General features: G+C 71.7%; 50 protein-coding genes and 4 pseudogenes. 29 read left to right on the top strand and 25 right to left on the bottom strand.

Annotation, left to right across the window (positions count from 1 at the left end):
* Positions 1-53: 53 nt before the first annotated feature.
* Positions 54-1421 (bottom strand): helix-turn-helix domain-containing protein, encoded by a 1368-nt coding sequence (locus tag OG776_RS06630; protein WP_187286043.1) that lies wholly within the window; start codon positions 1419-1421, stop codon positions 54-56.
* 200 nt (positions 1422-1621) lie between these two features.
* Between OG776_RS06630 and OG776_RS06625 the strand changes: the two genes are divergently transcribed.
* Both OG776_RS06625 and OG776_RS06620 read left to right on the top strand, forming a co-directional pair.
* Positions 1622-2143, top strand: a complete 522-nt coding sequence (locus OG776_RS06625; RefSeq protein WP_148014212.1) for a hypothetical protein — start codon at positions 1622-1624, stop codon at positions 2141-2143.
* A 429-nt stretch (positions 2144-2572) separates the two neighbouring features.
* The gene (locus tag OG776_RS06620) at positions 2573-3175 is read left to right on the top strand and encodes a TetR/AcrR family transcriptional regulator (protein WP_148011591.1); all 603 of its coding nucleotides are present in this window, start codon (positions 2573-2575) and stop codon (positions 3173-3175) included.
* 276 nt (positions 3176-3451) lie between these two features.
* Here the strand turns inward: OG776_RS06620 and OG776_RS06615 are convergent, their stop codons facing one another.
* Positions 3452-4678, bottom strand: a complete 1227-nt coding sequence (locus OG776_RS06615) for an ABC transporter permease (protein ID WP_329326378.1) — start codon at positions 4676-4678, stop codon at positions 3452-3454.
* Between the two features lie 185 nt (positions 4679-4863).
* On the bottom strand, positions 4864-5931 hold the full coding sequence (locus tag OG776_RS06610; protein ID WP_329319490.1) for a lysylphosphatidylglycerol synthase transmembrane domain-containing protein: 1068 nt from the start codon (positions 5929-5931) through the stop codon (positions 4864-4866).
* A 233-nt stretch (positions 5932-6164) separates the two neighbouring features.
* Between OG776_RS06610 and OG776_RS06605 the strand changes: the two genes are divergently transcribed.
* Positions 6165-6494, top strand: coding sequence for a hypothetical protein (locus tag OG776_RS06605; protein WP_329319488.1), 330 nt, complete (start codon positions 6165-6167; stop codon positions 6492-6494).
* Between the two features lie 816 nt (positions 6495-7310).
* On the opposite strand, the gene OG776_RS06600 is transcribed toward OG776_RS06605, so the two are convergent.
* Positions 7311-8030: an SDR family oxidoreductase gene (locus OG776_RS06600; protein ID WP_148011595.1), complete on the bottom strand. Its 720-nt coding sequence runs from the start codon at positions 8028-8030 to the stop codon at positions 7311-7313.
* Positions 8031-8202: 172 nt separating this feature from the next.
* On the opposite strand from OG776_RS06600, the gene OG776_RS06595 reads away from it, so the two are divergent.
* The 7 genes from OG776_RS06595 to OG776_RS06565 all read left to right on the top strand — a co-directional run bounded on the left by OG776_RS06595 (position 8203) and on the right by OG776_RS06565 (position 18766).
* On the top strand, positions 8203-8784 hold the full coding sequence (locus OG776_RS06595) for a TetR/AcrR family transcriptional regulator (protein WP_148011596.1): 582 nt from the start codon (positions 8203-8205) through the stop codon (positions 8782-8784).
* A gap of 61 nt (positions 8785-8845) precedes the next feature.
* Positions 8846-9736 carry an MBL fold metallo-hydrolase gene (locus tag OG776_RS06590; RefSeq protein WP_148011597.1) on the top strand — a complete coding sequence of 297 codons (891 nt, stop codon included), beginning with the start codon at positions 8846-8848 and terminating at the stop codon, positions 9734-9736.
* Between the two features lie 260 nt (positions 9737-9996).
* Positions 9997-13011, top strand: coding sequence for an AAA family ATPase (locus tag OG776_RS06585; protein ID WP_329319484.1), 3015 nt, complete (start codon positions 9997-9999; stop codon positions 13009-13011).
* A gap of 110 nt (positions 13012-13121) precedes the next feature.
* Positions 13122-13292: a hypothetical protein gene (locus OG776_RS06580; protein WP_187285799.1), complete on the top strand. Its 171-nt coding sequence runs from the start codon at positions 13122-13124 to the stop codon at positions 13290-13292.
* A gap of 279 nt (positions 13293-13571) precedes the next feature.
* A complete protein-coding gene (locus tag OG776_RS06575; RefSeq protein WP_329319482.1) occupies positions 13572-17225 on the top strand; it encodes a S8 family peptidase in 3654 nt (1217 codons plus the stop codon).
* Positions 17226-17257: 32 nt separating this feature from the next.
* A complete protein-coding gene (locus OG776_RS06570) occupies positions 17258-17866 on the top strand; it encodes a hypothetical protein (protein ID WP_148011600.1) in 609 nt (202 codons plus the stop codon).
* A gap of 198 nt (positions 17867-18064) precedes the next feature.
* Complete coding sequence (locus OG776_RS06565) at positions 18065-18766, top strand: glycerophosphodiester phosphodiesterase (protein ID WP_148011601.1); 702 nt, start codon at positions 18065-18067, stop codon at positions 18764-18766.
* 6 nt (positions 18767-18772) lie between these two features.
* Here OG776_RS06565 and OG776_RS06560 read toward each other — a convergent pair.
* Positions 18773-19791: pseudogene (locus tag OG776_RS06560) on the bottom strand (glycosyltransferase family 2 protein).
* A gap of 449 nt (positions 19792-20240) precedes the next feature.
* The gene (locus tag OG776_RS06555) at positions 20241-20912 is read right to left on the bottom strand and encodes a DedA family protein (RefSeq protein ID WP_148011602.1); all 672 of its coding nucleotides are present in this window, start codon (positions 20910-20912) and stop codon (positions 20241-20243) included.
* Positions 20913-21054: 142 nt separating this feature from the next.
* Between OG776_RS06555 and OG776_RS06550 the strand changes: the two genes are divergently transcribed.
* The 3 genes from OG776_RS06550 (at position 21055) to OG776_RS06540 (ending at position 23338) form a co-directional block, all read left to right on the top strand.
* A complete protein-coding gene (locus OG776_RS06550) occupies positions 21055-21219 on the top strand; it encodes a hypothetical protein (protein WP_443077215.1) in 165 nt (54 codons plus the stop codon).
* A gap of 219 nt (positions 21220-21438) precedes the next feature.
* Entirely contained in the window at positions 21439-22278 is an 840-nt protein-coding gene (locus OG776_RS06545) for a COG4705 family protein (RefSeq protein WP_148011603.1), read from the top strand.
* Between the two features lie 151 nt (positions 22279-22429).
* Positions 22430-23338 carry a COG4705 family protein gene (locus OG776_RS06540; RefSeq protein ID WP_148011604.1) on the top strand — a complete coding sequence of 303 codons (909 nt, stop codon included), beginning with the start codon at positions 22430-22432 and terminating at the stop codon, positions 23336-23338.
* Here the strand turns inward: OG776_RS06540 and OG776_RS06535 are convergent.
* Positions 23319-24689: a sensor histidine kinase gene (locus tag OG776_RS06535; protein WP_148011605.1), complete on the bottom strand. Its 1371-nt coding sequence runs from the start codon at positions 24687-24689 to the stop codon at positions 23319-23321. The two genes, OG776_RS06540 and OG776_RS06535, sit on opposite strands and share 20 nt — an antisense overlap.
* Complete coding sequence (locus OG776_RS06530; RefSeq protein WP_148011684.1) at positions 24686-25345, bottom strand: response regulator transcription factor; 660 nt, start codon at positions 25343-25345, stop codon at positions 24686-24688. Before OG776_RS06530 ends, OG776_RS06535 begins: the two co-directional genes overlap by 4 nt.
* Before the next feature lie 526 nt (positions 25346-25871).
* On the opposite strand from OG776_RS06530, the pseudogene OG776_RS06525 reads away from it, so the two are divergent.
* Positions 25872-25982, top strand: a pseudogene (locus OG776_RS06525) (DNA-binding response regulator); the annotation flags it as partial.
* 43 nt (positions 25983-26025) lie between these two features.
* A pseudogene (locus tag OG776_RS06520) lies at positions 26026-26892 on the top strand (polysaccharide deacetylase family protein).
* Between the two features lie 281 nt (positions 26893-27173).
* Here the strand turns inward: OG776_RS06520 and OG776_RS06515 are convergent.
* From OG776_RS06515 to OG776_RS06505, 3 genes are all read right to left on the bottom strand, one after another.
* Positions 27174-27965 (bottom strand): COG4705 family protein, encoded by a 792-nt coding sequence (locus OG776_RS06515; RefSeq protein WP_148011606.1) that lies wholly within the window; start codon positions 27963-27965, stop codon positions 27174-27176.
* Between the two features lie 133 nt (positions 27966-28098).
* Positions 28099-28611 (bottom strand): AfsR/SARP family transcriptional regulator, encoded by a 513-nt coding sequence (locus tag OG776_RS06510; RefSeq protein ID WP_187285800.1) that lies wholly within the window; start codon positions 28609-28611, stop codon positions 28099-28101.
* 268 nt (positions 28612-28879) lie between these two features.
* On the bottom strand, positions 28880-29779 hold the full coding sequence (locus OG776_RS06505) for a LysR family transcriptional regulator (RefSeq protein WP_148011608.1): 900 nt from the start codon (positions 29777-29779) through the stop codon (positions 28880-28882).
* 146 nt (positions 29780-29925) lie between these two features.
* Between OG776_RS06505 and OG776_RS06500 the strand changes: the two genes are divergently transcribed.
* The 3 genes from OG776_RS06500 (at position 29926) to ypfJ (ending at position 32629) form a co-directional block, all read left to right on the top strand.
* Complete coding sequence (locus tag OG776_RS06500) at positions 29926-30798, top strand: 3'(2'),5'-bisphosphate nucleotidase CysQ (protein ID WP_261994750.1); 873 nt, start codon at positions 29926-29928, stop codon at positions 30796-30798.
* 41 nt (positions 30799-30839) lie between these two features.
* Positions 30840-31436: an NADPH-dependent F420 reductase gene (locus OG776_RS06495; protein ID WP_148011609.1), complete on the top strand. Its 597-nt coding sequence runs from the start codon at positions 30840-30842 to the stop codon at positions 31434-31436.
* Positions 31437-31726: 290 nt separating this feature from the next.
* Positions 31727-32629 (top strand): KPN_02809 family neutral zinc metallopeptidase, encoded by a 903-nt coding sequence (ypfJ, locus tag OG776_RS06490; RefSeq protein ID WP_148011610.1) that lies wholly within the window; start codon positions 31727-31729, stop codon positions 32627-32629.
* Positions 32630-32751: 122 nt separating this feature from the next.
* On the opposite strand, the gene OG776_RS06485 is transcribed toward ypfJ, so the two are convergent.
* On the bottom strand, positions 32752-33642 hold the full coding sequence (locus OG776_RS06485; protein WP_148011611.1) for an NAD(P)H-binding protein: 891 nt from the start codon (positions 33640-33642) through the stop codon (positions 32752-32754).
* A 366-nt stretch (positions 33643-34008) separates the two neighbouring features.
* Complete coding sequence (locus OG776_RS06480) at positions 34009-34689, bottom strand: TetR/AcrR family transcriptional regulator (RefSeq protein WP_148011612.1); 681 nt, start codon at positions 34687-34689, stop codon at positions 34009-34011.
* Positions 34690-34871: 182 nt separating this feature from the next.
* Here OG776_RS06480 and OG776_RS06475 point away from each other — a divergent pair, with 182 nt between their 5' ends.
* The gene (locus OG776_RS06475) at positions 34872-35411 is read left to right on the top strand and encodes a hypothetical protein (protein ID WP_148011613.1); all 540 of its coding nucleotides are present in this window, start codon (positions 34872-34874) and stop codon (positions 35409-35411) included.
* 244 nt (positions 35412-35655) lie between these two features.
* Here the strand turns inward: OG776_RS06475 and OG776_RS06470 are convergent, their stop codons facing one another.
* Positions 35656-36267, bottom strand: coding sequence for a TetR/AcrR family transcriptional regulator (locus OG776_RS06470; RefSeq protein WP_329319470.1), 612 nt, complete (start codon positions 36265-36267; stop codon positions 35656-35658).
* Positions 36268-36362: 95 nt separating this feature from the next.
* Here OG776_RS06470 and OG776_RS06465 point away from each other — a divergent pair, with 95 nt between their 5' ends.
* Positions 36363-37646, top strand: a complete 1284-nt coding sequence (locus OG776_RS06465; RefSeq protein WP_329319468.1) for an NADH:flavin oxidoreductase/NADH oxidase family protein — start codon at positions 36363-36365, stop codon at positions 37644-37646.
* Between the two features lie 87 nt (positions 37647-37733).
* Here OG776_RS06465 and OG776_RS42395 read toward each other — a convergent pair whose 3' ends face one another.
* Positions 37734-37874, bottom strand: coding sequence for a transposase (locus OG776_RS42395; RefSeq protein ID WP_358751851.1), 141 nt, complete (start codon positions 37872-37874; stop codon positions 37734-37736).
* A gap of 77 nt (positions 37875-37951) precedes the next feature.
* Between OG776_RS42395 and OG776_RS06460 the strand changes: the two are divergent.
* The 3 genes and pseudogenes from OG776_RS06460 to OG776_RS06450 all read left to right on the top strand — a co-directional run.
* A pseudogene (locus OG776_RS06460) lies at positions 37952-38305 on the top strand (alpha/beta hydrolase fold domain-containing protein); the annotation flags it as partial.
* A gap of 171 nt (positions 38306-38476) precedes the next feature.
* Positions 38477-39397: an acetoacetate decarboxylase family protein gene (locus tag OG776_RS06455; RefSeq protein WP_329319466.1), complete on the top strand. Its 921-nt coding sequence runs from the start codon at positions 38477-38479 to the stop codon at positions 39395-39397.
* 14 nt (positions 39398-39411) lie between these two features.
* Positions 39412-41010 carry a succinic semialdehyde dehydrogenase gene (locus tag OG776_RS06450; RefSeq protein ID WP_329319464.1) on the top strand — a complete coding sequence of 533 codons (1599 nt, stop codon included), beginning with the start codon at positions 39412-39414 and terminating at the stop codon, positions 41008-41010.
* Positions 41011-41433: 423 nt separating this feature from the next.
* On the opposite strand, the gene OG776_RS06445 is transcribed toward OG776_RS06450, so the two are convergent.
* Positions 41434-41991 carry a hypothetical protein gene (locus OG776_RS06445; RefSeq protein WP_329319462.1) on the bottom strand — a complete coding sequence of 186 codons (558 nt, stop codon included), beginning with the start codon at positions 41989-41991 and terminating at the stop codon, positions 41434-41436.
* Between the two features lie 109 nt (positions 41992-42100).
* On the opposite strand from OG776_RS06445, the gene OG776_RS06440 reads away from it, so the two are divergent.
* Both OG776_RS06440 and OG776_RS06435 read left to right on the top strand, forming a co-directional pair.
* On the top strand, positions 42101-42808 hold the full coding sequence (locus OG776_RS06440; RefSeq protein ID WP_329319460.1) for a TetR/AcrR family transcriptional regulator: 708 nt from the start codon (positions 42101-42103) through the stop codon (positions 42806-42808).
* Between the two features lie 248 nt (positions 42809-43056).
* The gene (locus OG776_RS06435; protein ID WP_329323667.1) at positions 43057-43638 is read left to right on the top strand and encodes a GNAT family N-acetyltransferase; all 582 of its coding nucleotides are present in this window, start codon (positions 43057-43059) and stop codon (positions 43636-43638) included.
* Between the two features lie 106 nt (positions 43639-43744).
* Here the strand turns inward: OG776_RS06435 and OG776_RS06430 are convergent, their stop codons facing one another.
* Positions 43745-44569 carry a hypothetical protein gene (locus tag OG776_RS06430; RefSeq protein ID WP_148011621.1) on the bottom strand — a complete coding sequence of 275 codons (825 nt, stop codon included), beginning with the start codon at positions 44567-44569 and terminating at the stop codon, positions 43745-43747.
* A gap of 52 nt (positions 44570-44621) precedes the next feature.
* Between OG776_RS06430 and OG776_RS42390 the strand changes: the two genes are divergently transcribed.
* Positions 44622-44879, top strand: a complete 258-nt coding sequence (locus tag OG776_RS42390; protein ID WP_148011622.1) for a dihydrofolate reductase family protein — start codon at positions 44622-44624, stop codon at positions 44877-44879.
* Positions 44880-45046: 167 nt separating this feature from the next.
* Here the strand turns inward: OG776_RS42390 and OG776_RS06420 are convergent, their stop codons facing one another.
* On the bottom strand, positions 45047-45877 hold the full coding sequence (locus tag OG776_RS06420) for an arylamine N-acetyltransferase family protein (protein ID WP_329319457.1): 831 nt from the start codon (positions 45875-45877) through the stop codon (positions 45047-45049).
* A gap of 343 nt (positions 45878-46220) precedes the next feature.
* Here OG776_RS06420 and OG776_RS06415 point away from each other — a divergent pair, with 343 nt between their 5' ends.
* On the top strand, positions 46221-46454 hold the full coding sequence (locus OG776_RS06415; protein WP_329319455.1) for a hypothetical protein: 234 nt from the start codon (positions 46221-46223) through the stop codon (positions 46452-46454).
* A gap of 964 nt (positions 46455-47418) precedes the next feature.
* Here the strand turns inward: OG776_RS06415 and OG776_RS06405 are convergent.
* Positions 47419-48039: a TetR/AcrR family transcriptional regulator gene (locus tag OG776_RS06405; RefSeq protein WP_329319453.1), complete on the bottom strand. Its 621-nt coding sequence runs from the start codon at positions 48037-48039 to the stop codon at positions 47419-47421.
* A gap of 82 nt (positions 48040-48121) precedes the next feature.
* On the opposite strand from OG776_RS06405, the gene OG776_RS06400 reads away from it, so the two are divergent.
* On the top strand, positions 48122-49066 hold the full coding sequence (locus OG776_RS06400; protein WP_148011626.1) for an aldo/keto reductase: 945 nt from the start codon (positions 48122-48124) through the stop codon (positions 49064-49066).
* Positions 49067-49378: 312 nt separating this feature from the next.
* Here OG776_RS06400 and OG776_RS06395 read toward each other — a convergent pair whose 3' ends face one another.
* From OG776_RS06395 to OG776_RS06380, 4 genes are all read right to left on the bottom strand, one after another.
* The gene (locus OG776_RS06395) at positions 49379-50608 is read right to left on the bottom strand and encodes a phosphodiester glycosidase family protein (RefSeq protein WP_329319451.1); all 1230 of its coding nucleotides are present in this window, start codon (positions 50606-50608) and stop codon (positions 49379-49381) included.
* A gap of 361 nt (positions 50609-50969) precedes the next feature.
* Positions 50970-51305, bottom strand: coding sequence for a hypothetical protein (locus tag OG776_RS06390; RefSeq protein ID WP_329319450.1), 336 nt, complete (start codon positions 51303-51305; stop codon positions 50970-50972).
* 270 nt (positions 51306-51575) lie between these two features.
* A complete protein-coding gene (locus tag OG776_RS06385) occupies positions 51576-52646 on the bottom strand; it encodes a zinc-dependent alcohol dehydrogenase family protein (protein WP_261994754.1) in 1071 nt (356 codons plus the stop codon).
* 111 nt (positions 52647-52757) lie between these two features.
* The gene (locus tag OG776_RS06380) at positions 52758-53090 is read right to left on the bottom strand and encodes a hypothetical protein (RefSeq protein WP_148011629.1); all 333 of its coding nucleotides are present in this window, start codon (positions 53088-53090) and stop codon (positions 52758-52760) included.
* 135 nt (positions 53091-53225) lie between these two features.
* On the opposite strand from OG776_RS06380, the gene OG776_RS06375 reads away from it, so the two are divergent.
* Positions 53226-54116 (top strand): LysR family transcriptional regulator, encoded by an 891-nt coding sequence (locus OG776_RS06375; protein ID WP_329319447.1) that lies wholly within the window; start codon positions 53226-53228, stop codon positions 54114-54116.
* A 115-nt stretch (positions 54117-54231) separates the two neighbouring features.
* Here the strand turns inward: OG776_RS06375 and OG776_RS06370 are convergent, their stop codons facing one another.
* Together OG776_RS06370 and OG776_RS06365 are read right to left on the bottom strand one after the other, a co-directional pair.
* Positions 54232-54462, bottom strand: a complete 231-nt coding sequence (locus tag OG776_RS06370) for a hypothetical protein (protein WP_148011631.1) — start codon at positions 54460-54462, stop codon at positions 54232-54234.
* Between the two features lie 215 nt (positions 54463-54677).
* Positions 54678-55772 (bottom strand): NADH:flavin oxidoreductase/NADH oxidase, encoded by a 1095-nt coding sequence (locus tag OG776_RS06365; protein WP_329319444.1) that lies wholly within the window; start codon positions 55770-55772, stop codon positions 54678-54680.
* Positions 55773-56158 lie beyond the last annotated feature (386 nt).

Here is a 56158-nt window from a genome sequence, read left to right as displayed (position 1 = left end):
CGGCGTTCCGGCGAGCCCTCAACCGCCCCCGCCGTATGTGCCGTTGACCCTGGTCAGGTGGTGAGAGGGGTCCAGCCGTCGTGTGCGAACCAGTAGCGCGGTAGGCCCTTGATTCCGCTGGTGCGGAACGCGAGTCCGTGGTCGTCGATCCGCTCGGTGCCGGTGCGGCCCTGCGAGGACCAGTCGAGCTCCAGATACCAGCGGCAGTCGCAGCGGACGGTTCGGGCGTCGACCAGCAGCACCTCGGGGTCCTTCGAGGACACCCGGTAGGGCATGCGGATCGCCGGGGTGTTCGTTCCGTTGTCGCTGCCCTTCACCGAACGGGCGATCGGCCGGTCCTTGTCCAGATCCACGGCGAACGAGCGGGGGTTCATGTCACTGCCGCAGCCCTGCCCTGTGGAGTACACGGTGCCCTTCATCGGGGCGGTCCGGCCCACCACACGTACCCGCAGCGCTTCCAGGACGACAGCCGCGTCCGTCCGCCCCTGCACGGAGACGGAGACGAGCGTCTGGCCGCCGTGAACCGCGCGCTGGGTGCGTGCCCATGGGGCGGCGTCCTGCGGAGCCGGGGGCGGCGGTACCCGCTCCGGTGCCTTGCCGATGACGTAGTCGTGGTTGCAACCAAGCTCCCAGACCTGGGAGTTCGCGGTCCAGGTGAGGGGCGGGGCGGTGGGCACTGCCGTGGCGGAGTGCTTCGTGGAAGGGCTCGACGAACGGCCGCCCGTGCCCGGTTTCTTCGCCGGGGGAGTGCCGGCCGGCCGGTGGTGCGTGCCGGAGTGAGGTGGGGACGGTGTCGGGAAGCCGTGCCGTGCGCCCGCGGAGGCCGTGGCGGCCGCCCGGTGGTCGTCGCCGATGGTCCACGAGTGCCCGGGCAGCAGGGCGGACAGGGTGCCCAGGGTGACCACCAGCGCGGTCACGACAGCGGAGGTGACCGCAACGCGGCGTCTGTACCAGGGTTTTCGTGAGAGGGGGTGCGACGCCGCGTCGGGCTCGCGCGACGAACCGGCAAGGCTTTCCGAGGAACCGGCAAGGCTTTCCGAGAGGGGCTGCCGGGGATCGGGCGAGGGGCCGGGCGCTGCCCCGGTCACGGAGGGGAGGGCCGTCGCCGCCACAGACTCCGTCGCGGTCCGGGACCGTCGGCGTGCCGCCACTGCCAGAATCCACCGCCGGTGCAGCTCGATCCGTTCGGCCGGCCCGGCCTCGCACATCGCGGCGAACCGTTCCACGGGGGCGAAGTCGAGCGGTACGGCTTCCCCCGCGCAGTACCGGTGCAGCGTCGAGGCGTTCATGTTCAGGCGGCGCGCGAGTGCCGCGTAACTGCGGTCCGTACGGGCCTTCAGGCGCCGCAGCAGTGCCGCGAACTCCTCCACCTCTTCCTGGGACGGCACCGGTTCCCCCTGCCTCGCGTCCCAGGACGGCATCCCAGGCACTCCCTGTAAGGAGAGGTCGAAAGGCCTGGGACGGTTCCACCGTTGCGGATGGGGCGCCGTCCGTTGTGCCCGGACCGCGGGGCCGCCGATGCTCCTGGTGTCGCCGGAGCCGCCCCGCACCACGAGAGGTGAGGAGGCCGCCCCGCACCCAGCGACACCATTCCGGATCCGACGAAATCGGGGAAACACTGATGAACAGCAACACGGCTGCCCGCACGCCCCTCCGCCGCACCGCTCTGATCGCCGGCGTGGTCGCCGCCCTGGCCCTGCCACTGGGGCTCACCGTCTCGGCGGAGGCGTCGGCCCCCACCCCGGCGAAGGTGTCCGCCGTCGCGCCGCGGTCGACCGTCGGCACGGTCGGCGAAGCGGTGACCCGGGTCGCCGACTTCTACGGCGCGTACATCGACGCCAAGGGCGACTACGAGGACTCGGACGCCACGCTGGCCACGGCGCTTCGCGAGCACTACCTGACGCCCGACTTCGCCCGGCGGCTGGCGGCCTGGGAGGACGAGAACGGCGCCGACGGCGTCCTGCGGGCCCAGAACGTCCCGGCACAGTGGAAGGTGACCGACAACGGCGCCGTGGGCAACGGTCACGAGGTCGTCGTCACCCTGACGTTCGGCAGCGGGGGAACCACGCAGAAGACCAGGCTCTTCGTGCTGGTGGAGCGGTACGACCACATCGCCGACATCGGCACCACGAGCAACCGCTGACGGCGGAGCGGCACCGCCCGGTCCCTCCGGCCCGGCCATCGGAGGGACCGGGCGGGCCGCGGGCAAGGGGGCGTCACGGGCGCGGCGGGCGGCGTGGTTTCCCGGTCGCCGGGGCGGGGAGGCGGCGCGCGCTGGGGTGCGGGGATCCCCGCGCCTCGGGGCGCGCGGTGCGTGAGGCCCGCGGTCACCGCTCGGAACGGGTGCACCCCGCCGCGCGCCTCCGCAGGAGAAAGGGGCCGACAGCGGTGATGCGGGACCGGCGGATCGATGTGCCGCGGCGACAGGGAATCGGGGAATAGGCAATTTCCCGGGGCGGCCAATACGTGCGGAACGGGCGCCAGTTCATCGCCGGCGGAATGGGTCAGCCGGCTGAAGCCTACCCGCATGTTAGAGTAACACGAATGTTCGTTTTTCTATGAGGATGGATCCATGCCCAAGGTCACGCAGGAATACATGGACGCCCGCCGCGCGCAGATCCTGGACGCGGCGCGTCGCTGCTTTCTGCGGGACGGATTCCATCAGACCTCCATGCAGGATCTCTTCGCGGAATCGGGCCTCTCGGCGGGTGTGGTGTACCGCCATTTCGCCAGCAAGAACGAGATGATCACGGCGATCGTCGAAGAGAACATGCAGGACGTGCTCGCGATGGTCAACAGCGTCGCGAGGGACCGGCCCGGCAGTTCCATCGGGGACCTGATGGCCGACGTTCTGGAGATCTTGAGGACGAAGACCGCGGAGCAGAACATCGCTGGACTGTCCGTGCTGGCGTGGTCCGAATCACTGCGGAATCCGTCGCTGGCCGAACAGTTCGACGTTCTCATGACGCGACTGCGTTCCGCCCTGACGGATGTCGTGCGGGAGAACCAGCAGAGGGGAAGCCTCGCGCGCACGGTGTCCCCGGAATCGGTGGCCGCCACCTTGGTGTGCGTACTGCCCGGCTACATTCTCCAGTTGGCCATGGGGGACGCGAAGACGATCGAGGGCGTTTCCGACGCCTTGCGCGCGCTCTGGCCGGACACGACGGGGTCCTGAAACGGGGGAGGGGGAGAGGTCGTGTCCGATCCCCCGGAGCGATCCACCCGGCTGACCTTCCAGCGGGGCTGTCGGGAACCCAGGTGGTCGGCCCTCGTCGCGTGACACGTTGCTCCGCCACCGGATGCCCGTGGCGCTGCTCCGCCGGCCGGGCGCCGCACCGGATGCTCGCGGGCCCGGCGGGCGGACGTCCGCCCGCCGGGGCTCGCTTCCGCTTCTCCGGGGTCCTTGGTGCCCGCCGGGGCCCGGCGCGGCACACGGAGGCGCGTGTCTGCCTCAGGCGTGCGCGGCGTGCGCGGTGTGTCGGCCGTGCGGTCGGCCGGCCGGTGACGGTGGCGGAGTCGTCGCGGGCGCGCCCGTGACCGGGGACTCCTGGGGCGTTCCTTCGGTGGTGGGCACGTCCTCGGGCGTCGCGCCGGTGGTGGTGGGAGCCCGGCGGCCGAAGACGGCTGCCGTGAGTCCCAGCGCGCTCCACAGGACGAGAACGGCGAGGTGGCCTTCGGACCCGTTGCCGTCGAAGTAGGCGGTACTGCGCAGTAGATTCATGCCGGCACCCGGCGGCAGCCACTGACCGATGTCGTTCACCACCTTGGGCAGGAGTTCCGGTGCGGACGTGCCGCCGGAGAACGGGTTTCCCACGAAGACCATGAGTGCCGCACCGAGTCCCAGCCCTGCGGGGCCTATGAGGCTGATCAGGCCGACACTCGTGGAGCTGATGGCGAGCATGGTGAGGGACAGCACCCCCCAGGTGGCGGCGTGCTCGTGCGGCAGGGCGCCCAGGACGCCTTGGGTGATCAGGTAGGCGGCCAGACCCGCGGCGGCGCACGCGGCGAGCAGGTCCAGGAGTCGACGCCGTACCGACGTCCGCACGCCCGTCATCGCGACGAGCGCGGCGATCAGAACGCTGCAGATGGTGAGCGGGAGCAGCGCCGAGCTGAAGACCACACCGCGTGGGTCGTCGGCAGAGGTGGGCACGACATCCACCGTCTGGAAACCGACCTTCGGCGCCGACCGGGCCGGGCTGCCGCCCGGAGTGGCCCTGCGGGACGCGCCGGTGGCCGGTGTGGCGACCTTGGCGTGCAACTGATCCGCTCGGGCGGCGAGTTGCCGGCCCGTCGTGGTCAGGATCTGGGCCACCGAGGGGCTCGCGGCGCCGGCCTCCAGCACTGTGACCTTGCCTGCGGTGACGACGAAGGCGCCGTAGACCTCCCGATTCCTGATGGCGGAGCGAGCCGACTCCTGGTTCGGGTAGAGACGCAGGTCGAACGCGTCCGGTTTGCTGTCCGTCAGGCCTTCGACCGCCTTCTGGACGGCCGGGTTCGTGCCTACGACACCCACGGGCAGATCACGGGGCGCGATCCTTGACGCGGGCCATGCGTACGCCAGCACCGCCAGGGAGATCACGAGCGGCAACGCCACGGTCGCGACCACCGTCCGGCGCCATGAGCGTGATCCCGTCTGCAGGATCCTCACCATCTTGCACCTCATCATACGAACGATCATTTTGTTGACGGTCCCGTTCCTGTCGTGTCGTCGTGCGCGCACATCCGTGCGAACAGTGGTTGCTCCGGAAGGAGTTCGGCGGGGTAGAGGACCGCGTGGCCGCGCTGTGCGTGTCGTCCAGCGGTCCGCGGCGGCCCCCGACCGGAACTGCGGTCCGGCCTGGGTCCGGGCCGGGCGAGCCTGTCCTATGTCTTGCGGGTGAACGGGCTCGGTCCCGCGACGCCCCCGGTGTGATCGCCGGCTTCGGGGGTTCCGCCGGTTTCACGTGGGTGCCGGGGGCGGTCGGGTCGTCGGCGCTGCTGGAGCAGCAAGGCCCATCCGGCAACGCTGACCAGCCCGGGGGTGATGGACCGGTAGAGGAGGTCGGCCGCCGTGGCGGCGCCGACGGGAACCCCACCGTGATGCAGGGTGAGAACCAGGGCCGCGTCGAGAACACCGATCCCCGCAGGCAGCAGCGGCACCGCTGAAGCGGCCGTCATCCCGGCGAGGTAGGCGAACAGCGCCGTGCTCAACGGAGGCGACACACCCACCGCGTGGCACACGGCCAGCAGGCACAGGAAGTCGCCGCAGCAGTTGAACACGGCCAGGCCGAGCCCCCACAGCCAGAACCGGGCCGGGGGACGCAGGGCGGCCAGTTCGTCGAGCAGCCGGTCGACGGACGCCCGCGCCGCGGTCCTGCGGCGCAGCCTGGGCACCAGGCGAAGAAGGGCATGCGCAGGCCGGCGCAACAGGACGGGGTGGTGGACCAGGGCGAGCGCGGCACAGGTGATCACGCAGATCACCCCGACCTGGACGGCGACCGAGATGAGCTGGGAGCCGTCTCCCGCCACGATGTGACCGGCGCCGGCGAACGAGGCGAGCGCGATCGTGCTCAGAACTCCGGTGGCCGCGTGGACGAAGCCGATCTGCGACGCGCTCGCTCCCCACGCGCGCATCCGACGTGTCCGGTAGGCGATCGAGAGCAGGCTGCCGCCGGGCAGGGTCGCGCCCACGGCGTTACCCGCGAACACGGTGGCCACGGCCGAGCCGAGCCGGACGCGCAGGACGCCGGTGCCGAGCGCGTGCCGCTGCAGGCGGGCGAACATCACCATCGAGACCGTCTCGCAGGCCATGGCCGCCAGTAGCCAGGTCCATCGGGCGTGGGTCAGTTGCCCTGCCGCCCGGTGCGCGTAGGGCGCGATCAGGACCAGTTCGAAGCCCAGCACACCGACGATGCAGCCGGTCATCAAGGCGGCGCGCCGGCGCGAGGGCATCGACCGGATGAACCCGCCCGTCCGGCGAAGCCGCTCCGGCCGGCCCACGGCCCGTGTGTGCCGGCCGAGTCGGGGATCGGCCGCGGCCTCGGGCGAGCCGCTCATCGCTCCGACGGCCAGTGCCACAGGACCCGGAACGAGCCCTCCAGGTGCACCTGGCACCGCGTGCGTTCCGGGACGGCCATGTTCCACAGGCGTGCGAGGAAATGGACGTCAAGGCGCGTGGCCGCCGCATGACCCTGTTCGTCGCCGACGGGACAGGGGAAAGGGTCGGCGATGTCGAGACGCGCCAGGGACGCGACGTCGGTGATGCCGTTGATCGTGAGGACGGCAAGGGAGGACCGGGGGGCGGTGCCCCGAGCGGCCGATCGGCCTCCGACGAGCCTCAGCTGCCCGGTGGATCCGGCGAGTTGACGCCCTACGTCGGCCCGGTGCGAGCGGGAGCGTCCGGGACGACGTTCCTCGGCGAGGTCCGGTATCCGGAAGCGCACCACGCCCTCTCTCGGCCTTCTGCCGCAGTGGCTGATGAGGAAGGCCTCTTCGAGGTGCAGTGGCAGAGGTGAGGAGGTCCGGCCGCGCCGCCGGCTGTACAGCCGGCTGTCGGTACCGCCGCCGATGTCCGGTGACCCGTGCCCGAGACTCAGTCGGTCCCCGTCATCCGGAGGCAGGGGGAGAGGAAGGGGAGGATAGATCATGGCGAACCACCTAGGAGAGGCGTCGGATGGGACCGGGGTGGTCCGCCCGGTCCCGTTCTGGAGCGTTCCGGGTGACGGGCACCTGTGTCGGGCCTCATGCCGGCACGCGTGAGTGCCCGCAGCGCGCAGACCTGTGACGCGCACAGACTGCCGCCGCCCTGCAGTACGAACGCCACCACGTCCGGCGCCGCCGGGTCGGCGGTCGAGGGCGTGGGCGGAGCGCCGTCGTCCCGGGGAGCCTGAGACGGGTGATCGCCGGTCCTTCGCTTCGCAGGGTGGACATGCCGCCTCTCTCTTCCCGGAACAACCGTTCCGTTTTGTGGGGTCCATCCTGCGGCACGTGCGCGAGAAGCGTCAAGACGAACATTCGTTTTTCTTCATTCGCGGAGGGCGGCGCGGCCGCCGCGGTGTGTTCCGTCGACCGGGCCGCTCCGGTGCTGTCGCCGGGCTCCGGTCGTCAGGAGGGGTGAAGGGAGTGGCGCGCACGCGCGGTCCTGGAGTGAGTGCGACTCTCCCGCGGCGCTGTGACGGCCTTCTCGCGGACCTCCCGCGGCACTGCGGCGGCCCTCCCGCGGGCCGCCGCGGCGACTGCCGCCCGGAGCCCCTCGCGTGTGTCGAGTCGCCGCTCAACTCGTCTCGCGAAACGGCGTGTTGCGCCGGCCCGGCCCCTCGTGACGATCCTTCTCAGGCGCTGTTGCGGCCGATGCTCGCGCCGCCGTCGACGCGGAGGATCTGACCCGTGATGAATCCCGCCTTGTCGGAGAGCAGGAAGGCGATCGCGGCCGCGAGCTCGTCCGGCCGTCCGAACCTTCCCATGGGAACGGTCGCCAGATAGCGGGCGGCTGAGGCCGATCCCGGCGGGTTGGTCTCGCGGAACAGTTCGGTCTCGGTCGGGCCCGGTGCGACGGCGTTCACGGTGATCCCGTGGGCGGCGAGCTCTCCGGCCCAGCCGCGCGTCAAGAACTCATTGGCCCCTTTGGCGGCGCCGTAGGACGTTCGGTCGGGCAGCCCCAGGGTGACCAGGCTGGTGACGTTGACCACCCGGCCCCAGGACTGTTCGAGCATGCCGGGCAGGGCGGCCTGGGTGATCTGGACGGCGGTGCGCACGTTCATGTCGAGAACGGCGTCGAGGTCGGACAGGATCACCTCCCCGACGGGCGCGGGTCGCACCATGCCCACGTTGTTGACCACGGCGTCGACCGTCCCCGCTCCCGTCACCTCCCTGAGCATCTGACCGGTGGCCGTCCGGTCGGCGAGGTCGACCTCGTGGAACTCGCCGGGAAAGGAGTGCGGTGCGGTGCGGGCGATGCCCACGGGGGTGTGCCCTTCCTCCGCCAGTTGCTCGGCGAGGGCGCGGCCGATGCCTTTGGACGCGCCCGTGATGAGTACTCGCCTGCGGGCCATGGGCTCGCTCCTTCTGTGCGCTGATGCCTGCGTGGATTGCGTGTCAGGTGGTCGGGTGTCGTGCGGCCGGGGGCGTGCGCCGACGGCGGAGCCGCCATCTTTGACAGCCCTGTCATCTTTGCCAGCTTCACAAACTTTGACGAGGGTGTCAAAGATTGATTAGGCTGTGGACATGGCAGGACGACGTCAGTTCGACGAGAGGCAGGCGCTGGAGCAGGTCCTGGACGTCTTCTGGCGTCAGGGGTACGGCGCCACGTCGATGGCGGACCTGGCGAGCGCGACCGGCGTCCAGCGCGGCTCGCTCTACAACGCGTACCGCGACAAGGAGACGCTGTTCCTGCGCGTCTTCGAGGACTACAGGGACGCCTTCCTCGCCGACGCCGCGGCGCGGCTCGCGTGCCCCGGCCCGCGACGGGCGCTGCTGGACTTCTTCGACTTCACCATCGACTCCCTCACCGCGGGGACCCCGGCCCGCGGCTGTCTGTCGACCAGGACCGCCACCGACGTCCGGGCCGCCGCACCACCCATCCGGGCCGCGCTGCGCGGCCTGCTGGACGGTCTGGAAGGCCTCCTCACGGAGCGGCTCTCGCAGGACGACGCCGCCGGCCTGCTGACGGTACCGCCGGCCGAAGCGGCACGGATCCTGGTCACGGTGACGCGTGGCAACGTCGTCATGGAAAGCGTGTACGAGGACCCGTCCCGGCTGCGGGCCACGGTCAAGTCCTTGATCGACGTGCTCGTCCGCACGGGCTGAGGCCGGGACCGGGCCGGAGCCCCGGCCGGCCGGGGTCCGAGGGAAGGGAACGGGAGGCCACATGCACACCGGAGCCCTGAACGAGCAGTCCGCGGTCCGGTCGGTCGTGCTGGGCGACGTGCGGCTCACGTACGTCGTGGACGGCGGGATGGCCGTGCTGCCGTCGGTGTTCTTCCCGGGCATCCCCGCCGCCCACTGGGAGGCGCACCCGGAGGCACTCGACGAGCACGGGTGCCTGACCATGTCCGCGGGCGGGTTGCTGGTCGAGCGCGACGGCCGGTGCCTGCTGATCGACGCCGGTCTGGGGCCGGTGACCGGGCCGTTCAGCGTCGCCGGTGAGCCGCTGGGCCACGTCGACTCCGGCGCGTTGCCGGAAACGCTCGCCGCGCTCGGCCACCGGCCTGAGGGCATCGAGACCGTCGCCTTCACCCACCTGCACGTCGACCACACCGGCTGGGCGTTCACACCCGAGAAGTACTTTCCGCGGGCCCGGTATCTCCTCGCCGCGCGGGAGTGGGCTCCGTACGGCCGTGGCGCGAGCGTGCCCGGCGCCCCCTCGGCCGAGGTCATCCGGCTCATGGGCGCGGGGCACACCCCTGTCGGGGACGGGGAGGAGATCTTTCCCGGCGTGCGCACGCTGGTCACTCCGGGCCACTCTCCCGGGCACACCTCGTACGTCATCTCCGTCGGGAGCGAACGGGTCATCGTGTTCGGAGACGTCTTCCACATCCCGGCGCAGCTCGCGCGGCCCGAGTGGCCGTCCCTGCCCGACGTGGACCGCGACGGGGTGCTGTCCGCCCGCAGACGCATCACCGCGGAACTCGCCGGGCCGGGAACGATCGGATTCGCGTTCCACTTCGGTGACCGGGCGTTCGGACGTCTGGTCGGCGCCGACTGGATCCCGGTGCGGGCTCCCGCGCTCCACCCGGCTCCGAGAACGCTGACGCGATGACACCACCCCCGTCGGCGCGGCCGCCCCGGTGTTCCGCCCGAACCCGTCCGTGTGATGAGGACCGGACCGCGTTCGAGATCCACACGTGTCGCGGGTGGAGGGGGCGATCGGTCCGTCCCGCGCACGCGGCCACCACCCGACGCGGCCCGCGACAGCGTCCGCGTCCGCGAGCGAATGCGGCGGTCACGCCCCCGGAATGATCTCCCGGGGATACAGTCGACGCCGGCGTAGTCGCGGTCGGCTGGGGGGAGGACTTGGCGGTGGTTGCAGGGGCCCGCAAGGATGACGATCGGCTTCCGGCGCTGTCCGCGCCGCGGTTCGTCGGCCGGGACCGCGAGCTGGACACGCTCGGCTCCGCGCTCGAACGCACCCCTGTGGTCGTGCTGATCGACGGCGAAGCGGGCATCGGCAAGACCCGTCTGCTGCGCGAGTTCCTGGCGTCCGCGGCGGAGCGGGGGCGGCGCGCCCTGGTAGGGGCCTGCCTCGAACTCCGCGTGCCGTACACCCTCGGGGCCGTGGTGGACGCCGTGCGCGACGGCGTTGACAACGTTGCCGGACTGCGCCTGAGCGGTCTGGGCGGCGCCCTGCGACCGCTGTTCCCCGAGTGGGCCGACGAGTTGCCCCCGGCTCCGGAGGCACTGGACGACGCCACCGCCGCCCGGCACCGGCTCTTCCGCGCCTTCGTCGAGATCCTCGGCCGGCTCGACGTGCCCCTTCTCGCCCTGGAAGACGTCCACTGGGCCGACGAGGCGACCCTCGAGTTCCTGTTGTTCCTCGTCTCCCGTCGGCCGCAACCGGTGAGCCTGGTGCTCACCTTCCGACGGGACGAAGTGCCGTCGGCGTCCCTGCTGTTGCGGCTCGCCTCCCGGCTGCCTTCGGGCACCCGTCTGGTCCGGCTGACGCCGGAGCCGTTGGATGTCGCCGAGACCGTCTCGTTCGTCTCCTCGATGCTGGGCGGCGGGTATGTGTCCCACGAGTTCGCGAGCTTTCTGCACGCACGCACCGAGGGCGTACCGCTGGCGGTCGAGGAATCCGTACGGCTGATGCACGACCGGGCCGATCTGGTCCGCCGGGACGGTGGTTGGGCGCGACGGCGGCTGGAGCGCATCGAGGTTCCGCCGACGATCCGGGACGCCATGCTCGAACGCGTCCAGCGGCTCGGCCCCGACACGCGCACCGTCCTCTACGCCGCCGCCGTGCTCTCCGGTCCGGTCGACATCGCGACCCTGCGCGCGGTCACCGGTCTGTCGGAGGAGCGGTTCGCGGCGCAGGCGGCCGAGGCGCTCGGCAACGGCCTGCTGCGTGAGGACAGGCAGGACAGGCACGGACAGTGGTCGTTCCGGCATTCGCTGGCGTGTGACGCCGTCTACGACGCCATCCCGGCCGGCGAGCGACGTGCCATGCACCTGCGGGCGGGGCGGACTCTGGAGCGGTGCTTCCCGGCCCCCGTGGCGCAGTTGGCGCGGCACTTCCGGCTGGCCGGTGATGTCGAGGCCGCGTGCCGGTACACCGAGCAGGCGTCCGACCTCTGCGTCCAGTCCGGAGACGTCGCCACCTCGGCTCTGCTGCTGCACAGCCTGGTCGCCACCGTCCCGCTCCCCGCGAGGGCACTGGTGGGTCTGGTGACGAGGATCCAGTTCCAGGCGCTCTCCGGTGCCGATCCGTACTCGGCGGTCATCGAAGCACTGCGCTCGGCTCTCGCCGGACAGGTCCTGACGCCGGTCGAGCGGGCGTCCGTGCGCTTCCAGGTCGGCCGGGTCCTCATGGTGGCGGGCGAGATCGAGGCGGGCCGCCGCGAGATCCTCACGGCGATGCCCGATCTGTCGCCGGGGTCGGCGGAGACGGCGCGCGCCCGCGTCCTGCTCGCTCTCCCCCTGGGCAACGCGCGGCCGGTCTCGGAGCACCTGAAGTGGCTCCAGGAAGCCCCGCCGTTGACGCAGCCCATGGCCTCCCTGGACCGGCTGCGCCTGTCCGTGGAGCGTGCGTTCGCGCTGCTCATGCTAGGTGAGGAGGCCGGATGGTCGGCGGCCCTGGAGATCCCGGACGAGGTCCAGGATCCGCAGGAGGCGTCCGTCGTCGCGATAGGGCACACCAACGTCGGTGAGGAGGCGACGCGTTGGGGGCGGTACGACGAGGCCCGCATACGGCTGGGCAAGGCGCGGACCCTCGCCGAGCGCCATCAGCTCCTGGACTACCTCGACAGCGTCGCCTCCTCACGCGCCCACCTCGACTGGTTCACCGGTGCCTGGTCGGGACTGGCGGAGCGGGCGGCGCGGCTGGTCGACGACGACGGTGGGGTACGGCTCAAGGACCGGTGCGAGGCGGCGCTCGTGGTGGGGTTGCTGCAGGCCGCGACGGGCGACCGGGAGGCGGCGAAGGAGAGACTGCGCTTCGCCGGGGGTGACGACCAGCAGCGCATCGAGGCGGCGGCCGCGCTCGCCCAGTTGTACCTGGGCGACGGCGAGGTCGACGAGGCACTGCGCCTGACGGACCAGCTCGCCGAGGTGGTCGTCGGAGGCGGACTGTGGTCCCGTGCCGTCGAGTTCGCCCCGGCGCGCACCGCGGCGCTGGCCGCCGCGGGCCGGATCGGGCCCGCCACGGACGTGGTGAACGCTCTCGAAGGCGCGTTGGGCGACAGGGACGCACCCGCGCCGCAGGCGTCCTTGGTGCTCTGCCGGGCGATCCTCGCGGAGGCCGACGGCCGTCTCACCGACGCCGCCGCGCTGTTCGCCCGTGCGGCCGACGCGTGGGAGGCACTGCCGCGCCCGTACGACGCACTGCTCGCCCGTGAGCGCTCCGCTCGCTGTCTGCTCGCGAAGGGCCGGGAGGAGGACGGGCTGTCACTCCTGTCGGGCGTCGCGCGAGGCCTGTCGGAACTCGGTGCCCACAACGACGCCGGGCGGATCGGCCGGTCCCTCACCGCCGGGGGAGGGGGAGTCCTCGCGGTGACGCGCGGCCGGGGACGTCCCGGCTACGGCAACCGGCTCTCACCACGTGAGTCGGAAGTGGTCCGGCTGCTGGTCGAAGGGCTGACCAACCGGCAGATCGCCGACGCCCTGGTGGTGTCGGCGCAGACGGTCGCCAGCCAGGTGAAGTCGGCGATGCGCAAGCTGGACGTGACCTCGCGCACGGCACTCGCGGTCAGGGTCGTCGAGTCGGGCCTCGTCCTCGCCCCGGAATCCGTCGCTGCTCCGGACCCTGTCGCCGCTCCGGGCCTCGTCATCGAGCCGGGCCTTGCCGTCCGGCCGGACCGGCCGCCTTCCGGCGACGAGTGAATTCCGTCCGCCGGTCGAGGGACGAAGAAAAGCCGGGAACCGGGCGGCGGGATTAAATCCCGCATCTGACCGATCGTGCCGGCGGACGGCCCGGTCGCACACTCGTCGCCATGCTGCCCGCTGACCCGATGCCCGCGTCCGAAGTCGACCCGCCCGATTCCGAACTCCGTCCCCAGGACGGACCGGTGCCGGTCGGACCGTCGCCCGAACCGGCGGGCACCGCCATCGCCCACCGCGGGGCGGCCGGCGGCGACGAGGTCGCCGAGTACGAACCGCTCTAGGCCGGCTCCGGGCCGTGTTCCCGAAGATCCCGTCGTCCGCCCGAAGGGCGGGTCCCGCGGCGAGCCCGCGTACCCGGCGTCGCGGGGCGGGCGGGACCTTCGGGACACGCCCTGGCACGGAAGGCCATGGCGCCAGGGGCCGATCGGCCGTCCGACGGAGGGGACGGCGTCCTCGTACGTACGAGGAGCCCGCTCACCGACGCACCGGCGGGCCGGTGCGGCCCGTGCGCCGACCCCCTCCCCGAGTTTCCCGTCCTTCCTCTCACAGGAGACCCATAGATGAGTTCCAGCGCACGAAGGCGCACCGGTGGACGCTGGGGTGCGGTGACCGTCGGTCTGACCGTCCTCGGCATGCTCGTGTCGACGACGGCGGCCCAGGCCGCCGAGCCGGTCCGACGGACTCCGCCGTCCGGTGTCACCCAGAAGAAGAGCCCGCAACCGGTCGACGGCGACCTGGCGCGGATCGTCGCCCGGTCCGGCGGGTCCGTCTCCGTCACCCTGATCACCGGCGACAAGGTGCACGTCGGTGTCGACAAGGACGGCAAGCCGGTCGTCCGTGACACCGAGGGCGCGCCACGGTCCGACGGACTGCCGGTCGTCTTCCACACCCTCACCCGCCAGGGCAAGTCCTACGTCGTGCCGGACGACGCGCTCGCGTTGGTCGGCAAGGGACTTCTGGACTGGAGTCTCTTCGACCTGAGCCAGCTGGTGACGCTCGTCGCGGCGGGCAGGGGCGAGACCGTGCCGGTGCTCGTCACCTACACCGACACGGCCGCCATGTCACGGAAGGCCGCCGGTGCCTCCGGCGGCCGGGCCCTTCCGAGCATCAACGGCCGCTCGATGAAAATCACCGACGGCGGACGGTGGTGGCAGGAGGTGCGCGGCAAGACCGCGTCGACGCCGGCCGCCGCCCGTTCCGCCGGTTCGCTGGCCGGGGTCAAGAAGGTCTGGCTCAACGGCCTGGCCCATGTGGACCTCGAACAGTCGGTACCCCAGATCGGCGCGCCCGTCGCCTGGGAGCGCGGCTACGACGGCAGCGGCGTGACGGTGGCGGTCCTGGACACCGGTATCGACGCCACGCATCCGGACGTGTCCGGGAGCATCGTCGGACAGGTCGACTTCACCGGCAGTCCCACCGGCACCAAGGACGGGCACGGCCACGGCACCCACGTGGCATCCACGGTCCTCGGCAGCGGCGCGGCGTCCAAGGGGCTGCGCAAGGGCGTCGCACCGGGCGCCAAACTGCTGGTGGGCAAGGTCTGCGACGACCAGGGGCAGTGCCCCGACGACGGGATCATCGCGGCCATGGACTGGGCCGCGCACTCGGGCGCGAAGATCGTCAACATGAGCCTGGGCGGCGACCCCACCGACGGCACCGACCCGATGAGCCAGGCGCTCAACCAGCTGAGCCGCGACACCGGCACCCTGTTCGTGGTCGCGGCCGGCAACTCCGGCTTCGTCGCCCAGAAGGTCGTCGCCCCGGGCTCGGCCGACGACGCCCTGACCGTGGCGGCCGTCGACAAGAGCGACGACATGGCCTCCTTCTCCAACCGCGGACCCCGTATCGGGGACGGCGCCGCCAAGCCCGACATCGCGGCGCCGGGCGTCGACATCGTCGCGGCCCGCGCCGCCGGCACGACCATGGGCACGCCGGTCGACCAGTACTACACGGCGGCAGACGGTACCTCGATGGCGACGCCCCACGTGGCGGGCGCCGCGGCCATCGTCGCCCAGCAGCATCCCGAGCTGACCGGTCAGCAGATCAAGACGCTGCTGATGGACACCGCCACCGACCTGGGGCACGATCTGTACGCCCAGGGCGCCGGCCGGGTGGATCTCGCGACGGCGACCAATCCGCAGGTCGTCCCGAAGGGGAACCTGAACTTCGGCCGCCTGGCCTACCCGCACGCGCCGGTGACGAAGAAAATCACGTACACCAATCACGGTGACAAGGCGGTCACGCTCCATCTCTCGGCGCCGGTCTCCTTCGCCGACGGCCGGCCCGCCGCGGCAGGCATGATCACCCTCGACCGGGACGAGGTCGTCGTTCCCGCCGACGGATCCGCCGAGGTGGCGGTGACACTCGACGGCGGTGTGCTCGGGACCGACGGAGCCTACGGCGGCTACAACGGGCTGCTCAGTGCCCGGGACGACTCCGGGGCGATACGGCTGAGTTCGGGTATCCACACCTTCCTCGAAGCGCAGAAGTTCCCGCTGACCCTGAAGGTCGTCCTCCCGGCCGGAGCCACCGACGCGCGGTACGGCACCGCCACGTTCACCCCGGTCGACGACCAGGTGCACCTGCACGCGGGCCCGACCCTGGAGGCCGGCGCCGCCACCTTGACCGAACAGCTCTTCCGCGGAACGTACGCGGCGCAGATACCGGTCACCTGGCGCGACGCGGCCGGCGAATGGCAGCAAGCACAGCCGCTGGCACCGGAGATCGGCCTCACCAAGGCCACGACGGTCACGCTGGACCTGCGCAAGGCCACACCGCTGAGCGTCCGGTACCCGGAGTCCACCGAAACCTACATGACGTCCGATTCCGTCAACCGGGTCTCGGCGACCGGGCAGTGGACCATGGGCACGGTGGTCTCGCTCGGCTACGGAGCCGGCGAATCCCACTGGTGGACGCTGCCGACGGGCAAGGTGAGCGTCGGCACCCTCACCCACGACTTCTACAGCTCCCGGACGACTCCGGTCGTCACCATGCGGCCCACCGGCCACGGCGTGCCCACCAGCCTGTCCGCCCGCTACGGGACCCCGGACGCCGCGCTGAGCCAGACACAGATGTGGCTGAACGAGGACGGTGACCCGAGCTTCCGGGAAGCCTCGATTCCGATTCCCCGGCTGCCGGTCAAGGGACACCTCCCGGTGGTCGACGCGGGCACCGGTACCCCCGCCGAACTCGCGAAAGCCCACGTCAAGGGCGGACTCGTACTCCTGACACCGACCGACATCTGCCAGACCTCCTGCGACTTCGCGCGGCTCCGGGACGAGCGGGTGAAGGCCGCCGCCGACGCCGGCGCCGTCGGTGTGCTGGTCGCGGCACCGGATCTCACCACGCTGGGCCGGCCCACCGAGCTCGACCAGTGCGCGGACGGGCCGAAGAGCTGCCCGGCCGTCCAGTCCTACGGCCCGCTGCCGATCGTGACGGTGCCCTACGCCCAGGCCGAGAGCCTGATCAAACGGATCAAGTCCGACCGGTCGCCCGTCGGGATCAGCGTCGGCGGGAGCGTCGTGCCGAGGGTGTACGCCGCCCGGTACCACGACGAGGGACAGATCAAGGGGGACGCCTACCGGCCCGCGAAGGGCGACCTCGACCGCGTCGACCTCCACTTCCACGCGGCACGGCCCGGGGTGGTCCACCAACTGGCCTGGATGCAGTTCCTGCAGAACACTCCCACCGCGTCACAGGTCACCCTGCCGACCCTGGCCACGCGTCAGACCCTCACCGTCCTCGTCGAGCGGCACAGCGACGCGATCAGCCGGTTCACCGCGTCCTGGGCCGACCACGGAGCGGACTCCTTCCTGACGCACAACCGCTCCGAGGCGAACGACCTGGTCCTCACCGGCAAGGACGACATCCACTGGAACGCGGGACCCTCCGTGCCGGGCGCCGTACCCGACGTACGGACGAAGTCCGGCTTCTCGGTCGGGGCCGGCCCCTGCTCGGGCTGCCGGCAGGGGGACACCTTCTACCCCACCGTCTACCTGACGGACAGCGGCGGCGGCCGCCAGGCCCTGATCGGCATCGTCGACGACGAACTGATCACGCACGACTTCACCGACATGCCGGCGTGCGGGCCCACTCCGTCGGCCACGCTGCCGAACCTCGACTACACCTGCGACTTCGATCTGCTGAACGCGTCAGGTCACGAGATCGAGCGCCAGACGGAGCACCTCCCCGACGAGAGCTACCTCACCCCGTGACGGCACTCGGACCCGCTAAGGAGACCCACACGATGAACACCGCAGTGCCCTCGGCACGGCGCCGCAGAGGACTCGTCACGGCGCTCGCCTCCGCGGCGATGCTGGCGCTGGCCGGCTGCAACGGAGGGGACCTCGTCTCCTACGACCTGCCGGCGAAGCCGGCCCGGTACACGTTCGAGACGAAGACCGACGACGTCAAGACGGTCTGGGAGTACACCTCGTCCGAAGCCACCAAGGACGACGCCCCCGAACTGAGCCCGTGCATGGGCGACGTGACCGGGAGCAACAAGGCGGCCTGCCGCCCGGAACCGCTGATCTTCCTGCGCTACGACTTCGGCCTGTCCCTCGACAACACCGCCGAGGCAGGTGAGGACCACGACATCACCGTCGTCGGCTACTACCAGCCACGCCTGACCGCCCTCCCCAAGGTGACCTCCCTGAAGGCGGAGACCACCTTCGACGGGGGCAGCACCTGGCACCGGGCGACCACGAGGGCGACCGGCAGGAACACCTTCACCACGACGATCGAGAACCCCCGGCGGGACCAGGCCGCCAAGGGCATCGGACTGAGGATCAGCGCGACCGACAGCCAGGGCGACACCGTCCGGCAGACCATCCCCACGGCGTACACACTGCGCTGACGCCCCCGCCGAACCGCCGGACAGGACGGGGCGGGACACGATCCCGCCCCGTCCACTCGTTCGGCACCCGCCGGTCGCGCCGAACGTGGCCGAACGGCCCACTACGCTTGGGTGCTCCGACGGGCGGTCGACGCCGTCCGGCGGGGTACGGCGCTCAGACTGCCGCCCCGGACCACCACCCTCAAGGACGGCAACCGAGTGTCTTTCTTCACCATTGGCCACCGCGGTGTCATGGCTGCCGAGCCGGAGAACACCTTGCGCTCCTTCCTCCGGGCTGAGCGGGAGGGGTTGGACGGCATCGAACTGGACCTGCACCTGAGCAAGGACGGCGAGCTGGTCGTCCTGCACGACGAGACCCTGGACCGTACGACGGACGGCTTCGGTCCGGTCGCCGTCCAGGAGCTGTGGCAGCTCAAGAAGCTCGACGCGGGACTCGGTGAACGCATCCCCACGCTGGAGGAGGTCCTGGACGCCGTCGGGCCGACGCTGCCGATCCAGGCGGAGATCAAGGACGTGGCCGCCGCCCGGTCGCTGGCCTCGGTGCTCACCGAACGCGACCTGCTGGACCGGGTCTCGGTGCTGTCGTTCCACGACGAGGCGCTGATCGAGATCCACAGCCTGCTGCCGCTGGCCCGCACCGTGCTGGTGGCCGGGCACAGCGCGCACGGCGACACCTTCGTCGCCCGGGCCCAGGAGGTCGGTGCCACCCTGGTCAGCGTGGAGCTGCGCGAGCTGAACCGGGCCATCGTGGCGAAGTGCGGCGCCGCCGGCATCGACGTGATGGCCTGGACCGTCAACGACGAGCGCGACCTGACGCTCGCCCGGACGCTCGGTCTGGTGGGCTGTGTGACCGACCAGCCCGACATGAAGCGGCTGGTCGAGGCCACGGCCCGCGCCTGAGGTCCATCACGCCCGGGCGTCGGCGCCCTCGCCCCACGGGGGACCTGGCTCTGACAGGGGCGCTGCGGGACAGCTTTCAGGAGCCGCCGCGCGACGTGGTGCGTGCGAAGGTCCGGCGAGCTTGCCGAGTGCGCGGCGGGCCAACGAGCGGGGAGCGTGTTCACGGTAGCCGTGAAAGGCGCGGGCCTCGGAGGGCTCGGCCCGGTAGACCGCGTCCGGGATGCCGGCCGCCCGGTCACGGAAGTGCGGATAGGCCAAGTACACCTGGGACCCGTCGTGTTCCAGGACGGCCGCCGCCTGCTTCTTCGACCGCGCGAACGCGGCCACGTCCAGGAGCAGGTCGGCGCGCTCCTCCGCCACGAGGTGGAGGCGCAGCCGCTCCCCGACCTTGAGCCGACGGGCGACTCCCTCGTGCCAGTACCTGCGAGCACGGAGACCCCGTCGGCCCGCAGATAGGCCTCCATCGTGAACAGGGCGTCCTCGCCGGTCCACAAGGACTCGTCGAAACGCATGGCATGCCGTTCGAGGAACGCTCGGCGGAACAGTTTCTGCGCGCTGAGCGCGAACTTGATACTGGACGTGAAGACGTCCGTGCGGCCCAGCGTCGCGTCCCACATCGTCCGGGGTGCCGTGCGGTTGACTCCTTCGACGCGCCCGAGGACCACGTCGGTGCCATGGCGGTCGGCCATCGCGACCATGCGCTCCAGCGCCTCGTGACCGAGCCTGTCGTCCGCGTCGAGGAAGAAGACGTAGCGGCCCGCGGCCTTGGAGAGTCCGATGTTCCGCGGGCCGCTGGGGCCACCGGAGTTGTCCTGCCGGACCACCGTGACCGGGAAGGCCGCGCGCTCCGCGAACTCCTCCAGATACTCGCCCGTTCCGTCGGTGGACCCGTCGTCCACCGCGACGACCTCGACACGGTCGGGCCCGATGGTCTGCCCCTCCACGGACGCCAGGCACTCGACCAGGTAGGGCATCGCCTCGTACGCCCCGATGACGACGGTCACATCAGGCTGGGACACGGTCACAACTCCCCCTGCTCGCAAGGTGGGTATCTCCGAGGTGGCCGACCTGACCGGCGGTCCACGGTGTGAATCAACCACGTTCGAACGCGGGAGAGGATTTAGGGCGCATGCGCACCCGAAAGGCTTTCCCGGACAGGTGCAAAGGTTGGGGCGTGTCGGTAAGAAGCCGAGTGAGCACAGGTGGGATGCCGAGGTTCCATGGCGTGATGTCCGGTCGGGGGAAGCGAAGTCGACCGTCGGCGATGAGCACGGGACATCCTTTCCGGACCGGCGGGGCCGCCCCGCCTCGGAACGGTCAGAAGGCGGAGCCGATTTCGTGCCGCGCGTGCGGGACGTTTCTCGACCCCGCTTTCTTCGCATCCGCCGGAATGCGGTACTGAAAGAGCGTGATGCGACCCTTTTCGGCGGCAACGGTCCGCGGCGCGATCGGCCTCTCGGGCAGGAACGGGGCCTTACACACGGTCTCCGGTCCGGCGCGCCTGGCGTGAGCGGAGCAGTTCGAGACCGACCGGGACGAGCGAGACGACGACGATCACCACGATGATCGGCAGGAGGTAGCGGTCGACATCGGGTACCGACGCGCCCAGGCCGTAGCCGCCGAGGACCAGGCAGATCGTCCACACCAGCCCTCCGACGGTCTGCCACAGGACGAAGGTGCGCGCCGGAACGTCGAGGACTCCGGCGAGCGGGTTCAGTACGGTGCGCACGATCGGCAGGAAGCGTGCCAGCACGATGGCCTTGGCGTGACCGTAGCGGTGGAGGATGTCCCCGGCACGGTCGGCGCCCTCTCGGATCTTGCGGGACTTCGTCCGGGCCAGGAACGCCGGACCCGCCTTGCGTCCCAGCAGGTATCCGGTCTGCGCGCCGGCGAGAGCCCCGGCCGCGGCGGCGACGAGGACCCATGGCAGCGACAGGCGGCCCGGCGCGGTCGCCGAACCGGCGCACAGCAGTCCGGCGGTGAACAGGAGGGAGTCGCCCGGCAGGAAGAAGCCGATGAGGAGTCCGGTCTCGGCGAAGAGGACGACGGCGATACCCAGGGTGCCGAAGGCGGCGAGCAGCGACTGCGCGTCGAGAAGGTTCACGGCGAGGTGCACCTGTGACGGGTCCGGGTGCGCGAAGGTCATGGACGGGCCTCTTCGTTGCGGGGGCGGCGGGGTGCGGGCGGCGGCCGTGCGGAGCCGGGCGCTCGAAGAGAGGAACGGTCCGCGGGCCTCTGATCCGTCTACAAGAGAGTAGTCGGTCTACAATACTGTAGACGACGCCGGAGTGTCGACCGGTTGGGGAGTGTTCAGCTTCCAGCCCGACCCCACCGTCCTGCAGGCCGTCGTGTGGGCCGTGTACGTCGTACCGGTGATGGCCTTCTTCCTGGCGCCCGCACGCCCCAAGCGGCCCGCGCCGGCCCCCGTGGGCAACCAGCCGGCCGCGCGGTAGCACCGCCGGGGTCACCGGCACGAGCGCCCACACGGAGGAAGGGTCGGGGTACGGAATGCGGGAGGCCGACCGGTGGCGGACGAGGAGCCGCCGTGGTCCGCGGGCATCGAAGGACGCCACGCGGGACCACACGGCCATCGCCGTCACAGACGACGCCCCGGACGGTCAGGATGTGACGGTCAGGATGTGTTCAGGTGTGCGGTGGCAGGGTCGGGTCCCATGACATCCGAGATATCCCATTCCTCCGCACTGTCCGGGGGCGGCGGCCCGGTGGCACCGTCCGCCGGGTCCCGCCCACGCTGGAACAAGGTGCCCGAGGTCACCGTCTACTTCTGGGTCATCAAGGTGCTGTGCACCACGGTCGGGGAGACCGCGGCGGACCTGCTGGCCGAGAAGGCCGGACTGGGCCTGACCGGGGTGTCGGTGCTGATGAGCGCGTTGCTGGCGCTGGTCCTGGTCGTCCAGTTCCGCACGCGGGCGTACCGGGCCGGCGTCTACTGGACGGCCGTGGCGCTGATCAGCGTCGTCGGCACCCTGATCAGTGACAACCTCACCGACAACATGGGCGTACCCCTGGAGACGAGCACCACCGTCTTCGCGGTGCTCCTCGCGGTGGTGTTCGCGGTCTGGTACCGGCGTGAGCGGACACTGTCCATCCACCACATCGACACCACCGGCCGCGAGGCCTTCTACTGGCTCGCCGTCCTGTTCACCTTCGCACTGGGCACGGCGGCGGGGGACCTGGTCTCCGAACGGATGAACCTCGGCTACTGGCTGTCCGCGGTGCTCTTCGCCCTGGCGATCGGCGCTGTCGCCGTCGCGCATCTCGCCCTCGGCCTCAACGCCGTGTGGAGCTTCTGGATCGCCTACGTCCTGACCCGTCCGCTCGGCGCCTCGATCGGCGACTACCTGTCCCAGCCGACCGGGGACGGCGGCCTGGGCCTGGGCACGGTGGTGACCAGCGTGCTCTTCCTGGCGGTGATCCTCGCGATGGTGGTGTATCTGGGCGTCACCCGAAAGGACATCCGCGAGCCACGACAGGCGCGGCAGACCGTCTGATCCTTCATCTGACAGACATTCAGGATGTGTTCAGACATTCTGTGCGAGAGTCGACCGGGCCGGCCGTCGTCTGCGGCCGGCTCAGCTCGGCAGAGCGCCCGCCGCGCATCGGGGCGGGCGCTCTGCCGTTCGGCCCGACAGGAGCACCACGATGGAGAAACCGGAGATTCTCACCGACGCCGAAGTGCCGGGCGCGTCGACGACGGTCATGACGGTGGCGAGAAAGCTGCCCGAGGTCACCCTGGCCTTCTGGATCATGAAGATCGCGGCGACGACCCTGGGGGAGACGGCGGGCGACCTGTTCGCGCAGACCCTGGGACTCGGCTACTTCCTCACCACCGTCGCACTGTTCGCGATCTTCGTGGCGACGCTGGTCGTCCAGCTGCGGTCCCACCGCTACAACCCGTTCTTCTACTGGACCGTGATCCTGTCGACCAGCATGGCCGGCACGACGATGTCCGACTTCATGAACCGCGACGCCAGCGCGAAGTACCTCTCGGGCGGCGCCACGTCCCTCGGCTGGGGACCCCAGGGCCTCGGCCTGGGCTACCCGGCCGGAGCCGCGATCCTGATCTCGATCCTCCTGGCGATCTTCCTCGTCTGGAAGGTGAGCGGACTGACGTTCCAGATCCGTGAGATCGTCAGCTTCCGCGCCGAGGCGCTGTTCTGGTCCGCGATCCTGGTGTCCAACACGCTCGGGACGTCCATGGGGGACTTCCTGTCGGACAGCTCAGGTCTCGGTTACGCGGGGGGCGCGCTGCTCGTGACCGGGCTGCTCCTGCTGCTTCTCGCGCTGATGAAGGCGCCCGCCGTCTCGAACGTGCTGCTGTTCTGGATCGCCTTCGTGCTCACCCGCCCCCTCGGCGCGACCGCGGGAGACTTCCTCACCAAGCCGGCGGCCAAGGGCGGTCTCGACCTCGGTACCGGGGGGTCGTCCGCGGTCCTCCTCGCCCTCCTCTTCGCCCTGATGGCCTGGGCCCAGGTGCGGGAGCGCAGGACCGTTCCCGCGCGACCGGCCGCCGGCCAGGAGCGGGAGCGGGTCAGCCGGCAGGCAGGGTGACCGTGAACCTGGCGCCGGGCGCGTGCCCGGGGTCGTGGACGACGTCACCGCCGACCGCACGCGCCAGCCGGCGTGCGAGCGGAAGTCCCAGGCCGGCGCCGTCGTGCCCGTCGGCACCGTCGGCGCGCCGCCCGGGACGGAACAACTCGCCGACGAATCCGGCCGGTACGCCGGGACCGTCGTCGACGACGTCGATGCCCACCGCGCCGGACATGCGCCGGGCGGACACGGTCACCTCGGACCGCGCGTAGCGGGCGGCGTTGGCGAGCAGGGGACTGAGGATGCGTTCGAGGAGGGCGGGCGCGACCCCGGCCCGCAGCTCCGGCGTGCCGTTCTCCAGCACGGTCGTGGTGTGCTCCGGCGACTCCATGTGCCGGAGCAGGCGTCTGAGGACGGGCAGGACGTCGGTGGTGCCGGGGACGGTCGCCGGGTTCAGGGTGCCCTCGCGTGCCTCGTCGAGGAGGGTGTCGCAGATCGTGCGCATGGACTGCGCCGCGTCGGCCACCACCGTGTGGGACGCGCGCGTCTCGTGGGCCGAACGGGACCGGGCCCGAAGCCAGTCGAGCTCGATGACGATCCGGGTGAGCGGGGTGCGCAGTTCGTGGGACAGCTCGCCGGTCAGCTGCTGCTCGTGCCGCAGCACCGTGCGTATGCGGTCCAGGAGGGCGTCCAGCGAGGCGCCCAGGCGCGCCAGTTCGGCCGGGTGGTCCTCGGCGCCGAAACGGTCGTCGGAGCCGACGGCGCTCCACTGGGTGGCCTGGTCGGTCATGGTCCGTACGGGACGCAGGGCCCGGCCGACGGCCAGCCGGGTGAGGACGTAGGTGCACCCGAGCATGACGGCGTCCAGCACCAGGGACCCCACCAGCAGGGCGTCGGCGGAACTCCGGTACGGACCGAGGGCCAGAGCGGCGACGACTCCGGCGCTGCGGCGGCCGGGGACGGCCAGGGAGCACAGCAGGACCGGCTGGTGCTTCTGGACGGTGGTGGTGCACGCGTTCTCGTGGTGTGCCGCCAGCCGGTCGGCGGCCCGGGTCGTCGCGTCGCCGGCCGCGGCGGAGGGCGGCTTCTCCAGCCGCCGTCCACCTGCGTAGATCCACACATTCGTGTCGAGGAGCTGGTCGTCGGAGGCCTCCCGGACGCGCACCCGGGAGCCGCTGGTGTCGACCGTGGTGGCGACCGCCGCCGCCCGGCTGCGCAGTTCGCTGTCCGCCTGGTGCTGCAGATGCCGGTCCGTCACCACGTTGAACGCGACGGTCAGGACCGTCATCAGCAGCGCGGCGGTGGTCAGCGCCACCAGCGAGAGCCGTCCGCGCAGCGTGCGCGGGACCAGACGGCGCAGGGGGCCGGTCATGACAGACGGTGTCCGATCCCGCGGACCGTGCCGAGGCTCAGGCCGCTGCCCGCCTCGCGGAGCTTGCGGCGCAGCCGGGTCAGGTACTGGTCCAGGGTGTTGTCGCTGACCTGTGCGCCGTCGGGCCAGCCGGCCCGGACCAGGTCGATGCGTCGTACGAGTGCGCCGTCCGCCGCCACCAGCGTGGCCAGGATGCGGAACTCCGTCGGCGACAGGGCGACCGGGGTGCCGAGGACCGTCACGGTGTGGCCCACCGCATCCAGGACCAGGTCTCCACGGGAGGTCGCGGACCGTGGCGCGGCCCTCTTCAGGGCGGCTCTCAGGCGGGCGGCGAGTTCGGCGAGATGGAAGGGCTTGGGAAGATAGTCGTCCCCGCCGGCGGAGAACCCGGACAGCCGGTCGGAGAGTTGATGGCGGGCGGTCAGGAAGATCACCGGACCCGGGAAGCCGTTGGCCCGCATCGCCTGGCACACGTCCCGGCCGTCGGCGTCCGGCAGCCCGATGTCCAGGACGGCGGCCGAGACGGCCGGGGTGGCCAGCCGCAGCGCCATGGCACCGTCGGTGGCGAGCACGGGCTCGAAGTCGTCGGACAGCCCGCGGCGCAGCGCGTCCCGCAGCACGTGGTCGTCCTCGACGATCAGGATCTTGGAACGGATGGGGTCCTCCCTGGACCGGGCGGGGTGTCGTGTCCGCGATCGACGATCCGGGCCGCGACCGCGCCGACGCGCGCGGGCACCCGCGGGCCCCGGCCGACGACGGGCACCCACGGAGCCCGGCCGGTGGCGGTCGGCCGGCCCGGGACGGCGTCCGGGCTCCGGAGCGCTTCCGGGAAGGCGGGGGCCGGGTTCGCCGGCGCGCGTCCCGGCCGAGCGGGCGGAGCCGCGGCGCGGACGCACGGAACGCCGAGGACGTCCGCCCGCCGCACGGGAGCCGCGGACCCGCGGAGGGCGGGGGAGGAGGCCGGGTGCGTCGAGGCGGCCGTAGGGATCGATGGGGCCATGCGGTCGGAAACCCTCTCTGCGGACCGGCTGAGCCGCGTGCACGACACGGTGACGGCCGATCGCACACACGTAGACCGTCTACTGCACTGTAGACGATACGGGGGCCGGAAACCTTCCTGACCGAGTGCGCTCCGGCACTTGCCGACGCGCGTCACCGGTGATCGCTCGGCCGCCTCAGGGGGCGGGCCTTGAGGCCGGCGCCGACGACCCCCTGGTCAAACCCTTCTCGTTGACCGTGCTCCTCGCCCGCCTCCGTGCTCATCTGCGCCGCCGGGTTCCCGGCTGCGGCCCGCACCCGAGGAGGGCGCGGGCCGCAGCCGTGAGGCCCGCGGACTGTGGGCCTGCGCCGTCGGCACCGGGATCGCCGCCGCCCACGACGGCCCGGACGTGATCCAGGCCGTCGGTCACAGCCTCGACCTGGACGACGACCACCCCGACCCCACGCCCGCCCAGGAAGGCCACCACTCGTGACCGCCGCCCTCGCCGCCGTGCCCGCCCTCGCCGCCGTGCCCGCCCTTGCGGCCGCTCACGCCGCACCCGTCGTCTCCACCTTCGGCCCGCTGCGCAACCGCGCCGTGCCCCGCCTCTCGGGCCGGGGCCGCCGGGACCACATCGCCCTCACCTTCGACGACGGACCCGACCCGCTGTCCACCCCGCACTTCCTGCGCCTCCTGGCCGAGCGCCAAGTCCGGGCGACCTTCCTCCTGTTGGGTGGCGAGGCACACCGCTCGCCCGGTCTGGTCCGCTAGATCGCGGCGGCAGGACACGAGATCGGCGTGCACGGCCGGCTGCACCGGCCGTTGCTGCTCCGCGGCCCCCGCGCCACGTACGAGGACTTCGCCCGCGCCGGTGACACCGTCGCCGACATCACCGGGCGCCGGCCCGCGCTCTTCCGGCCCCCGTACGGCGTGATGTCCACCGCCGCCCATGTCGCCGCCCGCCGCCTCGGTCTCACGCCCGTGCTGTGGACCTGCTGGGGCGAGGCCGGGACCGCCCGCGCCACACCAGAGTCCGTGCACCGCACCGTGACCTCCGGCCTGGACGGAGGCGGCACGGTCCTGCTCCACGACTCCGACCGCACCTCCGCTCCGGGTGCCTGGCGCTCGGCCTTGGGCGCTCTGCCCCGCATCCTCGACACGTGCGGGCAACGAGGCTACGAGGTAGGCCGGTTGTGTGACCACGACTGGCCCCGGCGGGCCTGACACCTCGCGGGACCACCGCCCGCGTCCACCGGACGGCGCTCCGAACCCGACTGCTCCGCGAACTCGTCGGTCGGCCGGACGCGGCAGCTCTTCGAGCCCGGCCGATGCGCCGGTCCCGGCGGCGAGCGGGCCGGAGTGGTCCCCGGCTGCCGCCGCCACCCGCGCCCACTTCGTCCGCGGATGACGACCCATCAGGAGCTCGCGTCCGGGCCCTGCTTCGTGGCCGGTGTGTCCGCCGGCCCGCCGGTCCGGTGACGGCGGATCCGCCCGGCGCCGCCGGATCACGCCAGGCCGTCGTGCTGGATGTCCTTGCGGGAGACGGCCAGATAGCCGACGAAGCCGAGAATGGTCACCGTCCAGGACAGCGTGACCGGTCCCAGGCCGAGGGCGAGCCCGCCCCGGTCCCGGCCGACCGCCATCCAGTCGGCGACGGAGGCGCCGAGCGGCCGGGTGATGACGTAGGCGGCCCAGAAGGCTCCCACCGCGTTCAGGCCGCCCCAGCGGTGAGCGATCGCGGGAACGGCGATGGCGAAGCCGTACACGACGGCGGACCCCAGGTATCCGAGGCCGATCGTGGCGGTCAGATCCCCCGCGGCGGTGCCCAGCGCGAACGTGGCGAGCACGGCCGCCCAGTAGAAGGCCTCCCGGCGCCGCGTGTGGATGCTGTGGATGGACAGCGTGCCTTCGCGGCGGTACCAGAGGAGGAAGACGGCGGCCAGCGCGGCCATGAAGAACGGTGTCGAGAGCGCGTACGGCACTCCGAGACCCACGTGCAGGACATCGGCGGCCATCGTGCCGAACACGCTGACCATGACGATCGCCGTCCAGTAGATCCAGGCCATGTACCGCCTGACCGTGAACTGCACCGCCAGGGCCGCCACCAGGGCGACACCGCCGAGGCCGACGGACGGGACGGGGCCGAGCAGATGGGCCAGGAAGTCCGAGGCCGTCTCTCCCATGCCGGTCGTCAGCACCTTGATGATCCAGAAATAGACGGTCACCTCCGGCACCTTGCTCGCCGCGTCACGGATGTGGCCCGCGGGCCGGTCGTGTGTGAGGTGATCAGTCGTCATGGCAGGGACGATGACACGGCACCCGGCAGGTGTCCCAGACCCCTTTGCCAGAGTTTTGGCGCTTCCGGTGGAGGAGTTGTCCAAGGACTCCCCGAGCCTGAACACAACCTGAACGCGGGGGCGGATGCGCTGGTCAGCGGCGTGCGACCGGTGGTATCAGGGGTCCTCCGGCACCATCGCGAACGGCGGTCGCGGCCGTCCTTCCCGGGGTGACGACCGTGACGACGGCGCTCTGGATGTCCCGCAGCGCCTTGCCGGGCTCGACGCCCGGCTCCCGGGCCGGTCGGCCGCGGGTGCGGTGGTAGTGGTCGAGGGGTTCGGCGGAACGGCCGCAGCGGTGCAGGGCGAGCATCAACTGGCCCGCCAGACGCTCGTCCAGGGGGTGGGCCTCCGCGCGGGCCGACGGTTCCGCCGGGAGAGTGGCGTGCCGCCCCAGACGTAATCGCAGATCGACCAGGCCCAGACTTGCCGCATGCCGTTCCTGGACGAGGGTGTCGCGCAGGGCTTTTGACCAGGGGGTGTCGAGGGTGGCGATGGGTCCCGCGCGCCACAGCCGCGGCGTCTGCTCGAACAGGGCGGCGGCCTGGATGTCGTCGTCGGTGGCACGGGCCCGCGTCAGGAGGCGGCGGAACCCGTGCAGGTCCACGGATACGGTGTCGGCGGTGGTCAGGGCGTATCCGCCGGCTGTCGTGCGATGGCAGCCTTACGGGTGCCGGTGAGGGCCTGCCTCAGGCGGGAGGGGTGACCGCGCAAGGCGGAGACCGCCTGCGGCGCGTCCCGGTACGGCCCGACCGTGAGAGGGCCGCTGCCCTGAGCCCCGGCCGCGGACATCGTGGTGCCGAGGCCGTGGTGACCCCCGGCGCCTCGGTCACCGCCGACCCAGGGGGCCGCCAACCTGACCGTACGGCGGGAGTTCACGGGGTGACGCTCAGCGCCGTTCGCGCCAGCCCGCGCAGCCAGGTGTGGGCGGTGTCGGTGTCGTAGCGCTGATGCCACGACAAGTACACGGGCGCCGAAGGGAGTTCGACGGGGAGAGGGAGCAGGGTCAGGCCGAGTTCGGCGACCGAGGACCGTGTGGTGGCCTCGGGGACGCTGACGACGAGATCGGAGCCGCGCGCGAACTCCAGCGCGGCTGCCTCCGTGGGCGCGCTCGCCACCACCCGGCGGGTGAGACCGAGCCGCGCGAGGGCCTCGTCGACGGCGTTGCCGAGGTTGCCGCGTCGCGAGACGGTGACGTGCTCGGCGGCGGCGTACCGCTTCGCGTCGACGGTCCGGACACGGGTGAGCGGGTGCCCCTGCCGCACGACGACGACGAGCCGGGTGTCGCCCACGTTCTCGGCGCGGATGTCCGGCGCGCTCGGACGGTTGGCGTTCGCCTCCAGGTCGACCTCGCCGCGCCGCAACTCGGCTGTGTCGGTGCTCGATTCGGCGAGGAAGCGCAACCGTACGCCCGGCGCCTGCTCACGCACGGCCGCGAGGAGAGCGGGACCGCTCAGCGCGACCAGGGAATCGTGCCAGCGGAGGGTGAAGGTGCGCTCCAACGTCGCCAGGTCGAGTTCACGGCTCGGCGCCAGCACCGCCTGGACCTGGTGCAGCAGCTCGTGCACCTGGCCGCGGACGGCGATGGCGTACGGCGTCGGGGTCATCGTGTGTCCGGTGCGCACCAGGATCTGGTCCCCCGTCGTACGCCGGATCCGGCCCAGACTCCGGCTCATCGCGGGGGCGGTGACATGCAGGCGTGCGGCGGCACCGGCCACACTGCCCTCCTCCAGCAGCGCGTCGAGCGCGGAGAGCAGATTCAAATCCAATTGCATGGGAGTAATCCTAGGCGTGCCTGACATGCATTTGAAGTTAATTGAGGGGCTGTATAGCTTCGAGACCAGAGCAGAGCACGGCGCACGACGGAACGCGCGGCTCGGCCCGACCGGCCTCATCCCCCTCCTCACTCGGGAGCACCGCCATGTCCGAACCGTTTCAGACCCCAGCCCCAGCCACACCCGCCGCGGACGCCTTCGCGGCAGCCGCTTCCGGCGCGGTCACCCCCGCCGCATCCGACGCCGACCTGCTCGACGGGACCGCGAGCGCCGTACGCGCCGCGGGTTCGGCGCTGCGGGAGCGCTTCGGCGAGGTGGTCCGCTACCGGACGCGCGAGGAGCTGATGCGCGCGCTCGCGGCCAACGACGACACGGCCCTCGACATCCTGCGTCCCCGTCTCGCACGGCTGCGTCCGGACGCCGGCTGGGTGGAGGACGAGCTGGACGGCGGCGCGCTGCCGCCCGGCGAATGGTGGGTCGTGGATCCGGCCGAAGGCAACGTGAACCACCTGCACGCCCTGCCGGAGTGGGCGGTGACCGCCACTCTCGTGCGCGAGAACCGGCCGGTGCTCACCGTGGTCCACCTGCCGCTGACCGGCGAGACCTACACGGCGCTCGCCGGTGGGGGCGCCCACCTCGACGGCCGCCCGTTGAGCGTCTCCGGGACCATGGATCTCGGCCTGGGCATCGTGGCCACCAGCCAGGCCCGGCCCGACGAGGACGAGAAGGTCGTGCGGCGCGTCGGCTCCTCGATCACCGCGATGCTCTTCGACGCGCTCGTCGTCCGCACCGCGGTCCCGGCGACCCTGCACCTGCTGAACGTCGCCGCAGGACGGATCGACGCCTTCTGGCAGTTCGCCGGCGCCCGCGCCGACCTGCTGCCCGGGGCCCTGCTCGTCACCGAGGCGGGCGGACGGATCTCGGACGCCGAGGGCCGCCCCTGGACCCCGGAGAGCGAGAGCTTCCTGGCCGCCGCACCCGGCGTCCACGCCGACGCCGTCGCCACCCTCTCGCGCTGACCGCGCACCCCGACCCGCGCCCACGGAAGGACCTGATCACCATGACCACGATCGCAGTTCTCGGAAACGGCCGCGTCGGCGGCAACCTGGCCACGGCCCTCACCCGGGCGGGACATGAGGTGACGGTGGCGGACCGCACGCCGGGTGCCGCCGCCGACGCCGCCCGGACGGCCCGGGTGGTCGTCAACGCCACCCCGGGCGCCGGCTCACTGGACCGGCTCGTCGCCCTGCGCGAGGAACTGCGCGACAAGATCCTCGTCGACGTCTCCAACGCCACCGTCGACGGACCGGACGGGCTGCCCGCCGAGCTGATCCACCCCGGCTCGAGCCTCGCCGAGCAACTCCAGGAAGCGCTGCCCGGCACGCGCGTCGTCAAGACGCTCAACACCATGCTCTTCCCGGTGATGACCGCACCGGCCATGCTCACCCAGGCGCCCGACGTGTTCCTCTCCGGCGACGACGCCGAGGCCAAGCAGACCGTCCGCGAACTGCTCGGCGACCTCGGCTGGCGCACGGAGTGGATCACTGATCTCGGCGGGATCCGGACGGCTCGCGCCACGGAGGCCGCGATCCTGTTCGTACCGCACGTGATCAGGTCCAGCGGATTCACCCCCTTCGCGATCTCGATCGCCCGCTGATCCGGCCGGGGAAGTCATCCCCTTCCAACGCGCTCGCGAGGTGGGAGTTGGAGTGAGGCAACTGCACCACGACCGCTGAGGAACGGCACCGCCCGGCTCCGTACGGAGCGAGGCGCCGACGACGTGGAGACCCGGCTGCGAAGCAGTGCGTACGTACGTGCCGCGTGCGCTCACCCTCCGCCGGCCAGAGTGACCCGTCGCGACGCGGCGGAGGTGAAACCACTCGACGGGGGTAAGCGAGCGTCACGACGCGGGGCGGGCCGACGCGCTGCTTGAGGGAGAGTCAGCGGATGGAATTCGACGACGACGCCGCCCTGGACACGTCCGAGGTGCAGGACAACCGGGGCGGAACGCTGGGCGGCATACCCGGCGGCGGGAAGACCGTCGGCGGGGGAGTGGTCGGGCTCCTGGTGCTGGTCGCCTCGCTGCTCTTCGGCGTGGACCCGGGCCTGTTCGGCTCGGACGGGACTGATTCCTCGCCGGGCACCGGTACCGGAACGGGAAGGTCCGCCGCCGACCTGGAGGCCGACTGCCGCACCGGGGCGGACGCCAACCGCAAGGAGGAATGCCGGATCGTCGCCGTGGTCGACAGCGTCCAGGAGTTCTGGAAGCAGACGGAGACAGCAGCCGGCACCTCGTACGAGCAGGCCCCGACGTTCCTGTTCACCGGCAGCGTGAACACAGGCTGCGGCAACGCCACTTCCGACGTCGGTCCCTTCTACTGCTCCGCCGATGACAAGGTCTATCTCGACCTCGGCTTCTTCGACGACCTGAGCAGCAAGTTCGGTGCCCGGGGCGGCCCCTTCGCCGAGGCCTACGTCATCGCGCACGAATACGGGCACCACATACAGGACCTCAGCGGCACCCTTTCCCGTGGCAGCGGCCAGGGCCGGAACAGCGGCTCGGTGAAACTGGAACTCCAGGCGGACTGCTATGCGGGGGTGTGGGCCCACCACGCCACGACCACACCTGACCCCGGCAGCGGAAAGCCACTGATCACCAAGTTGACCCGGGACGACATCGACCGCGGGCTGGACGCGGCCGCGGCCGTCGGCGACGACCGTATCCAGCAGCGGTACCAGGGCAGGGTCACGCCCGACACCTGGACCCATGGCTCCGCGAGCCAGCGCCGCCAGTGGTTCTCCACCGGCTACGGCTCGGGCGGCGTCGACCGGTGCGACACGTTCGGCTGAGGACCGTACGCCCTGCTTCTCGACCCTGCGCGCACGCCGGCGAAGACCACCGCCCCGCTCCGGCCCCGGCGCGCGGGGGACCGGGCGGTCGTCGACAGGTCGGTCGCGTGCCCGCCCCGGGATCAGCGGCTGCCGCGCGCCGTGTTCGGTGCGGGCCACCAGGGCGCGTCGGAGATCGGGGTCGCCGGTGAACCGGTGAGCCGGGGGACGACGTCGGTGACCGCGGAGATCTCCCCCTTCTCGATCGCCTGGTACCACGAGATCCAGGTCTCGATCTGTTCCCCGCTCATGCCCTGTCTCCATCGCCGTGCGAAGGCTTCCTCCAGACTCTCGGGCTCGTAGCGGTAGGGCCGGCCGGTGGCCGCGGCGATGCGCGTGACCGCCTCCTCGAGGGTGACGGCCTCGGGCCCGGTGATGTCGAGGGTGGCTCCGTCGTGTTCGGCGGCGGGAGCCTGGTCGAGGACGACTTCCGTGATCACGTCGGCGATGTCCTCGTGGGTGACGAAGGCCGCCCGGCCGGTGCTCGCGGGGCCGCTCACGACGAGTTCCTCGTCCGCGAGCGCGGCCGGTGTCGCCGTGTAGAAGCCCGCCCGGAGCACCGTGTGGCGGATCCCGGCTCCCGCCAGGAACTGTTCGGTCAGCCACTGGTCGCGGGCATTGGTGTACGTGGCGACGGGCGACGCGCCGACGAGGGACACGTACAGGACCCGGGTCACGCCGACCGTGATGGCGGCCTCGACCACCGAGGCGTGTTCCTCCAGACGCCGCCCCGTGCGGTGTCCGGACACCAGGACCAGGGTCGACGCGCCCTCCAGCGCCTCGCGCATGGCGGACGCGTCGCCGTACGCGGCCGGACCCCGTCGCTCGGCGCCCGGAAGTTCGGGCATGCGGTCGGGGCTGCGCCCGACGAGGAGTTGGGGGACGCCACGGTCGGCGAGCCGGGCCGCGACCCGGCTGCCCAGTGCTCCGGTCACTCCGGTGACCGCCACAGGGGCGTCACGCCGGTCAGCCATGGTTTTCCCTCCAGCCAGGCCGCGCTCTGTCGCGGCATCCCTGTTCGCCGTCCCTTCCGGAGACGACGTGAACGGGTCCGGTCGCCGTCCTCCGGCGTGTCCCACGCATGCCCCGCGGTCCGTCGGTGCGGTCCGCTCAGGAGCCGGATCACCGCCTCGGTGTGGCGGTCCGGCGGCGCGGCGAGTCGTGGGAGCGAGGTGCCGCGCCGAAAGCGCCGGCCGGTCGGACCCGGACCGCTGGGATGCGGGTGCGGGTGGTGGGCCGCCGTGGTTGTCCCGGGCCAGGGGCAGGCTTCCTGCGGCTTCTCACGCACCTCCGCGCGGCGGCCGCGACGGGTCCGCGATCGGCCTCCGTTCCTGCCCGATCTACGGACCGACGTCGTGCGCGTCGTCGCGGGCCACCGGGACGACCGCCCGACGTCCGTCCGCGTGGACGCCGTCTTCTCGCGCCGGACGGATCGCCCCGTAGAGAACGGTGTCCACGGTCGCGCGCAGCAGATCGGCCGCGCTCCAGTCGAGCTCGCGCGGCAGCTGCGAGGTGACGAGACGCTCCAGCGCGCCGCGGGTGATCTCACTCAGCAGCTCTGGCGGTGCCGGCAGCACACCCCGCCGGTGCCCCTCGCGGAACAGTTCGTCGAGCCGCCGGTAGACCACCGCGTCCATACGCTGCTCCACGTACTGGCGGAGCATCGCGTCGCCTCGTCCCGTCGCGAGCTGAGCCGCGCCGATGCGGCCGAGTTCGCCGCCCGCCGCGATCAGCAGCCGCTCGACTCGCACTTCGAACGGCTGCCCCTCGGCCTCCTCGGCCGCCATCAGCGTGCGTTCCACCGCCGCGAACTGCCGGTCCAGTACCGCGGTCAAGAGACTGCGCTTGTCCGGGAAATGACGGTAGATCGTCTTCTTGCTCATCCCGAGTTCGCGGGCGAGTTCGTCCATGCTCACCCGTGCGAAACCCGACGCGAAGAACAGCCGTCCCGCCGCTTCCACGATCACGTCGGTACGCTGACGGTCCTTGTCGGAAACTTCCAAAACCGGGTTGGTTTCCATGGTTTCTAGGTTGGGCCCCCGCCTGGGCGCTGTCAAGGCGTCCCTCCTGATGAGGAGGCGGAGGGGCGCCACGGGGCGAGCCGCGGACGCGCAGGGTGGAGGGCCGGCGGGTGTCGATCTCCACCCCTGGTTCCACCCACGGGTCCAGGCGTGGGAGGCCGGGAGTCAGCAGTCTTGAGGGCATGACAACGACCGACTGGATCACCGACATCGCCCTCGTCCTCGTCGTCTTCCGGCAGCTGCGGGAAGGCCGACTGGACCTCAAGTCATTCCTGATCCCGCTGGGGATCGTGGCCTTCGTGGCCCACACGTACCTGGACAGCGTGCCCACGGCGGGCAACGACCTGGTGCTGATCGGCACACTGGCGGGCGTGGGCGCGGTGCTCGGCGTCGCGGGCGGCGTCTACACCCGCATCCGGGTCGCGAGCGGGCACCTGCTGATCAAGGCGGGTGCGGTCTCGGCGATCCTGTGGGTGGTCGGCATGGGCGCGCGGATGGGCTTCCAGCTCTGGGTCCAGCACGGGGGGTCGGACGACGTGGCCCGGTTCAGCGTCGCCCACCAGATCACCACGAGCCAGGCATGGGTCGCGGCGTTCGTCCTGATGGCGCTCACCGAGGTCGTCACGCGGCTCGCCACCATATTCGTACGGAGCCGACTGGTCGCCGGGGAACCGACGCCGGCGACGACGCGCCCCGCCCCGGCCCTCGACCGCACGGCCTGACGCGACCGTACGGCCTGACGGTGGGCCACGGTCACGCCGAACGACCGCGGCGACAACGGCCCCTTCAGGTGGCGACGCCGAGACGCAGGATCAGGCCGGCGTTTTCCCACCCGGCCCGGATCCCCGCCGAACGACCGCTCGCCACGCTCCAGGGCGACGCGGCCCCCGTTCCTCGTCAGCGGGCCGGGATGTCTCCCCGCGAATCTTGCGGCCCGGTGGCGGGTCCCGGTTCGCCGAGGGCGCCCTACGGCTGCCGGGGCGAGGCGAAGGCCGCGCCCGTCGGGTGGGCGGCGGTGAAGAGCGCGCTCACGGCGGCGCGGACCTGATCGCCGACGATCTCGAGGGTGGAGGCGTCGAGCTTGCCGTCCAGGTGCAGGAAGGCCAGGCCATGGACGAGGGCCCACACCGCGGTCGCCAGGGCGCCCGCGTCCGAGTCCGGGAACGTGGAGCGGACGATGCTCCGGACGTACTCCGAGATGACCGCGGTCGCGGCGACGCGTTCCTCGCTGGCCGGGTCGCAGGGCTCGGCGAACATCGCCCGGAACAGCGCGGGATGGTCGAGCGCGAACCGCACGTAGGCGACGGCGACGGCGGCCAGTTCGCCGGGCGTCGAGGGGTGGGGGTGGGCCGCGGCCAGGTCCGTCGCGAGTTCGCGGTATCCCTCGGCGGCGACCGCCGAGACCAGGGCGTCGCGGTCGGCGAAGTGGCGGTAAGGGGCGGTCGCCGACACTCCGGCCCGGCGGGCCACCGCTCTCAGTGACAGGCCGGCGCTGCCGTCCTCCTCCAGCAGTTCCCGCGCGGCGCGCAGGCAGGCGGCCCGGAGATCTCCGTGGTGGTACGCGGTCGCTTGCGGCACAGCTCACACTCCCTCATGTTTACGCCGCTTACATTCTCGTCTAATGTGAACGGTGCACACATTGTATGGGATGGAGAGGGAAGAAGGTGACTCGGATGTCCGGCGAGCTGTTCACGCCGCTGCCCCTGCGCTCGGGGCAGGTCCTGCGCAACCGGATCGCGAAGGCGGCGATGGAGGAGAACATGGCCGGTGACGGCCAGCTTCCCGACGAGGAGCTGCTGACGTTGTACCGGCGGTGGGCCGCCGGGGGAGCGGGCCTGCTGATCACCGGAAACGTCATGGTCCACGCCGAGGCGCTGACCGGTCCCGCGGGCGTCGTGCTGGATGAGGCCGCGCCACTGAAACCGTTCAGTGAGTGGGCCAGGGCCGGGAAGAGCGGTGGCGGGGCGGTCTGGATGCAGATCAACCACCCCGGCCGGCAAGTCGGGTCGGACATGCCGGGGGTCGTGTGGGGGCCTTCGGACGTGGGTGTCGACCTGGGCAGGCACAGCCGTCGCTTCGGCCGTCCCACCGCGATGACCGCGGAGCAGATCAAGGCCACCGTGACCCGCTACGCGATCACCGCGCACCGGGCCGAGACGGCGGGCTTCGACGGCGTGGAGATCCATGCCGCACACGGATACCTGCTGTCGCAGTTCCTGTCCCCCCTGGTCAACAAGCGCACCGACCGGTGGGGCGGACCGCTGGAGAACCGGGCGCGGATGCTTCTGGACGTCGTCCGCGCGGTGCGGGACGCCGTGTCGCCTTCCTTCGCGGTCGCGGTCAAGCTGAATTCCGCGGACTTCCAGCGCGGCGGATTCGACGCCGACGACGCCCGCCAGGTGATCGGCATGCTCGAACCGCTCGGCGTCGACCTGGTCGAACTGTCCGGCGGCAGCTATGAGAGCCCGGCGATGTCCGGCCGTGCCGCCGACTCCCGCACGCAGGCCCGCGAGGCCTACTTCCTCGACCTGGCCAAGGACCTCGTGCGCACCAGCCCGCTGCCGCTGATGCTCACCGGCGGTATCACCCGCCGCGAGACGGCCGAGACGGTCCTCGCCGGCGGTGTGGCGATCGTCGGGATGGGGACCGCGCTCGCCGTCACCCCCGACCTTCCCGACCGCTGGCGCCGCGGCCGGGAAGCCGACCGCGGGCTGCGGCCGGTGACGTGGTCGGACAAGGCCCTCGCCTCCGCCGCGAGCATGGCCCAGGTCCGCCACCAGATGCGCCGGATCGCCCGCGGCAGCAGGCCCACGCCCAGCACCCATCCCGCCCTGGCCCTGCTCGCCGAGCGGCGCAGGCAGCGACGCGCCCTGCGCCGCTACCGACTCTGGCTGACCGGGCCGCGCACGACGCCGCCCGGCGGGGCGACCACGAGAAGTTCCGCCGCTACGCCCTGAACGGCGTCTTTACAGGCCGAGCAACGTCCGTCTCCAGGCCCTTCAGCGTCCGACGACCGGCCGCGGATAGCGGGTGCAGACCGTCTGTCATGGTCCGTAGCGTTCTGGCAGGTCTCGCCAGGAGATCCCGGTCCGGATCTTGTCAACCATCCCGTTGACAACCTGACGGTCCTCCACCGCGGACGACCTGTCGCGGCCCTCGGTATCAGTGGAGCGAGTAACTCCCACTCCTGATCAGTAAGTTCAGGACGGCGTATCTCGCCACTGTGATCGATCACCCGATGATCTTTGAAGACGGACCCTAGCTGACCCGCGACGGGATGAAGTGGTTCTGGGACGCCTGCACCAGCGACGACGCGCGGCGTGTGGAGGTGTGCGCCTCCCCGCTGCGGGCCTCCCTGGAGCAGTTGCGGGGGTTGCCCACGACGCCGGTGATCACCGACGAGGCCGACGTGCCGCGTGACGAGGGTGAGAAGGACGCGAACAGGCTGCGTGAGGCCGGTATGGACGTCACCTCGGTCCGGGTGGCCGGCCTGGTCCACGACTTCCTGCTCCTGGACAGCCTGCGCGACACCCGCGCCGCGAACGTCGCCCGCAAACCGGCCGTCGACGCGCTCAGGACAGCGCTGCACGACTGGGTGACGTCCTGGCACGGCTGAGTCCAGCCACTCAAGGTCCGGGCCCCGAGGCGCAGTTGCGCCCGCGGGCCCGGACCTTCGCGGTGTGCGCGGTACACGTCGCACGAGGCGTCCGGGTGGAGTGTTGACGGTGCATACATCGAGGGTTAGGGTCATGTATACGCCGTAAACATCGAGATGAGGAAACACGCCATGCCCACACCCACGCAGGACACGGTCACGGTCGACGTGGGCGGCCGCACCGTCACCGTCCCCAAGGGCGGCCTGTACGACCGGTACCGGATGGACACCGACCTGGACGACGTCGCCCGGGACCCCCGCGTCAGCGATGTGGACTTCTTCCGCAGGCTCCCCAAGGTCAAGGTCGATTCACCGATCGGCACCACCCTGACGCCGAACTTCTACTACCCCGTCTCGACCGCGCGGCTCACCATGCTCGCCCCCTCCCGCGCCATCCGTTCCCGCCTGCCCGGGGAACTGGCGCCGCTGGAGATCGTCCCCGGCCTCGGTCTCGTGTCGGTGATGTTCTTCCGCTACGACGTGTGTGACATCGACTTCTACACCGAGGCCGCCGTCGGTATCGCCGTCAAGCCGGCCCGGCACGGCGGGCTCGGCTTCTTCGACCTGGTCGCAGGCCTGAAGAACGAGCACCTCGACTCCTATGTGCTGTCCCTCCCGGTGAGCACCGAGATCGCCCAGGTGCGCGGCCACGACGGCTACGGCTTCCCCAAGTGGGTCGCCGGTCTCGACGTCGACATCGACCCCCGGCGGACCGAGGCGCGGGTCGCCAACGACGCGGGCGGGACCGACCTCTCCCTCCACGCGGTCACGCCCGGGCAGACCGCCTTTCGAAGCGGCGAGCGCGTCGGTTCGCTCACCTCCTACACCTCCATGGACGGCGCGTGGCATTCGACGCTGAGTCAGACCAACGTGCTGTCGGCCGGTACGACGCGTCTTCCGCGCGACCTCCGGCTCCAGGTCGGCGAAGGCCGCATGGCGGACGACCTGCGCTCGCTCAGGCCGACACGCCCCCTCCAGCTCGACGTCATGACACAGGGTCAGCTCGCGCTGCACATGCCGGTGCCCAGCTCCGTCCCGGCCCGGAACAAGTAGCGAGGGAACTGGTCATGGTCACCGAACACACGATCCGCCCCACGTACGGCCGCGGGCCGGGTCTGCCCCCCTCGCTCTCCCCGGGCCGCATCGAGCACCTCGCGCGGCGAGTGGCCGCCGCCCCCGACGCGGCCCGCACCACGACCACCGCCCCCTGCACGGGCTTGCCCCTGGCCGACCTGCCGGTCTCGTCACCCGGCGATGTCGAGGACGCCTTCGCGCGCGCCCGGCCCGCCCAGAAGCTCTGGGCCGCCCTTCCGCTGCGTCAGCGCAAGAAGATCCTGCTCCGGTTCCACGATCTCGTGCTCGCCCGCCAGGACGAGGCGCTGGACCTGATGCAGGCCGAGAGCGGCAAGACGCGTCGCGACGCGTTCCTGGAGGTGACCGACATCGCGATCACCTCCCGCTACTACGCGCGCAACGCCGGCACGTACCTGAAGCCCAAACGACGGCGCGGTGCGATCCCGGTACTGACCCACACCACCGAACTCCGTCATCCCAAGGGAGTCGTCACGGTGATCTCGCCGTGGAACTACCCGCTGAGCATGGCTGCGGGCGACGCCATCCCCGCGCTTCTGGCGGGCAATGCCGTCGTGCAGAAGCCTGACACCCAGACCGCCCTCACCGCACTGTGGGCGCTCGACCTGATGCACGAGGCCGGCCTGCCTGCCGATGTGTGGCAGATGGTGGTGGGCCGGGGCAGTTCCCTCGGCGGCGCCCTGATGGAGAACGCCGACTACATGATGTTCACCGGCTCCACCGCAAGCGGCCGCCGGATCGCCCGGGACGCCGGACATCGCCTCATCGGCGCGTCCCTGGAACTCGGTGGCAAGAACGCCATGATCGTCCTCGACGACGCTGACATCGGCAAAGCCGCCGACGGCGCCGTGGCCGCGTGCTTTCCCTCGGCCGGACAACTGTGTGTCTCCATCGAGCGCCTCTACGTCGCCGAGTCCATCCACGACCGGTTCGTCGCCGCGTTCGTCGCCCGCACGAAGCGGCTCAGGATCGGCGCCGCCTACGACTACAGCGTCGACGTCGGCAGCCTCACCAACCCCTCCCAGCTGGAGACCGTCACCAGTCACGTCGACGACGCCGTGGCCAAGGGCGCGACCGTGCTGGCCGGCGGCCGAGGACGGCCCGATCTCGGCCCGCTCTTCTACGAGCCGACCATCCTCACCCACGTCACACCCGACATGACGCTCCACGACCACGAAACCTTCGGCCCCGTCGTCTCCGTGCACTCCTTCCGCACCGTCGACGAAGCGGTCGCGCGGGCCAACGCCACGCCGTACGGCCTCAACGCGGCCGTCTGGACCGGCAACGGCAGCCGCGGGCGGGCCGTTGCCGCCCGTGTCCATGCCGGCACCGTCAACGTCAACGAGGCGTTCGCCGCCGCGTGGGGGAGCGTCGACGCGCCCATGGGAGGCGTGGGCGACTCCGGACTGGGCCGCCGCCACGGCGCCGACGGAATCCTCAAGTACACCGAGCCACAGACCGTCGCCCACCAGCGCGTTCTGGGCTTCACCCCGCCCGCCCGCGTCTCGCACGGGACTTGTGCGGCTCTGCTGACCCGCGCGTTGAAGATGATGAAGGCGGCCGGTGTGCGCTGACATGCCGGACGGGCCGGCATCCGCCCGCGAACCGTGGGCCGCGCCTTCCCCGGGACCGGCGGCTCCGGGGGCCGGAGATCCCGGCCCCGCGAGGCCGACCGGCGCTCCGACCGGCACGGCGACCGGAACGCCGCTCGGCATGTCGATGGAACGGTCACCTCGGTGTGGTCCGCCGTTTTCCCGACGGCTCATCGGCGGCTCCGCGAAGCGCACGACCGCGGTCCGGCCTCCCGGGACGTACGACGTGACGGCCCGGGTGCGGCGGCCGGCAGTCCCGACACCGGTGGCTCGGCGCGATCCCCCGACCACCCTCAGGGCGCCGAACGCCAACCCCGGCACCGGCCCGTCGCCGAGCCGGACCCCGCCGGACATGACCCGAGTCGCCCATCGTGCCCGGTTGCCGCGATCCTCGGTCGCCACCGGTCAGCCCCTGCGCGTCGAACGGGGCAGACGGAGCGCCGAGACGAGGAAGAAGATCCCGCCGAGGGTGGCGTATCCGGCGAGGGTGGTCAGTGAGGGGGCGTCCTGTGAGGCGCCCCGGATGAAGGAGGCACCGGCCAGCACCGAGATGCCACCGCTGGCGATCATGGCCCATTGGCCGCCCATCGGCCGTCGAGCGACGCCCACGAGGAGCTGGACCAGGCCGGAGACGATAGCCCAGGCGCCCCAGACGCGCAGCACGTCGGCGACGCCCGAGGCGCCGGCGACCGCGACGCCGACGGCGGCGAGCGCGCTGATGGCCATGTTGGCGTACAGGCCCTTGGCCGGCCCGGCGGCGCCCGCCGACCGGAAGTCGACGACGGCCGCGACCACGTCGAAGGCGGGATAGAGGAACAGCAGCACCCTTGTCGCGGTGGTGAGGTCGGAGCCGGACACCAGCAGGAGCGCCGCCCAGGCGGCGGCGAAGAAGAAGCGGGTGACATACAGCCGGCGCAGGGCGGGCGCGGTGTCGACGTGCTGAGCGGGTGCGGCGGACGCCATGGGGTTCTCCAGGTGAGTGCGAATAGAGAGAACGATCTCTCTTGTTTGGAGCCTGGCACATCCCCTCCCCGAAAACAAGAGAGAGCGTTCTACCCGCTATCATGGAGGTATGACACGGACGGCGGACGGTACAGGCACCGGCAGGAGAGTCTCGGAAGCCCGGGAGCGGCTCCTGAGGACCGCCGGGCAGCTCTTCTACGCGGAAGGCATCCACACGGTGGGCGTCGACCGTCTGGTCGCCGAATCGAAGATCACCAACGCCACCTTCTACCGTCACTTCCGCAGCAAGGAAGACCTTGCCGTCGCCTACATCGAAGGCGTCGACCACGCGGTGCGCACCCAGATCGGCGCCCTGATGGCCGCGGACGTGCCGACCGACGGCATCCTGCGGGGCATCGGCACGTCCCTGGTCGAGCAGATCCGCTCGCCCGGCTACCGCGGATGCGCCTTCCTCAACGCGGCAGCGGAGTTCCCCGATCCCGGACACCCGGTTCACCGTGCCGTCGTGCAACACCGCGAGTGGTTCCTTCGGACGGTCACCGGACTGTTCGCCGAGATCACGGCCGCGCAGGCCGATCACGCCGGGCGGCACTTCGTCATGCTCCGCGACGGCGCGATGAGCGCCGGCTACCTCGGCGACCCCGTCCTGGCCGGCGAGACCCTGCTGCGCGGCATCGAAGGGCTGCTGAGGATCCACACCGCCCGTGGGCGAGACGAGCCCACGGCCTCCACGTCCGGCCGGACGTCCTCGTCGGCGGCGACGGCCACGACGGCCACGGAGGTCCCCGGCATCGAGTGCTCGCCGCCCGGCGCGTGACCGCGTAGGGGGCATGACCGGCCCCGTCGGGCGCGGAACGGGCTCCCGCGTCGCCCGCCCGTCACCGCGCCCTCGAGGAGCTGACCCGGACGCCCGCCACGACCGCCGCCGACGGCACCGACACGCGGCCCGCACCGACTGCACCGACGGCCCGGACGTCACGGTCGACGCGACTCACGACGTCTGACCGCCGTCGAGGTGTGCGGGCCGTGGCTCCGGCACTTGTCACCCTGGCCGGCGACCGACAAATGCCGTTGCCGCGCAGCCCTGACTCACGTTGGCTGGGCGGCAGGTCGGACCTGCGTACCGACCGGCTCCTCCTGCGCCGATGGCGTGACTCCGACCTCGCGCCCTGGGCGGAGATGAACGCCGATCCCGAGGTGCGCGAGCACTTGGGAGACCTGCTGACCCGAGAACAGAGCGATGCCTCCGTGGCGTCGTTCGGGGAGGAGTTCGACCGGCGCGGCTACGGCTGGTGGGCGCTGGAGGTGTGGGCCACGGGCGAGTTCATCGGCTTCGCCGGCCTGGACCAGGTCGAGGAGGACATGCCGTTCACGGGGGTGGAGATCGGATGGCGGCTCGCCCGCCGGGCCTGGGGCCACGGCTACGCCTACGAGGCCGCCCGGACCGTCCTGGCCCACGGCTTCGGGGGTCTCGCACTGAGCGAGGACCTCGCCGTGACGACGGCCGCCGATCGCCGCTCGCAGGCGGTGATGCGCCGCATCGGTATGACCAGGGATCCGGCCGAAGACTTCGAGGATCCCACCGCGCCCGAAGGGCCTTTGCGGCCAAGCGTGTTGTACCGCATCGCGCGCGGCGCGGGGCACTGACGGCCGCCGCGGCGGCTCCCGGACGCCGCGCCGGGCGGGGCGCTCGCCTCGTGGGGAGTCGTGAGCGACGCCCGCGGGTGCGTGCCGGTCGGCGGCCGGCGGGTCGTCAGCGGCGGGTCGGCTGGAGTCGTTCGACGCGGTCGAGGTCGCCGGTGAGCAGGTCGTGGTGGCTGATGCTGAAGTCTCCGTTGGGCAGCGCCCGGCCTGGGGCGAAATGCCGGCCCACGACGGCGGCGGGGAGGAAGGAGCGCAGGTTATGGCGCATGTCCTTGGGGTGGTCGACGGGCGCGCCCCAGCCCGAGGGGGCCTGGTCGGTGGAGAACAGGACCCAGTGGTCCACGGGCACGGGGGAGTCGAGGTCCGGCGCCCCGCCGGTGTGACCGTCCAGCGCGGGCACGGTCAGCCGGTCGGGGTCGAGGGGGGTGTACCAGAGCAGCAGGGGCTTGGCCCGTCGCGCGTCGGCGTTGTCGAAGCAGCACACGGCGACGGTGTGGTCGGGGAAGTGGTCGGCGTAGAAGCGGAGGAGCTCCGGGTCGAGAGCGGGACGTCGCTGCGGTGGCACCCGCAGCAGCGCGGCCGGCACCGCCGTGGGGTCGTCCGCCAGGATCACCGTGTACACGTCGTGGTCGAAGACCTGGACGGACCGGGGTGCCGCGCTCATCCACGCGATTCCCTCCTCGGCGACAGCGGCGGATTCGACGGTGTCGACCATGCGCTGCAGAACGTCCCCGGCGCGGCCGGCGGAGAGGAAATGGCGTGGGGTGAGCTGCCGGGTGGGCAGGTGCAGGAGCATGGCGTTCGGGCCGTCCGCCAGGTTGGCGGCGGTGTTCTGATAGCCCAGGACGTGAAGGAGTCCGTGGTCGGGGTGGTGGTGCCGCCCGCAGTACACGATCGTGCCGGAGAACGCGGCCTCGCCCGCTGAGATGCACATGGCGGCAAGGTACCGGCCCGGCCCGGACTCGCGTACGCGGGGGAACCGCTGAATGAGCAGTTGGCCGCGATCAAGGAGACCTGGACCGGCGAACAGGCCGAATTCCACGGCGAGTACGCCGATGCGGGGGTCGAGACGGCAGTGCGTGGAACGGGGTCTGGTCGATGAGTTCCGTGTGCATCTGGCGCCGGTGATGCTCGGTTCCGGGGTGAGGCTGTTCGACTGTCCGGGCATCGAGCCGGTCCGGTGGGCCCGCATCCACGACGGCGATCCCGCGCAGGCCGTGGATCCGCGCTACCGGCCGGCTTGATCGCCTCGCCGGGGGGCGCCGCAGCAATGGACGAACGATGCGGTGGTCCGGGAACGAAGCGGTGAGGGGGCAGTGGGTCCTGCTGCCGGACGGGCCTTCAACGAAGTGCGTCACGGCCGAGGTTCAACCGTCCGGACCCCATGCTCCGCGCGGGCACGCCACGTTGGTCAGCCGAGCAGGGTGAGGCCCTCGGGCACGACGATCCCGAACTCCTCCTCCACCACGCGCCGTGCCTCTGCCTCGTCGGTGAGGTCACGCCTGCTCACCGTGCCGTCGGCGCGGGTCTCGACGAGCACGGCGCCGTCGAGGGCCAGTTGCCGCTCGGCCGTGGTCCGCTGGAGGTAGGGACGCCGGGTGAAGGGCGAACGAGGGTTGGTGGCGACGTGCCAGTTGAACACCTCGAAGTCGGAGGCGGCGAACGGCTCCAGAGTGAACGCGTACTGGCTCACCCAGCCCCGTACGGCGCCGTCGTACGCCTGGAGCGCCCACAGTTCCAGGGGACCGGCGTGCGGAAGGGGTACGAACCGATGCCGCCGCCCCGCTCCCTCGAACTCCTCACCGGTGACCAGCGGGACCGGCTCCAGCAGTGCCCCGGCCGCGCCGAAGCCCACGTCCGCGAGATACGGCCGCGGATCACCGGGCACCGTCACCCGCAGCATCATGTGCGTACGTGGCCTGCTCTCCACGCTGGACGCTCCGAGCACCACGCGGCCCGCCAGCCCGGTCACCGTCAGACCGAGCCCCTCCAGGGCCAGCCGCAGCAGGGTGTTGTGCTCGTAGCAGTAGCCACCGCGAGGGCTGCGGACCAGCTTCGCCATCAGATCGGCGGGAGCGAGGGAGGGAGCGGCGCCGGAGAGCGGCTCCAGGTTCTCGAAGGGCAGGGACAGCGCGTGGGCCCGATGCACTCCTCGCAGGGTCGGGAGGCCGGCGCGCCGGTCTCCCTCCCATCCGATGCGTTCCAGATAGGCGTCGAGGTCGAACCGGTCCGTGGCGTCCATGCTCCGACCCTATGCGAAATCGCGGCGCCGTCACCTCGGCCGATGGACGGGGCGGCCTCCTCCCGTGGTCGTAGATCTTGGGCCGGTCGCACGGCACCGCGGGTGCCGTGCGAGGGTCAGGACCGGCCGGGGGTCCGGGAGAGGACGCGCTGGACGGCCTGGTCGACGAGGTCGGGGCGGGCGACATGGATGTAGTGGTCGCTGCCGGTGGCGACGCTCGGCCCGCTGGGGGCCGGGTCTGCTCCTACGACCGGCTCGGTGAGGACCGGCCCTTGAGCACGCCTGGGCCGAGGGCGAGCGCGCGTGGCTCGCCGTCTCCCCGCTCGCGCCCAGGATCTGCTGGATGCCGCTCAGGCTGTCCGGTCCGTCGCCCAGTCCCGCCATCAGCACCACGACCGGCCGGCGCGGCGCCGACTCGCCCGAGCACGACACGCGCACCGACCGGTCGCCGACCTTGATCTTCTCGATGCCGGTGAACGGGTGGCCGCCGCGCTCGACGACCATGGCGGCAGTGACCGGTTCTGTGCTCCAGGAACGGTCCCGCTGGGCCTTGGCCGCCGTGGCGGAGAGGTGGTGAGAGCCGGTGAGCGTGGCCGCGGTCGCGGCGCAGAGCAGGGCGGTCGTTGCGGCGACGGCGGTCCTGGTGGAACGGACCACGGTGCTCTCCACAGGGTGGAGGACGGCATCGGATGTCGGCAGCCGCGCCGTACCTGAGGCGGCGGCGGATCTGTCGGCGTGTCAGAGACCAGGTTCGGCGCCCGCGGCCTCCCCAGCAGGCTGACTCCCCTCTTGACCGGGGGAGAGCCCCATCCGCCGACGGGGTGCCGGCCCGAACGGAGCCCGCGTGGAGCGGATTCGCGGCACCGGCCGGACGGGAGGCCGGCCGGTGCCGGCGCATGTCGCTCCCGCCCGTCGGCATCGGCGCGGGCGGTACCGGTCCGAACTCGACCGGCCCGGACGGTCCAGGCTGCCGCGCGCGGGAGGACTGGCCGGACAGACGGCTAGCCGTGCGGTCGGCTGCGGACCTCAGCGCTCGGGGGCGTCGTCGCCGAAATTTCGTGCTGGAGGTGCCCGTCCTCGCGCAGGGGCAGAAGGACCACCGGGCAGCGGTCGAGGAAGTCTTCGACATCCTCGAAGGCGGCTGGCGGCCTCCGGATGGAGCGGCCGCACGGTCGAGAGCGTAGAAGTTGAGAGCGTAAGAGGGGCGCATCTTCCCGCGCCTTGAGTCGGCCGTGAGCGGTGGGCTGTGAGCGCGGGACTGCGGCCCCCCCCCCGTCACGGCTGGAGGAGTCACCGGCTCGGTTCCCGACACCCCGGCCGTCGACACGTCCGGCGCCGCCGCCCACGCGCATGCTGCCGATCGCGGGGACCCGCCTCTGTTCGCCGGGGGAGCGCCGGGCCCGTCGGCGCCGCGGGGCGTGACCTGGCCGTCGCTCGGTCCGTGCCCGCGCTCCGGTGACCGCCGGTCACGTCGCCGAGAGACCTCGACCCCTGCGGTCAACGGCGCCCGAGCGGGCCCGGTGTCCCGTGTGCCGTCGGCGTCACCGGCCGTCGGGCTCGGCGGTCGGGCGCAGGGCGTCGACGATGAGGTCGAGGAGTTGGTCGGCCTTGTCCGGTACGTCGATCGCCCCGGTCGCGAGGAACACGCCGAGGAGCATCAGGGTGACGTTCTCGGGGTCGACGTCGGAGCGCAGCGAACCGGCCTCCGCCCCCCTGCGCAGCATCGCGGCGATGACGGCTGTGACGCGTTCCCGCGTCGCGGGTGTGGCGATGCTGCCCGACGCCCAGCCCGCGCGCAGCGTGTCGGACATGCCGCGCTTGATCTTGAAGAACGCCGCGTACCGGGTCATCCAGGCGCGCAGCGCGACGGCGGGATCGAGCTCGTCGAGGAGGGTCTCCGCGCTGGACACGACCTCGTTGAGTTCCGCGGCGTAGACAGCCTCCACGAGTGCCTCGCGTGTGGGGAAGTGCCGGTACAGCGTGCCGATCCCGACGCCGGCCGCGCGGGCGATGGCGTCCAGCGTCACGGTGTCCGTCGTCGCCGCGAAGGCGTCCCGGGCGGTGGCGAGGAGTCTGTCGCGGTTCCGCCGTGCGTCCGCGCGGGCCGGCCGGTCCGAGGCCTCCGCACTCGGTTCGGTGGGCGTGGGCTCACTCTCAGGCAAAACGGAGGACCTCCGGTTAGTGTTACGGTGGGAAAACGGAGTTACTCCGTTTCGTCTATGGTCCCACTGAAGGAGAACACCCATGGCCGTCCCCGCCCGATCTCCTCAGGTCACCGCATCCGGCGCGCCGCGCGCCGGGGGCGCCGGACGGCTCGCCGGCCGTCCCGTGTCGCGGATCGGATTCGGCGCGATGCAACTGGAGCGCCTGCGGACCGATCGCAAGGCGGCGATCGCACTGCTGCGCCGCTGCATCGAGCTGGGAACGGACCACATCGACACCGCCCAGTTCTACGGCCACGGCTTCGTCAACGAGGCGATCCGTGAAGCCGTCCGTCCCGAGGACGACGTGATCGTGGTCAGCAAGGTCGGCGCCGAGCCCGCCTCCGAGGGCCCGCTCCCGCTCCGCCTCGCGCAACGCCCCGAACAACTGCGCGCCGGTGTCGAGGACAACCTGGCGACCCTCGGACTGGAACAGATTCCCCTGGTCAACCTCCGCCGTACGGACACCGGTCCGGGGCTGCGTGCCACAGGGGATCAGCTGGTGGCCCTCGACGACCAGCTCGCCGTCATGACCGCCCTGCGGGACGAGGGCAAGATCGGCGCGATCGGCCTCAGCAGCGTCTCCCTCGACGTTCTGCGCAGGGCCCTGCCCGCGGGCATCGCGTGTGTGCAGAACGCGTACAGCCTCGTGGCCCGCGACGACGAGGACATGCTCCGGCTGTGCCTGGACGAGGACATCGCCTGGGTTCCCTACTTCCCCCTCGGCAGCGCCTTCGCCGGGATGCCGAAGGTGACCGACGAGCCGGCCGTCATCGCCGCCGCGCGGGAGTCGAACGTGACGCCCGCACAGGTGGGACTGGCCTGGCTGCTGCACCACGCCCCGAACGTCCTGCTCATCCCCGGCACGGCGGACCCGGAGCACCTGGAGGCGAACGTGCGGGCCGGAGCGGTCACGCTCGACGAGGCGACGCTCTCCGCCCTGGACGCGGTCCGGACCCGTCCCGGGGACATCGCGCTGGACGAGTGACGGGCCGTTCCGGACGGGTCTCGCGCGGGTGGGACCGCGGCGCTCGTGATGCGGTTCCTGTGGCCGGTCAGCAGGACCCGTTGTTCCTGGCCCCGGCTGCCGCGGGATGCAAGGGACCGCGACCGAGGAAGCGCGGTGCGCCGCACGCCTGATCGCCTCGGCCGGGACGGAACTGCCTGGCTTCCGCGACCCGAACGGCCGGACGGACCGGGCAGAGCTCGGAGGCCGGGCCGGCCGGGAGGCACGGACGGCCCGGGTGGCGCGTGACAGGTCAGAACCTGGCCGTGGCACCGGGCCCGTCCGGCCGCCGGTTCAGCGCGAGAAGAGCCCGATGCCCTCCGGGACCGGGCGTTCGGCGCCACCGGTCGGATGGTTGCGCACGACGGGGGTACCGGTCTCCGGGTCGCGGGTCACCAGGGTGGACGAACCGCCACCGTCCAGGTTCACGCCGGCGTCGGCGCCCACGGTGTCGAGTACGTCGGCGACCTCGGCGACCGTCAGGCCCGCACCGCTCTCCGCACTTCCGTCCAGCACCAGCAAGTAGAGACGCCTGCCGTGGTCACCGACCCCCGCGCCGGTCCGGGTCGCCGCGGTCTTCGTGTCCAGACCGGGCAGGGGCTCGCCGTCCCGGAGCACCGGGAAGCCGCCCACGGCGCATCGCAACCGCTTGCCGCTCGCGGACTCGAGCCGGTGCGAGACCTTGACCCGGTCGCCGGTCCGCAGCGCGCGCAGCCGGTCCGCGCCCGCTTCCCGCCCGACCAGTACCTCGGTGTCCTCGGCGATCGCGCCGGCCCCGATCGTCGAGGATCCCGAGACCACCCGGCCGTCGCGGACGGTGACCTCGTAGGTGTCCGTCGAACAGGCCGCGGCCCGTACGGTGTCGGTCCCGCAGACCGAGCGCTGCCGGGAGACGTCGCCCCACTTCGGCGTGAACGCACCCACCCCGCCGACGGGGATGGCGTACTGATTGAAGCCGCCGAGGTCGAACGAACCGGACTTGGTACGGACGCTTCCCGCGAGCGTCAACTCGTCCAGCCGGGCCCGCTTGTCGGAGCCGACCCCGATCACCTCGCGCGTGGAGGTGCCCGGCGGCAGGCCGGGACCGAACCGCTGGCCGTCCGGCACGGCAGCCTTGAGCGCCTCACCGTGGGAGACGGCCGGGCCGACCGCCGAGTTGGTCGGCGCCACCCCCGCGTGCTGCGACTCCTCGATGTTGAAGAAGTCCGCGTTGACACCCGCCACCGCGCCCTGGGCGGCGGCCATCTGGGACAGCTTGACGCGGCTGGAGACCGTTCCGGGGGTGAGCAGGTCCACGGAGACATGCCGGTTGGTGAGGTCGGCGGTGACGAGATGCCCGGAGACCACCCCGTGCGAGCCCGTCACCGAGAACGCCCGGTAGGTGATGCCCGGTGCCACCGACAGGTCGTCGGCCAGCCGGACCTTGTCCAGCGCGGTCGCCTGCCCGACACCTGAACCGGCGACCACCGCGCCCACGGTCGCCGCCGCGACGACGACGTTACGAACCCGAACAGCAGATCTCATCACGTGATGTCCCGTCATGTCCCTTTACCCACACGATCTTCGACAGACGGCATGACACAGGACAGGACGCAACATCGGACGACGGCGCACCGACGGGACGGAGAACTCTGATGCTGTGGCCCGTCGTGGCGGTCGGGGCGAAGTGGCCGGCGAACCGTGCGGCGAGGTCATGGACCACGCGCGTGTCCGCGACGGTTCCCCGTCAAGTTCCTCCGGCCGCTGGGCGATGGGCCGCTCGTCGGCGTTCCCGCCGGTAGGTTCCGCGCGGCCGAGAGCGACAGCGGACAGGGGGGACCCACGGACTCACGAAGGAGTGGGCCGACGCGAAGGCCCAACTGCCAAGCCGGTGTACGGATATGACCTATACGGTGGCGGCCAGCCACAGCAGAAGCAGCAGCGTCGACCGCAGAACCGAGACCGCCCTGCCGCCCCTGACCGTGTGCGGATCACTCGTGCGCGCCAGCATCGCGTGCCCGGTGCCGACGAGCGTCACGAGCAAGAAGACGGCCGAACCGATGAGCCATCCGTCGGACGGCTGAGGCAGGGCCGGGCCGGGATCGGCCGGATCGATCTGGTTCCGTGTCGACCACGCGACGAGCAGGGCGACGGAGGAGCAGGTCACCAGCGCGTCCAGTACCAGCACTGCCGACCAGATCCGGCCCGGATCGATCCTTCGCGTCGTGCCCGCGGTCTCCACGGGGCGGATGGTAGCGGTATCACCCGGCGACTTCGCACCAGGTTTTTTCCCGGGCCCCGCGGGCGAGAGCACCCGCGATGCTCCGGCCGGCCGAGCGGCGTTCCGTGCCCGGGACGGACGGCGGCGCCGGCACCGGGAGCGTCGCCCAGGCGTACTCGCCGTGGCCGTTGTCGCTATCGGGGCCCGTAGCCGTAGCCGTAACGGGACGGTAGGCGGCGGCTGTTCGGTACCGGCCCTGGGCTGTCGCCGGGCCGGCCCGTGCCGCCTTCCCTACGTGTCGCCTCCGTCCCGGTCGTCGTCGAGGACGAGGAGCGGTTTGGCGCCGTGCGCGGGTGCTTCGGCGGACGCGACGGCGTCGGCGAAGCGTTCGAGCGGGAACGGCTCACCCCGAGGAATGCTCAGGACGTCGTCGGCGACGAGATCGCGGACCTCGGACAGCGCGCTGAGCGCATCCGCGGGAGAGGCGGTGCCGAACCAGCGGTTGAGCCAGAAGCCCCGCACCGTCTTGGTCTCGTAGATGAGGGAGCGTGCCGACAGCGGGATCGTCAGTGCCGCCGGGTCGGTCTGCCGATGGGTGGAGAGGGCGCCGTAGACCACCAGCTCTCCTCCGGGTGCCAGCGCCTGGGAGACCTGGGCGCCCACCTGGCCGGCGACACAGTCGACGGCTTTGCGCACGCCGGCCGGTCCGGCGATCTCGGCGACACGCCGCACCAGGTCCTCGTCCTGGGTGCAGATGACCTCGTCGCCGCCGAGCGCCTTGATCTCCTCGACCGCGTCGCGCCTGCGGACGACATTGATCGTGGGCACACCCAGATGCCTGGCCAACTGGACGACCAGCCTGCCGACGGTGGAACCGGCGGCCGTCTGCAGCAGCCATTCGCCGGGCCGCACGTCGAGTTCACGGCTCACCAGCAGCAGCGCCGTCAAGGGGTTGACGGCGAGTTGGGAGGCACTGGAGTCGCTCAGCCCGTCGGGGACCGGCAGGAGCCTGGAGGTATCGGCCACCAGGTACTCCTGCCAGGTGCCGGCCACCCGCGGCCCTGGTACCGCCGGGATCGCGACGACCACCACGCGCTCGCCGATCTCCAGCCCCTCGACACCCGGGCCAAGGGCCTCGATCCGGCCCACGCATTCCATGTGCCCCCCGACCGTGGGAAATTCGGGAGCGAAACCGTAGCGGCCGCGCAGCACGTGCAGATCACTGGCGTGAACCGGGGTCGCCCGCACCCGGACCAACGCCTGACCGGCCTCCGGCACGGGAACGGGCCGGGACTCCAGCCGCAGGACATCGAGCGGCTCACCGACCCCTCCGGCCACGAGGGCGCGCATGGATTCTGACATGAGTGACCTTTCGTCCTCCGGAGAGCCCGACCGACCCCGGCGGCTTTCCGGACAGGAAACAGTTTCGGCGCCGGCGCCTTCGGCGGCGACCGGGCCCGGATTTTCTTCTTCTCATCCCTCAATCGGAATGCGGAGCGCGGAATGCGACATCTTGTGGACGACGGCGATGTTCGCGATCGGCCCGCCGGCCACCGTCACCGCGCAGTCCTCGACGATGCCGCTCTCGCCATACGGTCCGATGTGAAGGAATTCCTGGAATTCGTGGAGCGCGCGCGTAGGACGGTGTCGCGCGAACGTCCTCGGCCCCTGGACGGTCCCGTTGAAGACTCCGGCCCCGAGTGTCACGTCGTCGGCGAGATTGTCCAGCCGAGGCGGCTGATGTTCCCTGCGCTGTCGCGTCGGATCGCTGCTTCCCAGAAAGGTCGGTGGCGTCTTGTACGTCATTCTCGATCGAGCCTCCTGATTCGGTTGGACTTCCCACAGCATCGCGAGGTGCGACCTGTGGTGTCCAACGAAAGTCGGAGACCGTGGCCATCTCTCCTGGAGATACCTCGGGGATCGCGGAGGGATACTCGAAGAGTGGAACTGCGTCAGCTCGAATATTTCGTCGCCGTCGCCGAGGAAGCGAACTTCACCCGCGCCGCCGCACGGCTGCACGTCGTCCAGTCCGCGGTCTCCAGCGGCATCAAGAACCTGGAGCGAGAACTCCGCTCGCCGCTGCTGGAGCGCACTCCCAAGGGCGTGCTGCTCACCGATGCCGGCGCCGCGCTGCTGCCGCGTGCGCACACCGCTCTCGACGCCGCTCAGGAAGCGGCGGACGCGGTGGGCGAGATACGGGGCGGACTGACCGGCACCCTGCGCCTCGGAGCGATATCCACGGTCGGACTCATCGACCTTCCCGTGTTCCTCGGTGCGTTCCACCGACGTCATCCCGGAGTGTTCCTGCAGACCAGCGTGACCCCCTCCGGCTCCCAGGGACTGGTCGAAGCCCTCCTCGAACGGCGGCTCGATCTCGCCTTCGTCTCAGGGGCCGGACCGCCCCCGAAAGGCGTCACACTGACGGCTCTCGCCACCTCGGTGCTCGACCTCGTCGTGCCGGCCACCCATGCTCTGGCGGCACGCGGTGCCGTGTCGATGACCGAGCTGGCGGGTCTGGACTTCGTCGACTTCCCCGCGGGCTACAGCAACCGGACCGTCGCCGACCGGGCCTTCGCCGCCGCAGGCGTCCCCCATCGCGTCACCATCGAGATCACCGACCTCTCCACCGGCGTGGCCTACGTCCGCAACGGGCTGGGTGTCGCGCTGCTGCCGCGGGTGGCTCTCGGCGAGGGACAGGACGTCGTCACCCTGACCGTCGACGACGCTGACCTGGAATGGCGGTTCTCGCTGGCCGCTCCGTCCGGGCGCAGGCCCGGTGCCGCGGCCCGCGCCATGATCGCGATGGCGCACGAGTACCTCTGGCAGGAGTGATCATCGCCTGCCTCCGCTGGAGTTCATCGCTCGCCCCGGCCGTCCATGGGCCGCGGCTCCCGCAGACCGGACCGCACCGGCGGGACCTGACCCGCCGTCGAAGGGCCGCGACCGCTCACGAGTGCGCCCGCTGTCGCGCCAGCTCCTTCAGCGCCATCCGGGCCGCGGGCGTTCCGTGAGGAGTCTGCCAGTAGGGGTGCGCGGCGATGAGGCGGGACAGCTCCTGCAGGCGTCGTCGGTGCGCCGCGGTGCCGTGGGTGGCCGGGGTGTAGGCGAGTTCTCGGTACGTGGCGTACCAGGCGGTCTGGGCCTGGACGAGGTCACGGGGGAAGGGGGAGGCGTCCATGCTCAGAATTAGATCGCATGTTCGATTTTGAGGGCAAGCCGGACCTCCGGACCGGGAGGCTGGATCTCGGAGCCCGGAGCCCGGAGCCCGGAGCCCGGAGCCCGGAGCGCGCCGCCTCTTCCGTCCGCGGTCGTGCCGTTGCCCTCTCATCGCAGCAGGGTCGTCACGGGCGCCGCCGACCCCTCCGCGGTGCCCACAACTCGGCGCGGGCGGCGTCAGCGGCGGGGGAAGGCGCGGGCGTACTGCGGTGGCGCCGGCAGGGTGGCGCCGAGGGAATGCGCGGCGCGCCGCGGCCAGTACGGGTCGCGCAGCAGTTCACGCCCGAGGAAGACGGCGTCGGCCTCACCGAGACCGATGATCCTCTCGGCCTGTTCGGGCTCGGTGATGAGGCCGACCGCGGCCGTGGGGATGCCGGTCCGTGCGCGTACCTGGGCCGAGAAGGTCACCTGGTAGCCGGGACTGACGGGGATGGTGGCGTCGGGCACGATGCCACCCGTGGAGACGTCCAGCAGGTCCACTCCGTGGGCCATGAGTTCGCGGGCGAGGTGTGTGGTGTCGTCGACGGTCCAGCCGGGCCGCGTCTCGGAGCCGTGGCCCGCGAGCCAGTCGGTCGCCGAGGTGCGGAAGAACAACGGGAGTTCCCGCGGCCATTGGGCGCGGACGGCGTCCACCACCTCCAGCGCGAAACGCATCCGCCGTTCCAGGGTGCCGCCGTACGCGTCGGTGCGCTGGTTGGTCTGCGGGGAGAGGAAGGAGTGGACGAGGTAGCCGTGCGCGCCGTGGATCTCCAGGGCGTGGAACCCGGCGAGGTGCGCGCGTCGCGCGGCCCGGGCGAACTCCTCGACGATGTCGGTGATGGCATGGGTGGTGAGTTCGTGGGGGGCGGGGATCGCCCCGAACGCGACGGGACTCGGACCCACGCGCCGCAGGTCGGACCGCGGGGGATGGGCGTCGGCCCAGGGACGTCCGACGCCCGCCTTGCGGCCGGGGTGGTTGAGCTGGATCGCCGGCACCGCACCGGAGTCGCACAGCGCGCGGACGACGCGGGCGAAGGCCGCTGGCTGGTGGTCGTTCCACAGCCCGAGGTCGTAGGCGCTGCTACGGCCTTCCGCGCTGACGGAGGTGGCCTCCACCATGACCAGACCGGCGCCGCCCACCGCGCGGGACACCAGATGCTGGAGATGCCAGTCGGTGGGTGTGCCGGTCTCCGGTCCCTCGGCGGGGGCGGAGTACTGCATCATCGGCGACATCCAGATCCGGTTGGGGATCGTCACACCACGCAACGTCAGCGGCTGGAACAGCTGGCTCACGGAATCTCCAGGGGTGGACGGGGCGGCCATGGGACCGGCCTGGCCGGTGAGGCACCCTGCGCGTGGGCGAACAGGCCGGTGTCGTGGGTGCGGTCGACGTGCGCTTCGATGGTCGTCAGGCCCGACTCGTCCAGGGACCCGTGCGCTCCAAAGCCCGCGCTCGGACTCCCGCACGGAGGGAACGCGGTCCCCTTCGGGCTTCCCGCCCGCTTCCTGGAGCGCCCCGGGCGCCGGTCAGGCCCTACCAGTGTCGCCGTGCGGTGTCCCGGGCGCACCTTCGAGAGCCCGCGCGTGACGGACGAGCACGCACGGGGTGCCGTCTGCAGTGCCCGTTCGATCACGGTGGTCCCAAGCTCGCGGCCGTCCGAGCGGTGCGTGCGTGTCTC

This window comes from Streptomyces sp. NBC_01689 (assembly GCF_036250675.1).
Lineage (GTDB): Bacteria > Actinomycetota > Actinomycetes > Streptomycetales > Streptomycetaceae > Streptomyces.
This window is presented reverse-complemented; position numbering and strand designations above follow the sequence as displayed.

What these genes read in the sequence shown, in the direction of transcription:
- OG776_RS06575 (WP_329319482.1), top strand. Translation starts at nt 13,572, where the DNA reads ATGAGTTCCAGCGCACGAAGGCGCACCGGTGGACGCTGGGGTGCGGTG.
- OG776_RS06610 (WP_329319490.1), bottom strand. Translation starts at nt 5,931, where the DNA reads ATGCCCTCGCGCCGGCGCGCCGCCTTGATGACCGGCTGCATCGTCGGT.
- OG776_RS06400 (WP_148011626.1), top strand. Translation starts at nt 48,122, where the DNA reads ATGGCCGTCCCCGCCCGATCTCCTCAGGTCACCGCATCCGGCGCGCCG.
- OG776_RS42390 (WP_148011622.1), top strand. Translation starts at nt 44,622, where the DNA reads ATGAGCAGTTGGCCGCGATCAAGGAGACCTGGACCGGCGAACAGGCCG.
- OG776_RS06380 (WP_148011629.1), bottom strand. Translation starts at nt 53,090, where the DNA reads ATGACGTACAAGACGCCACCGACCTTTCTGGGAAGCAGCGATCCGACG.
- OG776_RS06455 (WP_329319466.1), top strand. Translation starts at nt 38,477, where the DNA reads ATGCCCACACCCACGCAGGACACGGTCACGGTCGACGTGGGCGGCCGC.
- OG776_RS06630 (WP_187286043.1), bottom strand. Translation starts at nt 1,421, where the DNA reads ATGCCGTCCTGGGACGCGAGGCAGGGGGAACCGGTGCCGTCCCAGGAA.
- OG776_RS06385 (WP_261994754.1), bottom strand. Translation starts at nt 52,646, where the DNA reads ATGTCAGAATCCATGCGCGCCCTCGTGGCCGGAGGGGTCGGTGAGCCG.
- OG776_RS06515 (WP_148011606.1), bottom strand. Translation starts at nt 27,965, where the DNA reads ATGACGACTGATCACCTCACACACGACCGGCCCGCGGGCCACATCCGT.
- OG776_RS06545 (WP_148011603.1), top strand. Translation starts at nt 21,439, where the DNA reads ATGACATCCGAGATATCCCATTCCTCCGCACTGTCCGGGGGCGGCGGC.
- OG776_RS06395 (WP_329319451.1), bottom strand. Translation starts at nt 50,608, where the DNA reads ATGAGATCTGCTGTTCGGGTTCGTAACGTCGTCGTCGCGGCGGCGACC.
- OG776_RS06580 (WP_187285799.1), top strand. Translation starts at nt 13,122, where the DNA reads ATGCTGCCCGCTGACCCGATGCCCGCGTCCGAAGTCGACCCGCCCGAT.
- OG776_RS06465 (WP_329319468.1), top strand. Translation starts at nt 36,363, where the DNA reads ATGTCCGGCGAGCTGTTCACGCCGCTGCCCCTGCGCTCGGGGCAGGTC.
- OG776_RS06505 (WP_148011608.1), bottom strand. Translation starts at nt 29,779, where the DNA reads ATGCAATTGGATTTGAATCTGCTCTCCGCGCTCGACGCGCTGCTGGAG.
- OG776_RS06595 (WP_148011596.1), top strand. Translation starts at nt 8,203, where the DNA reads ATGGCAGGACGACGTCAGTTCGACGAGAGGCAGGCGCTGGAGCAGGTC.
- OG776_RS06480 (WP_148011612.1), bottom strand. Translation starts at nt 34,689, where the DNA reads ATGGAAACCAACCCGGTTTTGGAAGTTTCCGACAAGGACCGTCAGCGT.
- OG776_RS06605 (WP_329319488.1), top strand. Translation starts at nt 6,165, where the DNA reads ATGACCCTGTTCGTCGCCGACGGGACAGGGGAAAGGGTCGGCGATGTC.
- OG776_RS06495 (WP_148011609.1), top strand. Translation starts at nt 30,840, where the DNA reads ATGACCACGATCGCAGTTCTCGGAAACGGCCGCGTCGGCGGCAACCTG.
- OG776_RS06600 (WP_148011595.1), bottom strand. Translation starts at nt 8,030, where the DNA reads ATGGCCCGCAGGCGAGTACTCATCACGGGCGCGTCCAAAGGCATCGGC.
- OG776_RS06535 (WP_148011605.1), bottom strand. Translation starts at nt 24,689, where the DNA reads ATGACCGGCCCCCTGCGCCGTCTGGTCCCGCGCACGCTGCGCGGACGG.
- ypfJ (WP_148011610.1), top strand. Translation starts at nt 31,727, where the DNA reads ATGGAATTCGACGACGACGCCGCCCTGGACACGTCCGAGGTGCAGGAC.
- OG776_RS06370 (WP_148011631.1), bottom strand. Translation starts at nt 54,462, where the DNA reads ATGGACGCCTCCCCCTTCCCCCGTGACCTCGTCCAGGCCCAGACCGCC.
- OG776_RS06500 (WP_261994750.1), top strand. Translation starts at nt 29,926, where the DNA reads ATGTCCGAACCGTTTCAGACCCCAGCCCCAGCCACACCCGCCGCGGAC.
- OG776_RS06590 (WP_148011597.1), top strand. Translation starts at nt 8,846, where the DNA reads ATGCACACCGGAGCCCTGAACGAGCAGTCCGCGGTCCGGTCGGTCGTG.
- OG776_RS06615 (WP_329326378.1), bottom strand. Translation starts at nt 4,678, where the DNA reads ATGATCGTTCGTATGATGAGGTGCAAGATGGTGAGGATCCTGCAGACG.
- OG776_RS06415 (WP_329319455.1), top strand. Translation starts at nt 46,221, where the DNA reads ATGCCGCTCAGGCTGTCCGGTCCGTCGCCCAGTCCCGCCATCAGCACC.
- OG776_RS06475 (WP_148011613.1), top strand. Translation starts at nt 34,872, where the DNA reads ATGACAACGACCGACTGGATCACCGACATCGCCCTCGTCCTCGTCGTC.
- OG776_RS06450 (WP_329319464.1), top strand. Translation starts at nt 39,412, where the DNA reads ATGGTCACCGAACACACGATCCGCCCCACGTACGGCCGCGGGCCGGGT.
- OG776_RS06430 (WP_148011621.1), bottom strand. Translation starts at nt 44,569, where the DNA reads ATGTGCATCTCAGCGGGCGAGGCCGCGTTCTCCGGCACGATCGTGTAC.
- OG776_RS06555 (WP_148011602.1), bottom strand. Translation starts at nt 20,912, where the DNA reads ATGACCTTCGCGCACCCGGACCCGTCACAGGTGCACCTCGCCGTGAAC.
- OG776_RS06625 (WP_148014212.1), top strand. Translation starts at nt 1,622, where the DNA reads ATGAACAGCAACACGGCTGCCCGCACGCCCCTCCGCCGCACCGCTCTG.
- OG776_RS06440 (WP_329319460.1), top strand. Translation starts at nt 42,101, where the DNA reads ATGACACGGACGGCGGACGGTACAGGCACCGGCAGGAGAGTCTCGGAA.
- OG776_RS06540 (WP_148011604.1), top strand. Translation starts at nt 22,430, where the DNA reads ATGGAGAAACCGGAGATTCTCACCGACGCCGAAGTGCCGGGCGCGTCG.
- OG776_RS06620 (WP_148011591.1), top strand. Translation starts at nt 2,573, where the DNA reads ATGCCCAAGGTCACGCAGGAATACATGGACGCCCGCCGCGCGCAGATC.
- OG776_RS06420 (WP_329319457.1), bottom strand. Translation starts at nt 45,877, where the DNA reads ATGGACGCCACGGACCGGTTCGACCTCGACGCCTATCTGGAACGCATC.
- OG776_RS06570 (WP_148011600.1), top strand. Translation starts at nt 17,258, where the DNA reads ATGAACACCGCAGTGCCCTCGGCACGGCGCCGCAGAGGACTCGTCACG.
- OG776_RS06485 (WP_148011611.1), bottom strand. Translation starts at nt 33,642, where the DNA reads ATGGCTGACCGGCGTGACGCCCCTGTGGCGGTCACCGGAGTGACCGGA.
- OG776_RS06445 (WP_329319462.1), bottom strand. Translation starts at nt 41,991, where the DNA reads ATGGCGTCCGCCGCACCCGCTCAGCACGTCGACACCGCGCCCGCCCTG.
- OG776_RS06435 (WP_329323667.1), top strand. Translation starts at nt 43,057, where the DNA reads ATGCCGTTGCCGCGCAGCCCTGACTCACGTTGGCTGGGCGGCAGGTCG.